Origin of the sequence: Psychrobacter sp. Ps4 (genome assembly GCF_022129285.1) — a bacterium.
GTDB classification, from domain to species: Bacteria; Pseudomonadota; Gammaproteobacteria; order Pseudomonadales; family Moraxellaceae; genus Psychrobacter; species Psychrobacter immobilis_A.
Genome location: NZ_JADQAK010000018.1, coordinates 20,686 through 74,688, shown reverse-complemented (window position 1 = coordinate 74,688; position 54,003 = coordinate 20,686). Strand labels below are relative to the sequence as shown.

37 protein-coding genes and 1 pseudogene are annotated in these 54,003 nt (G+C 43.6%); 22 read left to right on the top strand and 16 right to left on the bottom strand.

The genetic code is table 11. The annotated features are described in order from the left end of the window. Together I3252_RS10900 and rimI are read left to right on the top strand one after the other, a co-directional pair. A pseudogene (locus tag I3252_RS10900) lies at positions 1 to 92 on the top strand (elongation factor Tu); the annotation flags it as partial. A 176-nt stretch (positions 93 to 268) separates the two neighbouring features. Continuing rightward, a complete protein-coding gene (rimI, locus tag I3252_RS10895) occupies positions 269 to 760 on the top strand; it encodes a ribosomal protein S18-alanine N-acetyltransferase (RefSeq protein WP_238035205.1) in 492 nt (163 codons plus the stop codon). Between the two features lie 69 nt (positions 761 to 829). Here the strand turns inward: rimI and I3252_RS10890 are convergent, their stop codons facing one another. The 3 genes from I3252_RS10890 to trxB all read right to left on the bottom strand — a co-directional run bounded on the left by I3252_RS10890 (position 830) and on the right by trxB (position 3,193). After that, positions 830 to 1,264, bottom strand: a complete 435-nt coding sequence (locus I3252_RS10890; protein ID WP_045447676.1) for a MerR family transcriptional regulator — start codon at positions 1,262 to 1,264, stop codon at positions 830 to 832. Between the two features lie 96 nt (positions 1,265 to 1,360). Further along, positions 1,361 to 2,170: a leucyl/phenylalanyl-tRNA--protein transferase gene (gene aat, locus I3252_RS10885; RefSeq protein WP_238035204.1), complete on the bottom strand. Its 810-nt coding sequence runs from the start codon at positions 2,168 to 2,170 to the stop codon at positions 1,361 to 1,363. Next, entirely contained in the window at positions 2,171 to 3,193 is a 1,023-nt protein-coding gene (gene trxB, locus I3252_RS10880; RefSeq protein ID WP_045456114.1) for a thioredoxin-disulfide reductase, read from the bottom strand. A gap of 589 nt (positions 3,194 to 3,782) precedes the next feature. Here trxB and I3252_RS10875 point away from each other — a divergent pair. Continuing rightward, positions 3,783 to 7,205: a DNA translocase FtsK 4TM domain-containing protein gene (locus I3252_RS10875; protein ID WP_238035203.1), complete on the top strand. Its 3,423-nt coding sequence runs from the start codon at positions 3,783 to 3,785 to the stop codon at positions 7,203 to 7,205. Positions 7,206 to 7,424: 219 nt separating this feature from the next. After that, positions 7,425 to 8,918 (top strand): amidase, encoded by a 1,494-nt coding sequence (locus I3252_RS10870; RefSeq protein ID WP_238035202.1) that lies wholly within the window; start codon positions 7,425 to 7,427, stop codon positions 8,916 to 8,918. A 31-nt stretch (positions 8,919 to 8,949) separates the two neighbouring features. Here the strand turns inward: I3252_RS10870 and I3252_RS10865 are convergent, their stop codons facing one another. The 8 genes from I3252_RS10865 to dapC all read right to left on the bottom strand — a co-directional run bounded on the left by I3252_RS10865 (position 8,950) and on the right by dapC (position 17,978). Continuing rightward, positions 8,950 to 9,843: a class III extradiol ring-cleavage dioxygenase gene (locus tag I3252_RS10865; RefSeq protein ID WP_238035201.1), complete on the bottom strand. Its 894-nt coding sequence runs from the start codon at positions 9,841 to 9,843 to the stop codon at positions 8,950 to 8,952. 128 nt (positions 9,844 to 9,971) lie between these two features. After that, the gene (gene rlmH, locus I3252_RS10860) at positions 9,972 to 10,460 is read right to left on the bottom strand and encodes a 23S rRNA (pseudouridine(1915)-N(3))-methyltransferase RlmH (RefSeq protein ID WP_238035200.1); all 489 of its coding nucleotides are present in this window, start codon (positions 10,458 to 10,460) and stop codon (positions 9,972 to 9,974) included. Between the two features lie 129 nt (positions 10,461 to 10,589). Continuing rightward, positions 10,590 to 11,138, bottom strand: coding sequence for a YetF domain-containing protein (locus I3252_RS10855; protein ID WP_238035199.1), 549 nt, complete (start codon positions 11,136 to 11,138; stop codon positions 10,590 to 10,592). Between the two features lie 147 nt (positions 11,139 to 11,285). Then, a complete protein-coding gene (locus tag I3252_RS10850) occupies positions 11,286 to 11,801 on the bottom strand; it encodes an ABZJ_00895 family protein (protein WP_045447693.1) in 516 nt (171 codons plus the stop codon). A 43-nt stretch (positions 11,802 to 11,844) separates the two neighbouring features. Further along, positions 11,845 to 13,851 (bottom strand): D-alanyl-D-alanine carboxypeptidase/D-alanyl-D-alanine-endopeptidase, encoded by a 2,007-nt coding sequence (gene dacB, locus I3252_RS10845; protein ID WP_238035198.1) that lies wholly within the window; start codon positions 13,849 to 13,851, stop codon positions 11,845 to 11,847. Positions 13,852 to 13,970: 119 nt separating this feature from the next. Then, on the bottom strand, positions 13,971 to 14,576 hold the full coding sequence (locus tag I3252_RS10840; protein ID WP_045447696.1) for a 3'-5' exonuclease: 606 nt from the start codon (positions 14,574 to 14,576) through the stop codon (positions 13,971 to 13,973). A gap of 34 nt (positions 14,577 to 14,610) precedes the next feature. Beyond that, on the bottom strand, positions 14,611 to 16,551 hold the full coding sequence (locus tag I3252_RS10835) for a DUF294 nucleotidyltransferase-like domain-containing protein (RefSeq protein WP_238035197.1): 1,941 nt from the start codon (positions 16,549 to 16,551) through the stop codon (positions 14,611 to 14,613). A gap of 158 nt (positions 16,552 to 16,709) precedes the next feature. Beyond that, positions 16,710 to 17,978 carry a succinyldiaminopimelate transaminase gene (gene dapC, locus I3252_RS10830; RefSeq protein ID WP_238035196.1) on the bottom strand — a complete coding sequence of 423 codons (1,269 nt, stop codon included), beginning with the start codon at positions 17,976 to 17,978 and terminating at the stop codon, positions 16,710 to 16,712. 257 nt (positions 17,979 to 18,235) lie between these two features. Here dapC and I3252_RS10825 point away from each other — a divergent pair, with 257 nt between their 5' ends. After that, positions 18,236 to 18,907 (top strand): hypothetical protein, encoded by a 672-nt coding sequence (locus tag I3252_RS10825; protein ID WP_238035195.1) that lies wholly within the window; start codon positions 18,236 to 18,238, stop codon positions 18,905 to 18,907. Positions 18,908 to 19,013: 106 nt separating this feature from the next. Here the strand turns inward: I3252_RS10825 and glnD are convergent, their stop codons facing one another. Beyond that, on the bottom strand, positions 19,014 to 21,776 hold the full coding sequence (gene glnD, locus I3252_RS10820; protein WP_238035194.1) for a [protein-PII] uridylyltransferase: 2,763 nt from the start codon (positions 21,774 to 21,776) through the stop codon (positions 19,014 to 19,016). Between the two features lie 215 nt (positions 21,777 to 21,991). Further along, positions 21,992 to 22,786 (bottom strand): type I methionyl aminopeptidase, encoded by a 795-nt coding sequence (gene map, locus I3252_RS10815; protein ID WP_055125198.1) that lies wholly within the window; start codon positions 22,784 to 22,786, stop codon positions 21,992 to 21,994. Between the two features lie 295 nt (positions 22,787 to 23,081). Here map and I3252_RS10810 point away from each other — a divergent pair, with 295 nt between their 5' ends. The 10 genes from I3252_RS10810 (at position 23,082) to I3252_RS10765 (ending at position 38,509) form a co-directional block, all read left to right on the top strand. Continuing rightward, complete coding sequence (locus I3252_RS10810) at positions 23,082 to 24,158, top strand: triacylglycerol lipase (protein WP_109592717.1); 1,077 nt, start codon at positions 23,082 to 23,084, stop codon at positions 24,156 to 24,158. Positions 24,159 to 24,233: 75 nt separating this feature from the next. Continuing rightward, positions 24,234 to 25,346, top strand: coding sequence for a lipase secretion chaperone (locus tag I3252_RS10805; RefSeq protein WP_238035193.1), 1,113 nt, complete (start codon positions 24,234 to 24,236; stop codon positions 25,344 to 25,346). Positions 25,347 to 25,658: 312 nt separating this feature from the next. Then, positions 25,659 to 26,147, top strand: a complete 489-nt coding sequence (locus tag I3252_RS10800) for an META domain-containing protein (RefSeq protein WP_238035192.1) — start codon at positions 25,659 to 25,661, stop codon at positions 26,145 to 26,147. Between the two features lie 254 nt (positions 26,148 to 26,401). Continuing rightward, positions 26,402 to 27,286: a Xaa-Pro aminopeptidase gene (locus tag I3252_RS10795; RefSeq protein ID WP_238035191.1), complete on the top strand. Its 885-nt coding sequence runs from the start codon at positions 26,402 to 26,404 to the stop codon at positions 27,284 to 27,286. Between the two features lie 182 nt (positions 27,287 to 27,468). Further along, on the top strand, positions 27,469 to 28,134 hold the full coding sequence (locus tag I3252_RS10790; protein ID WP_238035190.1) for an OB-fold-containig protein: 666 nt from the start codon (positions 27,469 to 27,471) through the stop codon (positions 28,132 to 28,134). 217 nt (positions 28,135 to 28,351) lie between these two features. Then, a complete protein-coding gene (locus I3252_RS10785; RefSeq protein WP_238035189.1) occupies positions 28,352 to 30,364 on the top strand; it encodes a hypothetical protein in 2,013 nt (670 codons plus the stop codon). Positions 30,365 to 30,650: 286 nt separating this feature from the next. Next, a complete protein-coding gene (locus I3252_RS10780) occupies positions 30,651 to 36,857 on the top strand; it encodes a DNA repair ATPase (protein WP_238035188.1) in 6,207 nt (2,068 codons plus the stop codon). Between the two features lie 213 nt (positions 36,858 to 37,070). Next, a complete protein-coding gene (locus I3252_RS10775; RefSeq protein ID WP_226950249.1) occupies positions 37,071 to 37,322 on the top strand; it encodes a DUF2256 domain-containing protein in 252 nt (83 codons plus the stop codon). A gap of 44 nt (positions 37,323 to 37,366) precedes the next feature. Next, positions 37,367 to 37,519 carry a DUF2256 domain-containing protein gene (locus I3252_RS10770; protein ID WP_238035206.1) on the top strand — a complete coding sequence of 51 codons (153 nt, stop codon included), beginning with the start codon at positions 37,367 to 37,369 and terminating at the stop codon, positions 37,517 to 37,519. 54 nt (positions 37,520 to 37,573) lie between these two features. After that, positions 37,574 to 38,509, top strand: coding sequence for an Abi family protein (locus I3252_RS10765; RefSeq protein WP_238035187.1), 936 nt, complete (start codon positions 37,574 to 37,576; stop codon positions 38,507 to 38,509). A gap of 257 nt (positions 38,510 to 38,766) precedes the next feature. On the opposite strand, the gene I3252_RS10760 is transcribed toward I3252_RS10765, so the two are convergent. After that, positions 38,767 to 39,696 carry a bile acid:sodium symporter family protein gene (locus I3252_RS10760; RefSeq protein ID WP_238035186.1) on the bottom strand — a complete coding sequence of 310 codons (930 nt, stop codon included), beginning with the start codon at positions 39,694 to 39,696 and terminating at the stop codon, positions 38,767 to 38,769. A 208-nt stretch (positions 39,697 to 39,904) separates the two neighbouring features. Further along, entirely contained in the window at positions 39,905 to 43,693 is a 3,789-nt protein-coding gene (gene metH, locus I3252_RS10755) for a methionine synthase (RefSeq protein WP_238035185.1), read from the bottom strand. A 566-nt stretch (positions 43,694 to 44,259) separates the two neighbouring features. On the opposite strand from metH, the gene I3252_RS10750 reads away from it, so the two are divergent. The 3 genes from I3252_RS10750 (at position 44,260) to I3252_RS10740 (ending at position 46,896) form a co-directional block, all read left to right on the top strand. After that, positions 44,260 to 44,814: a fasciclin domain-containing protein gene (locus tag I3252_RS10750; RefSeq protein ID WP_045447723.1), complete on the top strand. Its 555-nt coding sequence runs from the start codon at positions 44,260 to 44,262 to the stop codon at positions 44,812 to 44,814. Between the two features lie 342 nt (positions 44,815 to 45,156). Then, positions 45,157 to 46,107, top strand: a complete 951-nt coding sequence (locus tag I3252_RS10745) for a fasciclin domain-containing protein (RefSeq protein ID WP_238035184.1) — start codon at positions 45,157 to 45,159, stop codon at positions 46,105 to 46,107. Between the two features lie 183 nt (positions 46,108 to 46,290). Continuing rightward, positions 46,291 to 46,896 (top strand): fasciclin domain-containing protein, encoded by a 606-nt coding sequence (locus I3252_RS10740; protein ID WP_238035183.1) that lies wholly within the window; start codon positions 46,291 to 46,293, stop codon positions 46,894 to 46,896. Positions 46,897 to 47,255: 359 nt separating this feature from the next. Here the strand turns inward: I3252_RS10740 and I3252_RS10735 are convergent, their stop codons facing one another. Further along, positions 47,256 to 48,803 carry an alanine/glycine:cation symporter family protein gene (locus I3252_RS10735; RefSeq protein WP_055125213.1) on the bottom strand — a complete coding sequence of 516 codons (1,548 nt, stop codon included), beginning with the start codon at positions 48,801 to 48,803 and terminating at the stop codon, positions 47,256 to 47,258. A 1,194-nt stretch (positions 48,804 to 49,997) separates the two neighbouring features. On the opposite strand from I3252_RS10735, the gene I3252_RS10730 reads away from it, so the two are divergent. The 4 genes from I3252_RS10730 to I3252_RS10715 all read left to right on the top strand — a co-directional run bounded on the left by I3252_RS10730 (position 49,998) and on the right by I3252_RS10715 (position 53,849). Further along, positions 49,998 to 50,630 carry a LemA family protein gene (locus I3252_RS10730; protein WP_045456163.1) on the top strand — a complete coding sequence of 211 codons (633 nt, stop codon included), beginning with the start codon at positions 49,998 to 50,000 and terminating at the stop codon, positions 50,628 to 50,630. A 262-nt stretch (positions 50,631 to 50,892) separates the two neighbouring features. After that, positions 50,893 to 52,053 (top strand): TPM domain-containing protein, encoded by a 1,161-nt coding sequence (locus I3252_RS10725; protein WP_238035182.1) that lies wholly within the window; start codon positions 50,893 to 50,895, stop codon positions 52,051 to 52,053. A 74-nt stretch (positions 52,054 to 52,127) separates the two neighbouring features. Next, positions 52,128 to 52,652 carry a TPM domain-containing protein gene (locus I3252_RS10720; RefSeq protein ID WP_045456157.1) on the top strand — a complete coding sequence of 175 codons (525 nt, stop codon included), beginning with the start codon at positions 52,128 to 52,130 and terminating at the stop codon, positions 52,650 to 52,652. A 198-nt stretch (positions 52,653 to 52,850) separates the two neighbouring features. Next, the gene (locus tag I3252_RS10715) at positions 52,851 to 53,849 is read left to right on the top strand and encodes an adenosine deaminase (RefSeq protein WP_238035181.1); all 999 of its coding nucleotides are present in this window, start codon (positions 52,851 to 52,853) and stop codon (positions 53,847 to 53,849) included. The last annotated feature ends 154 nt before the right edge of the window (positions 53,850 to 54,003 follow it).

Genomic DNA, 54,003 nt, shown 5'->3' with positions numbered 1-54,003 from the left:
ACCCAATCGCTATGGACAAAGGTCTTCGCTTCGCTATTCGTGAAGGCGGCCGTACTGTAGGCGCTGGTGTTGTTGCTAACGTACTAAACTAATCTATCCGTCTCAGTAATGAGATTGTAAGTTAGTCATAAAAAGCCATCCTTGTTTAAGGGTGGCTTTTTTTTGGCTATAAAAACGTAATAGTATAATCAATATTATAATAATAAATATTTGAAATAGAGTAATTGCTATTGTATTTGGGTTTGTATAAATAATAAGAGGATACATAATGTTGATGATAAAGATGTTATCAACCCATAGTGCAGATTTTGAGCAAGTGCTGCAAGCAGTAGCGGACATTGAAGCCATCGTTCAACCGCAAGATGCTTGGGGGTTTCAGACATTAATGGAATCACTCAAACAAGATAGCATGCATCTGCTGATCGTTTATGAGCAAAAAAACAATATTATTATTAATAGTACTGTGACAGGCTATTGTCTATATCAAGTGATTTTTGAACAAGCGGAGATTTTACGTATTGGCACGCATCCTGATTATCAACGCCAAGGTATTGCCTCACAAATTTTTGCCAGATTGAATACAGAGTTAAAGACCAGTCAGGTAGAGAGTCTTTTATTAGAGGTGCGCGCAGATAATGCGCCTGCGATAGCCTTATATGAGCAGCAAGAATTTGCTCTCATTCATAAGCGTAAAGGGTATTACCAAACTCCACATCAACCAGCTATTGATGCATTGATTATGCAGCGTCTTTACGTCTGAGAATAATTCATGGTATCGAATGGAACCAAATAAACCCACAAAATAGTAGATGGGTCGGCATTTTTATCATTATTGAGTGGGTATTTTCTTTTTGCAGATTTCAATATTGAGTTTATAGTCATTATCTACTTTCATACGCTCAAGAACGTCGATGCGTTCGCTTAATAGCTCTACCATGAGGCTGATATTGGCTTGCTGTTTTTGTATTTGCGCCAATTTTTGCTGAGTAAGCATCAGTTGTAAATCAACATCCAATTGACCGTCGTAATAATCATTCAAGCTGTCTCTGATTTCAGTGAGTGTAAAGCCAATCGCTTGCGCACTTTTGATTAGCTCAATACGTTCGATACATTCTGGATGAAACTCGGTATATAAACGCGAGCCTGCCTGACGCTTACGAGATTTTAGCAAGCCCAGTTGATCATAATGACGAACGGTGTCTTTGGTTGTTTGAGCTTTTGTTGCCAGTGTTCCAATCAGTAAGAACGATGTGTCGGGTGCCATGATAACCTCGTCGGTAGGTAGCAGTTGATAAGATACGAGTTAATAAAGTAGCGATTAACAAACAGACATAAGCTATCAATCACTTCGTCATCGTATTTATTTTAAGATAAGCTGCCAAGGTTCTATGGTATCAAGTAACGATACGGCGAGTGGTTTATGAGAGTTATTTTGCCATTTGACAGTGCTATTAGCCGTTAAGAGATCCAATTGAGTGAGAAATTCAGCACGCGGTAGCTTGGTTGCACCCAAACTCATCAAATGCTCATTTGGTAGCTGACAGTCGACCAGCGCCACATGGCTTTGTTCACATAAGCGCATTAGACCCCAAAATGCGAACTTTGAGGCGTTAGAGGCGATATGAAACATCGATTCGCCAAAGTAAATGCTACCTATTTTTAGACCATAAAGCCCGCCAATGAGTTCCCCTTTATCATTCCAAACTTCAATGCTATGCGCAAATCCTTGTGCATGCAGTTCGGTATAAGCCTCAATCATTTCTTCATGAATCCAAGTATGTTCGCCCTCAGGCTGTTCATTATTGAGGCGATCACTGCGCGGTAAACTACAGGCATGAATAACGTCATCAAAAGCTTGATTCAGGGTTAATTGCCAACGCTCGCGGATGGCTTGCTTACGCAGCGACTTGCTTGGCTTATAATTGGTTGGCACCATCACGCAGCGCGGTTCAGGGCACCACCATGCAATTGGCTCATCTTCATTAAACCAAGGAAACAGACCCTGCGCGTAAGCAGAAATCAATGTTTCGGCTGCCAAATCTCCTCCGACAGCGACGATGCCAATGCCGTCAGGATCAACCATCAAAGGGTCAGGAAAGTCATAACGCCCAAGACTTTTTAAGGTCTCAGGCGTGATGTGCTCATTGTTGTATTGAGAGAAATTACCCATTTAGGCTTCTTTATCAGCAGTCAATGTTGACGCATAAGTGTGGTCAGCGGCTGTGGCTTCGCCAATCGCATCCAAGTATTTTTCAGCATCTAGCGCGGCCATACAGCCCGTACCAGCAGAAGTGATTGCTTGACGATAGACATGGTCTGCGACATCGCCTGCGGCAAATACACCTTCGATGCTGGTTTGTGTGGCATTGCCGTCTAAGCCGCTTTTGACAATAAGATAGCCGTCTTTCATATCCAGCTGACCTTTAAATAAGTCTGTATTCGGCTTATGACCAATCGCGACAAACATGCCAAACACGTCTAACTGTTTGGTGCTGCCATCAATCATAGATTCGATGATTACGCCATTGACGCCCATGTCATCGCCGACGACTTCTTTGACTTTATGATTCCACTCGATTTTAATATTACCGTTTTTGACCTTTTCAAACAATTTATCTTGGAGGATTTTTTCAGAGCGTAAGCTATCACGGCGATGCACCAAGGTCACTTCAGCAGCGATATTTGATAAATATAGGGCTTCTTCAACGGCAGTATTACCACCACCGATGACAGCAACTTTCTGATCTTTATAAAAGAAACCATCACAAGTTGCACACGCTGATACGCCTAGGCCACGGAATTTGGTTTCTGATTCCAGTCCTAAATATTGTGCTGATGCACCAGTCGAGATAATAAGCGCATCACAAGTGTAGCTACCATTATTACCCGTCAGCTCAAAAGGTCGCACGTTTAAATTGACTTCATTGATATGGTCATAAACCAATTCAGTACCAAAGCGCTCGGCATGGGCTTTCATGCGATCCATCAATGCAGGGCCCGTTAAATCATGCGCATCGCCCGGCCAGTTATCGACTTCAGTGGTGGTGGTTAACTGTCCACCTACTTCCATGCCCGTGACCATAACAGGTTTGAGGTTGGCACGTGCTGCATACACAGCCGCTGCATAACCAGCAGGGCCTGAGCCTAGGATAATGAGTTTTTCGTGACGTGGAGCGGTATTGTCAGTTGCCATGAGTTATTCCTTGCTAAATATAAATGTTAAAAATACGAGTGAGCAATATAATAAAAAACAGTCTTCAAAATTGATGCTAATGGGATTTTCTAATCGCTGCGTGATAATAACATAAGGGCATTGGACGAAAAGTACAAGTTTGCTAAAACAAACACAGGTATGATTACAATCAAAGTATATTTTTCTTGAAATATTATGGTTAGAAACCGCTGGTATTTTATAGGTCTTGTCTAATATGACTGTCCTTGTTCTGTTCGTTATATTTTGCGAGTGACATAGGTTTTTGCTTAAACCGTATGATTTTTGCCTAAACCCTATACAGACTGATTTTATTGCACGCTTTCTTTGTAAGACGGTCACCACTATCCCTATGTATTTGTTATTATAAGAAGTTATGCCAAGTGTGCCAAAGGCAAAAAGAAGGCTGTTGTATATCGCTTTTATAATAGACAATGTTTTCTGTACACTTCGCTAAGTGCGTTTGTATCAGCACTTTATATCCAACCCTTTATCAGCGCTTTATGTCAGCATGATTAGGCTTAGTCATGCATTGGCGACCATTTAGTATTAATAACAAGGCAGATCTTACGTGATATCAGCACCGCTTATTGAGTATTTAAAAAAGGGAATATTTACCCTCCTTGGGTTAATACTGGCCGTTTATCTATTTGTCATTTTGATGACATATACCAGTAACGATCCCAGTTGGTCGCATATCAGTAGCGATATGACCACGATTAATAATGTAGGCGGTGAATCGGGTGCTTGGTTATCTGACTTGCTTTATAGCTTCTTTGGTTTTGGTGCATGGTGGCTGCTGGCGTTTGTGGTTTATGAGTCTATCCTTATTTGGTGGGACAACAAGCCAACGTTTTGGCTGATGCGAGTGGTTGCTTATGTGTTTTTATTATTAAGTGCCAGCGCTTTGTTTGCACAATTGGTGGCGTTAGTACAGCAATTGACCAATTCAGGAACGCTAGGGCTGGAAAGCGTGGCTGGTGGCATTATTGGGTTTGAATTACAGGCGCGTTTGGCACAGCTTTTATCGCAGTGGGGGAGTGTGATTTTCTTGACGGCATTTGTCATTATTACCGCGACTTTTGCCTTTAATATTCATTGGCTAGCGATTTATGAGAAGGTTAAGGCGCTATCGTGGCTTGGCTCAGGTGTCAAGCGTAAAGAGTTTGCACAAGATGATGGCTTAACAACTAAAGAAAATATGGCCTCTGAGCAAAAAGACGATAGCATCGAGGGCAATCAAGAGAAAGAAATACCCCAGTATGAGCAGCTGCCACTAGAATTACAATCCGCTGATGCTGCGAATAATGCGCAAGTAGATAGTGGGCGATTTAGTAATGTACTGTCAGATTTTTTATCGACTTCTGGTCTTGCTGATAGCGTAAGAGCGTCTATGGCAGCGGCGCAAGCGACTATTTCTAATCAACCCGCAGCAGCATCCAATCAGGCTGCTCATTCAAATGCTGTGCCAAACAATGGAACGAGTAACCACCTGCAGTCATCAGAGGTCTCGCCTAGCGGCACAGCTGGTAATATTGCAAACAATACTGCAAGCAATACTAACGCTGCAATGACTCTAACTCCCGTCACCACACCAGTTCGAAAAGTTGAGCCAAGCTTTGCATGGAATGATGCGAGTACTGTTGAGGATTTGTTGGCAAGTGAGCAAGCAGCTTATGATATAAATACCTCTGATGCTACGGTGCCAGCCACTCCTTACGCTGATACGGAGTCTTTAGATGAGTCAGTGTTAGCGACGAGCCATTCGACGGTAGAGCCAGCGGCGCAGCCAGTCACTGGAAATGGCAATACTGCGAGTAGCAGTACGGCAAATAGTCGTGTTAAAAATGAAAATACGGTAAATGAAAGTACTAAAAATGAAGAAGAGATCACCCAGCAACCAGTTGAGGAGTCCATAGACTCTACCACTGAAAGCGTTGACACCTTAGCAGAGGGGTGGCTAGCTGAGCATGCTGATGTGGCGACATCCATGACCTCAGATTCTGTTGTTTCAGAGCCTGTTGTTTTCGAAACTGATGCTTCAGATCCTGCTATGTCGAAGTTCAAGGACAATGAATTAATTGGGTCAGACCCTGTAGAGAAGACGTCTGTCAATACACAAGCAGAACAAACAGCGAGTCTGTCACATGCAGCTGCAACACCAACAGCAGCGGCAACAGAAACGAATGATCAGCAGCCAATATCGAACATCACTGCACCTGTGGTAGGCACGGTTGATATGACGCCGACCAATACGCCACCGTCTAATCCTAAACTGCCGCCTACGGTAGAAACCCGCGTCACAGCATCAGCTATTGAACCAATAGTTTTGCCTAAACCAACGGTAAGTTTTGCGGTACCTGAGGGCGATAGTAGCAATCATATCACTGACATGATGCCAGAGGATGATAGCGCTGAGGATGTCAATGCGCCCGTTATGCCAGATATTAGTGATGATGCCGCCTTCAGTCAAAAATCACGCTCGATGCAAACAGCTGCCTACCGTAGTAGCCTAACGCCTATTCCAGAGATTTCTATTTTGGATAAGCCAGACCCTGATCGTAAGCCCAGTTATACCGTCGCCGAGCTTGAGCAATTATCAGAGCTATTAGAGATTAAGTTACAAGAGTTTAATGTAAAGGCGAATGTGGTCAACGCCATTCCGGGTCCTGTTGTTACCCGCTTTGAAGTCGAGCTTGCTGCTGGCGTAAAAGCCAGTAAGGTTACCGGTATTTCACGTGATTTGGCGCGCTCGTTATCGATGGCGTCTTTACGTGTGGTTGAAGTCATTCCGGGTAAGCCGTATATCGGTATCGAAGTACCCAATAAGCAGCGCGAAATGGTACGTTTGATTGAGCTACTGAATACCGAAAAATTCCAAGATCCTAAAGCCCAAATCAGCATGGCGATGGGTAAGGACATTGGTGGTAATGCCATTATTACTGACCTTGCGCGCGCGCCGCATATGTTGGTTGCTGGGACTACAGGTTCGGGTAAATCGGTATTGGTCAACTCGATGCTACTATCGATGCTACTCAAATATACGCCAAATGAGCTGCGTCTCATTTTGATTGATCCAAAGCAGCTTGAGCTTGCCAACTATAATGATATTCCACATCTATTAACACCAGTCGTCACTGATATGACTGAAGCAGCCAGTGCCTTGTCATGGTGCGTGGCAGAGATGGAACGTCGCTATCAACTGATGAGTTTGCTCAAAGTGCGTAAGCTTAATGAGTTTAATAAAAAGGTCATTGCTGCTGAAAAATCGGGTAATCCGATGCTTGATCCTTTGTGGCGACCTAATGACAGCGTGAGTATCAGCCAAGCACCGAAGCTAAAAACCTTGCCGATGATTGTCATTGTCGCGGATGAGTTTGCCGATATGATTATGCAGGTTGGTAAGCAAGCCGAAGAGCTTATCACCCGCTTGGCACAAAAATCGCGGGCAGCTGGGATTCATTTAATGCTGGCTACCCAGCGTCCATCGGTCGATGTCATTACTGGTCTGATTAAAGCCAATATTCCTGTACGTGCAGCATTACGAGTGAACTCAAAAGTAGATTCGCGGACGATTCTGGACAGTGGCGGTGCCGAAGACATGCTGGGTAATGGTGATATGCTATTTTTAGGGCCTGGGCAAATTGAGCCAGATCGTGTGCATGGTGCCTATGTCAGCGATGAAGAGGTTAACCGTGTTTGTGATGCGTGGCGTGAACGCGGTGCGCCTGATTATATTGACAACATGGCAGGCAACTTTGAGCTGTCTAGTCCTAGTGGGGGTGGTAGTACCGCTAACGCCTCTGGTGAGGACGATGACCTTTATAACGATGCTGTGGCCTTTATTATGGAGACGCGAAAAGTTTCTGCTTCTAGTATCCAGCGTAAATTTAGCATCGGCTATAACCGTGCCGCACGTATCGTAGATTCTATGGAGGACGCGGGATTGGTCAGCTCAATGGGCAAAAGCGGTAAGCGTGAATTGTTAATGTAGCTGTCAATAAATCTGCGTGATTAATAAAAAAGACGAGTGACGAAAGTGGCTCGTCTTTTTTATTGAAGAAATATGATAATGCTCATGTCTGAATGACCAATCAGTTTTTTTATCAATTATCAGCACTCGTTTTTTATACTAAACTGACCTTTATTGATAGCATAAATATCACTCAATTTTCAGAAATTTTAGGTTCATTACTCAGCAAGGAGGCAGGTTATGTTTAAAGAATATACCCAATATGATGCCATAGCATTGGCGGCATTGGTCAATGCAGGTGAAGTCAGCGCTAAAGAGTTATTAGATGCTGCCGTCTATCAAGCCAATACACTCAATCCCAAATTAAACGCCATCATCCATCGTTTTGATGACCGTGCTTATCATGCTGCACAGGCGGGATTACCCTCAGGTATATTTAATGGTGTGCCTTATCTGCTCAAAGATTTGTCATTTAGCTTTGCCGATGAGCCAATCACGATGGGCAGTCGTAGTGTTAATATCATCTCTGAGAGCGACAGTGAAATCGTTAAGCGGATGAAAGCCACAGGCGTGAATACCTTTGGCAAAACCAATACGCCGGAATTTGGTTTAATCATTACCACCGAACCAAAAGCCCATGGTGCGACTCATAACCCTTTCAAAAAAGGTTACAGCTCTGGCGGTTCATCGGGCGGTAGTGCCGCGTCAGTGGCGAGCGGTATCGTACCAATGGCGGGCGCGGGTGATGGTGGTGGCTCGATACGCTTCCCTGCTGCTTGGTGCGGAGCGTTTGGACTCAAACCCAGCCGTGGTCGTAACCCGATAGGCCCTAAATTCGGGGAAGGCTGGGAAGGTGCAGTCGCAGATCACGTGATTACCCGCAGCGTACGTGACAGTGCCGCGATGCTCGACGCTACAAATGGCGCAGAGATTGGTGCGCCTTATGTCATCGCGCCACCTGATGGCACATTTTTGCAAGCTGCGATGCGCGCACCAAGGCAATTAACCATTGCCTTGCATCAACAGCCATTGATTGCCAATACTGTGGTGGATAAAGAAGTGTTAGCCGTATTAGAGCAAACGGCTAAGCAGCTAGAAGCCATGGGTCATCGGGTCATACCCGCCGAGCCGAATATCAATATCGAGCAGTTTTGGCATGACTTTATGGTGGTGGTCTGCACCCATACCGCTTTTACCATTGATAATATCGAGCGTGACTTTGGGGCAGAACATATCAAAAACCTAGAGCCGCAAACCTACAATATGGCATTGCTCGGTCGCTCATTATCAGCCGTTGATTTGGCGCATGCTAAGCATGGTTGGCATCACAGTCAGTATCAAACGGGTTTGCTACTTGAAACCTATGACATGATTTTATGTCCGACTGTGCCGACACCTGCAGTTAAGCATGGTGTACTGCCACCAAGTGTTATGGATGAAATGCTCATGCGTAGCGCAGGAGTGCTCAATAAGGGCATCGATATGGGTAAGTATGCCTTTAGCTCAGGTATGATCGAAAAGCTCAGTCAGCCTGTACTGGGCAAAATGGCCTTTACACTACTGGGTAATATCACAGGATTGCCAGCGATGTCATTACCGGTAGGAATGAGTAAAAAAGGTTTGCCAATTGGGATGCAGCTGATTGGGCGTATGAATGATGAAGCGACATTATTCAGTGTGGCAGGGGAGATGGAACGAGCAGGGTTGTTTACCAAGGCAGCCTTTGAGAAGTAGGTTTGCATTCTATCGATTAAGTAATGATTACTTAATCAAATCGATAAATATCCATGCCTAAGCTATGATGCGCCATGCTTTGATGGACAACTGAGACACGCTGACCTGTACCTAAGGCAAAAAACAATGGCAACAGATGCTCGTCACTCGGATGAATATCTTTATAGTCAGGATATTGCTGCCAATCTAAAGCACTAGGAATGTCTGTTTTGAGCTGTTGTAGCAGCCATTGCTTAAATGCTTTAGCCGTTTGGTCAACACTATCTGCTTGCCAGCGTAATGCTTGCAGATTATGGGTAATGTTACCTGAGCCAATGATCAGTATTTGCTCTTCACGTAGGCGTGCTAGCTGCGCACCCAATTGATAACAGGCGATACTGTCATAATGCTGCGGTAGAGAAACCTGTACGATAGGTATCTCAGCCTCTGGATATAAGTGCCTGAGCGGTGCCCACACCCCATGATCGCAAGCCCGCACCGGATTGACGCTACAAGTAATACCGCGTGCAGTGAGCTGCTGGGCAAGGGATTCAGCAAGTGCTGGCTGACCAGATGCAGGGTATTGGAGCTCATATAGCTCAGGCGGAAAACCTGAAAAATCGTGCCAAGTCTTGGGTTGCGGATTACTGCTCATTTCGAGTTTGGCGGATTGCCAATGCGCTGACATAATTAGGATGGCACGTGGCTTTGGTAAGTTTTGCCCGATACGTGCCAGTGCACTGGTCGTGGCTGATTGTTCAATGGCAAGCGTGGGTGCGCCATGCGAGATAAACAATGCTGGTAGCTTAGCCACATTTGACCCTGAAGCAGATACATCTGTCCAAACGCCAGTCGCTGTAATAGGCGTTGACGAATGAGAGTACGAGTCATCAGGCTGATGAATTGCATGAGGGGCGGTAGGTGTCGCATGTTTTGGATATTTCATGTAGCGTTTATTAGGGCGCGCCGCGATTTTTCAATCGCTTCTATCATTGATATTGTTGCCCATAAACTATCAGCACAGAATCTCGGCAAAAAATATTAGCACAGAGTATGGCAGTGTTTAATGACTGCTTAATTGCCACGATGATAAGGATGATTGTTGTTGATACTCATCGCACGATACAATTGTTCCATTAGTACAACACGTATCAGCGGATGCGGTAATGTCAGCGCTGATAGTGACAATTTTACATCGGCTTTGGCTAATACTTCTGGCGATACGCCGTCTGCACCGCCGATCACCAGTGCAATATCATCGCCCTGCTGCATGCCATCAGCTAATTTATCAGCCAGCCCTTCTGTCGAAATCATTTTACCTTTGACATCCAATACCCATAGTTGCTCACGCCCTGAGGCATTATGAGCGGCTAGTATTGACTGTCCTTCTTGCTCACGGTATTGTGCCAAATTGGCATCAGACGGGTTTTTTGCACGCTTTGCGGCAGCAATTTCCACGATTTCTGTACTGAGCATAGGTTGGATACGCTTAAAATACTCATCGAACCCCGTCTGTACCCATTTAGGCATTTTATTACCGACGGTTAAAATTCTTACTTTCATAGCCAGTACCACTTTAATTTTAGTCATTAGTAAAATATAACAAAAGAATTTTACGCTTAATTGAACGTAACAAACAAGATTCTACAAAGCTTTTTTTATGCTTTACTAATCTTGGATAAACAATAGGTCTTACATCAAAGGCTGTATGGTTTGCGAGACAGTATCTTCTGTATTTTGGTCATTATCGCTGGCATCAGTTGGGCTGGGTTTTGGAATAATAGTAAGCTTGGCATCAGACTCAAAAACGATGGCTTCAATATCATCGAAACGATGCACTCCTTCAGAGCGCATCGCACATTCAATCTCTTGACGAGTCAGCCGCTCAGCGCGCATGGCATCTGGCAAAAACTGCCCTTGATAGAAAACAATACGCGGCTCTGACAAAATAAAACTGCTAAATTGCGGTGAGATAGAGGCGTATTTCGTAACTAAAAACTGCAATAAATAAAGTACTAAAATCGATGAAACTCCTTCGACAAAAGGAATGTCTTTGAGCAAAATAGTACTGGCACCAAGTGAACCGATCATCACGGTGACGATCCAATCAAAATTATTGAGCTGCGAGGTGGAGCGTTTACCTGAGACTTTGGTCACCAGTACGATCAACACATAAACCATGACTGTCGTCAAAACGATGCGTCCAAGCTTGTCTATATTGTCAAAAAAAACCATGTCCATGATAAATGCTCCTATTAAAATATAAAACCGTTAATCACCCACAATCATCCAAAAGGTTACTCATTAAAGTTAGCCTAACGGATTTTATGTATTAATAGGGAGAAAAATTTGTAGCACCTTGTAGAGGTTTGGCTGAGACTTCCTCGCTCACATAGTTTTGCGTTTAGGGTCAAGCAGGCGATTGATCGCCCAAAGACTGATGCGAGCACTGACCAGTGTCAGCACCAATATCATCACCAGCGATGAGACCAATGGCAGTGGTTGCTGGACGGCCATCTCTAGTAGGACTTCGCGATTTACCGCATCAAACAACCAAAACCATATGGCTAAGAAGTAGATGACAGTCAGTAGCCAGACCACCGCGACGCCGCCAAACATTAAGCGATTGATTTCACCGCTATTCAATGCGCGCTGCTGATGTTTGACAAATTTACGAACCGCGATATAAGCCCCGATAATGATAGACAATACCGTTACCAGTTGCGAATTCACAGCAAGCTTGGTTTGAATCATCATAAATATTGCGCTGGCAAGCGTATAGCCAATCGCGAAATATCCTACATATTGTGCCAGTTTAGGCTGCGCTGACTCATGGTTTTTCGGCAGCGGCTCGCCACCTGAATGAGTCTTGGATTTATTGAGGTTGGTTGTCTTGCGTGACATAAGTGAACCTTTATAAAGGTGGAAAATAGGATGTGAAAAACACTTAATGCTGCGCCGTCCAATCAAGCATTGCATCTAGCACAGGTCTGGCTGTATAAGCGTTATGTGCTTGCTCACTATTGATGAGTCCAACCACGACATAATCCTGTCCCGACAATCCTTTGACATAGCCTGCCATCGAGGTGACGTTGTTTAAGGTACCTGTTTTTATCCACGCACGACCAATGGCTGCTGATTCTGGTAGGCGTTCACTATGAGCGGTAATGGTGCCACTGACGCCAGCGATACCTAACGAGTTGACGTAAGCGTTAAAACTTGGATGGCTATAAGCATAAGTTAATAGCTCGCTTAGGTTGGCAGCTGTGATGGTACAGTCGCGGCAGAGTCCTGAACCATTGATCAAATGGGGCGGCGGTGTGCTTAGATTGGTCTGCCACCATTGATTAATAGTATGCAATGCGACAGGATAGCTCGTCGCAGTCGGCGTGCCAAATTGATACAAGCTATGTGAACCATTAATAGCTTTATCGAGTGTTTTATTATCAACTTTGTCATAAACACCAATCGATAACGCCACTTGCTCAGTCATCACATTGTTTGAAAAGTGATTGATATCGTAAATCTGCTGCGTCAAATTCAATGATGGGTAGCTGACAATAGGCAGCGGTGATATAGGAAGTGCTGCCAGACCATGCGTTGATTTGGTGTTTTTCATGGTAGTGTAAGGTGCTTCTTGAGTGATGACATTACCACTCAGCGTATTGCCTAGCTCTTGCCATTTTGCGGCAATAACGCGTGCTGCAAAATCTTTGGCGTCAGGATAAGCCACATAAAAAGCATGCTCTTGGCAGCTGTTTGGCAATTGAGTCTTTAACACCAATTGTTTTTTTTGCCACTCGGGTGCGAGACTATAACGCGCTTGCCCACAGGCCGCCGAACGCGTATTTATGATGCTGGGCAAAGCATAATTTGCTAATTTTGGTGTATAAGTTAGATTTGCTTGGTCATCGTTTAACGGATAGCTTTTGATACCGATGGTACTAAAATTCACCAAAAAACCATCGGGACTGGCGTTATAAGGACGCAGTGGCGAGTTGTCAAAGGCGGCAGGGTCTTTACTGACATTTTTAAAGACGCCACTGTCAATGATAATATCACCGTCGATATGACGGATACCGGACGACTGTACTTTATAAAGGAGCTGTTCTAAACGCTCGTGGGTCATTTTTGGATCGCCGCTGCCTTGAATAATCAAATCGCCATGCAGACGGTCACCGATGACAAGGCCTGTATGATAGACACGGGTATGCCAGACAAAATCAGCGCCTAGGGTGTCTAAAGCAATAAAGCTGGGAACGAGTTTCATGGTGCTGGCAGGCGTGCGAGCGATATCGGCTTGATGGTTCAGCAACGGCGAAAATGAAATTTTTATGGAGGCGTTATCAGTACTGATGTCATCAGTTTTATTGTTATTAGCATTGTCGTTAATGACAGCTGTTTTTGCCTCATTACTCAATATCGTGGGGATGCTTTCTAAGCTTTGATAAGTGTAAGGATCATCGGTGTAAGCATGCAGTTTTTTCTCATGCTTTTCAATGGTACGCTGCTCAATAGTAATCAGCGTACTCTGTTGGCGCACATGGTTATTATTGGTTTTGTCATTATTATTTTGCGTGGTTTTTTGAGAATTACTTTTTATATCAGCATTTATATTGGCAGTCGGTTTTGGCTGAAGAGCGGGTTTAGATGAGCGGTGTGTGCTGCTATCAATAACCTGAATGGGGGCGGGCAGGTGACTGGCATTTTTATCACCGACTGGTGTGACGATAATACTAATATCAGCTTCTGTTAAATCGGCTCGTGATAATGCTGCTTCGATGGCTTTTGGTAGTGCTGCTTGCGCATGGATTGGCAGTATTGTCGCCGTTGCTAATAACGCCATGATAGGTACGTATTTAGCAGGCGGCTTCGACGGTCGCAGATAACGACAGAAAGGAAATAATTTGGCAGTAAAAGCAGAGGAATGACGGAGTTTAGAGGTGGGTCGCATGAGCATCTTTCATCAGGTGGCAAAAACAGCCTATGGTAACATGAGTTGCCGTTTTCGCGTAGATGGCAGGTGTAGATGAAAACCTGTTTTTATCTGAATTTTTAAAATACGCACGCATACTAGCGCACATGTAAAAATGCCATGGCGGTCATGATGGCATCGTTATAAGCATCGTGAGCGCCTAGATCGGGTATATTATAGTGCGCTAAAATATTGGTCAGATGCTGCGCTTGGCTAGATAGCCCTTGGGTTTGACCACTCATGCGTCGACTATATAAATGGCGCAAATCGATGACTTCGTTAGGCAGTGCTGTGCCCATATAGCGTTTGACCAGAGGGTTTAAAAACGCTGTGTCTAAACTCGTACAAAACCCCACAATTGGGCGATTACCTATAAATGGCAACAACAGCGCCAGCATCTCATCGTAGCTCATACCATGCTCAACGTCGGCAGTACGTAGACCGTGAATCACAATGGTGTCACGGTCTGGCATCACAGGTGGTCTGCATACGATATGCATGCCATTACCGGTATCGATTGTATTGTCATTGATATGAATCGCGGCGACAGACAATAAATGGTGATTTTTTGGATTGAGTCCCGTCATTTCGCAGTCAATCGCTACCCATTGCTTAGCCACAGGTTTGGTAAACATCGATGCCAATTCTGGGCGCTGTAGCTGCGTTTTTTGCCAAGCGCAGGATAACTGTGTTAGCCAACTCATAGTTGTCGCTCATCCATTTATGCGATTGTTGTACTTATGCGAGTTCTAATTGATAATGCTGACGTAACTGGTTTTTAAAGCTTTTAACAACGGCCAAACACTCTTTTAATAAGTCGCGCTCAAGCGCGGTCAAGGTCATTGGGTTGACTTGCCGTGCATGTTTATCATCGGTTGATAGAGCGACTGATAGGCGCTGTGCCATAAAAAACTCCAAGGCTTCTAGTAAAGTATCTGCGCGCTCTTGGGTCAAGGCGCGCGCTTGTACCAAAGCTTTAAGACGATTTTTACTACTGGGCAGCGCTAAGATATCGTTTTCTAATGCCAAGGTACGAATGCCATGAACCAGTGGAAAGATACCGGCTTTCTTTAGATCAATGTCTTCTGACCCAGATTTACCACCAAGCAAAGGTACGAACTTTTGCCACCACTGATTGACATCACCGAACTGTAGCGCGGCGCGCGCGAACTGGCGTACAAACATAGGGTCTGACTGCCTGTGGGCAACCTTTAAATGTTGACGCACCTGAGTCAATAATGACTCATCTCCGCAGACATATTCGCCATCGAGTATGGCGGACAAATAAATACCATGCATGGGATCCGTATTTCTAAACCATAAACCAATCTGGGCATTAAACTGTTTTAGCGGCTGTCGCCACATAGGGTTAGTCATCATGATATTACCATCGCACAGTGGATAACCGAGGTCTGCTAAATTCTGATTAAAAGTATCCGCAAATTCTGCCAGCTCAGGGTGAGTATAGCCGTCACGTAAGATGAGTGCATTGTCTTGGTCAGTACGCATGATTTGCTCACCGCGCCCCTCGGAGCCCATCACGATCAGGCAGGTATTTGTCATGACCTCATCAGGCACGATAAGTTGCCAGAGCTTAGTAAATACCTGTGCATTCAAGGTCTGTACCATGCGGCTGATATTACCGATTTTGACACCGTTTTGATGTTGGGCGCGAATATAACGACCGATAAGCTCGACGGCAGTATCTAAGCTCGATAAGTCTTTTGCTTGCTCGATTTGGATACTAATGAGCTGTGAATGATGACCAATATGCGCAAGCATATCGCTTTGTCCTAATATACCGACGACATCCCCATTTTGATCAATCACTGGTAGCCGATGGATGCGATAGCGGGTCATGGTCAATAATGCATCGCCAATCTCATCACCGGCTTTGATGGTACGCAAGTTGAAATTAGCATAGCGCTGGCAGGGGGTAGTGGCTGGATCTTGGTGGTCACTCACGGCGCGGCAAATATCGGTATCGGTCAAAATACCCAATAGATGACCAGTACCATATTGCACCTCGCCCTCGTTTTTTAGGTGGTTTAAGGGTTGCACCAGTACATGTTTTAGCCCCGCTTTCGTCATGATAGACGCGGCTTCGTATAAGCTGTTATTGGCGTTGACGATATGGACTGGCAATAGATTGACGTCAATGACGGGCTGCAACATGATTTGCTGCACTTCTTGTTGGTCATTGTAGCTGGCAGAGACTATGGGTTTATTATTGCGGCGCTGCTGTAATGCCTTTAGCCTTTCGGGTAATTTGTCTGACAGCATTTGGCGTACTAGATGATTTTGGGTGCTGATTTTATCGACTGCGCTACCAGCGACTTGGAGCAGCAAGGTATCCTCAGCGGCTCGAAACTGATAGGTCTGCAGTGCTTCAGTATTAGAGCTATTCTCAGTCAATGATTCAGGTAGACGACGGCTGTCGAACCAGTCGTTATTATTGAGATGGTCGGAGTGGTTACTACCCAAGTAAGAGGCGACAAACTCATCATCAAACAATTGCTCAATCTGCCCCTTAATGACCACATACAGATATTGCAACTCTTCGGCAGTTAGATTCTCATTTTTGGCAAGGTAGCGGATTTGGGTATTTTTTCTGATGCTTTGACGTTCAGCCAGACTCAATACGTCAAAGGGCGGCTGGGTAAAATCAAGATGGGGCATGGCATCATCCTTGATGGCATATTGAGTAAAAGATAATCGATAATAAAAGACACTTTACTATAGCATTATTAAAGCAAAAAACCTCTAATAACCACAGTAATATTGTGGCTATTAGAGGTTGCTGTTTTTTTTGAAACTTTTGCGTATAAAGTGACTGCTTATGCGCCTAGTAATTTTTGAATACGGTTTATTGCTTCGCGGCTCTCATCAACACTCGCAACGAGCGCAATGCGCACATAGCCTTGCCCAGGGTTTTTGCCATCAATATCACGTGACAGATAGCGCCCTGCTAGTGCGTGAATATTGGCCTGCTCATACAGTGCTTTGACAAACCGCTCATCATCCCCATCGAACGGCTCAGGGACCTTTATCCAAAAGTAGAATCCAGCCTCAGGCATTCGTAACTCTAGTAGTTCACCAAGCTCAGACATCCACAAGGCAAACTTTTCTTGATACAGAGCGCGATTGTGTGCCACATGCTTTTCATCTTGCCATGCAGCGATCGAGGCGAGCTGATGTGGTATCGGCATCGCACAGCCTTGATAAGTACGATATTGCAGGTAAGCTTGCAAAATATTGGCATCACCTGCCACAAACCCTGAGCGCAAACCAGGCAGATTTGAACGCTTAGATAAAGAGTGAAAGACAATACAGTTTTTGAAATCATGACGACCGAGGGCAGCGCAGGCTTGCAATAGTCCAATCGGTGCCGTATCAAAATACAGCTCGCTATAGCACTCGTCACTGGCAATAATAAAATCGTACTGATCTGACAGACGAATGAGATACTCCCAATCCTCCATCGTCATGACCGAGCCAGTCGGATTGTTCGGACTACAAACAAACAGCAACTGCGTGCGCGCCCAAACATCTTTTGGTACGGCGCGATAGTTACCTTTAAAGTCATCGTCCAGTGTGCAAGGCACAAAATAAGGCTCGGCTTGCGCCAGTATCGCTGCACCCTCATATATTTGGTAAAAAGGGTTGGGCATCACTATTGTAGGAACAGTCGTAGGAGCAGCCATAGGAGAAACGGCAGATAACGGGTCAGAGACAGACAGCGGACTACTCTCTGTATCGCTTACTTTATGATCCACGACTGCTTGTACCAGACTAAAAATAGCCTCGCGTGTGCCCATTACTGGCAATACTTGCGTATTGGCATCGACATGGTTCAAAAAGAAGCGTTTTTCTAGCCAATGCGCGATGGTTTGGCGCAGCTCAAACATGCCATTAGTCGTTGGATAACGACTTATTTTGTCCAAATTTTCACGTAGTACGTCCAGCACGAACGCTGGCGGCTCATGTTTTGGTTCACCAATACCGAGCTTGATTTCACTGTAGTCATGGGCTGGCACACTGTTAGCAAGCAATGTTGCCATCTTTGCAAAAGGATAAGGATGCAGATACGTTAAGTTGTGATTCATAAGTAGGGTAACTATAATAGACAATTAATAATAAAGTTATAAAGAAAAATTACATTTAAGCAGTGTAGCACTTCTCTTATTTTTTGTCTTTTACTTCTCATGCTCAAGCTGCTTAGCTATTTAACCATAAATTATAATAACTAATGAAGCCGTCACAGATTTAAAAATCCTAAAAAAAGCTTATCAATTGATGACTTATAACAATACAAAAAACTGCTGTCAGCCCTAATGATAGATTATGGTGAGGATAATTTGATATGCCTAGTATCTCAAAAACTAATGATCTTAACGCGACAGACATTCAAGATGAAAATTTTGATGATGCGCAACAGCGAACCAAATTGTACGAATTATTAAAACAGCGGGAGCAAAGCTGGTGGCAAGCTCGCCAGCAATTAATCAGCCATAAAGAACGAAAGATGTTTTGGTACGGTGAAAACAGCTTGATGATGTGGTTACTGTGGCAACTGGTCAGTTACGTGATCGTTGCGATGGTGCTGATGTTGCTTAGCAATCAGCTCGGTATTTTACTGCCCTTATGGCAATATATTGCTTTATTTGTTTTACAGACAGTGATTTTTGTGGCCATGCTCGCGTCCAAAAGTCGAATGGCAGACAGCTTGCAACGTAAAATTGATAAAGATGAGTTGATGCGCGAAGAGGCACTGAATGAGATGATTATCTTAGCAGAGGACAGCCTTTATCCCGATGTGCATGCCAAATCGCCTATTTCTCTAAGACAGATATCTGAGTGTTTTGGCAGAGATTTTCATTTAGCAAGTTTACATTGTTTGCTGCAAAAAGAGGTCAACGCTGGGCGCTTAATACTGACGCAAAAACAGATAGAAGCAGAGATTCTGCCACCAGATCTTGCGGATGATGAGCTCAATGAGCACGCTAGCGAAATGATATATAAAAGCACCTTATAAAAGGTGCTTTTGGTATTAATGGGTTAAAAAATACAAAGCATGCCATCAATGAATGGATGATACACACTGAGTATTTATCTTAGACTTATCTTGTAAGCCTATTTGTTCAATCACATTTGCTGTAAGCAGCAGGCTGCTCTCTTTGCATACTGAGACTGGCCATCAAAGCGGATCGTAGTGCGTCAAGTCTAGCAGCAGATAGCGGTTCATCATTTTGATCGCTGATATAAAACATATCTTCTGCACGTTCGCCCAAAGTGGTGATACGCGCAGCATGCACCTCAATTTTCTCCTGCAAAAACACCTGTCCTACTCTTGCCAATAGTCCCGGCTGATCAAGGGTTTCTAAGCTCATAATATGCTGATCAGAAGCCTCATTAAACTCAAAATTAATCACCGTGGTCACTTCAAAATGTCTAAGCTGACGCGGTATGCGCTTATTGGTAAGTTTCAGTAATGTCGGGTCTTTAAAGGCATTGATTAGGCGCTGTTTGAGTTCTTGTTGACTGTCCTCATCGACCAATAATGTGCCACTGGGATCGAGCAGTACATAGGAGTCCAAAGCAAAATCGCGGGTAGCAGTAATAATACGGGCGTCTAAAACATCCAAGTTCATTTGATCGAATACAGCCATGGTGACTGCAAACAGGTTCGTCTGATCTTGAGTATAAACAAAGACCTGTACCGCATCAAGGGCCAGCTCGCGATGCTCACGTAATACCACCAATGGTGGGCTATCCGCATTAGAAGCAAGACCAATCGGCGGATGGTTCAAAATGGCTTCGGTATGCCATAAGATGTCTTCAGGAATTTCTCTCAAGAAATATTCATCACCCAAATCATCCCATAGCCTCAAGACTTCATCACGATTCATGTGTTGATTGTTGACATTATCGAGCATCGCTAAGGCTTGGGTACGTGTGGCACAGATCATATCTTGGCGGTTAGTGGGTGCATCGATATCAGCGCGCAAAATGCGCCGAGTTTGTGAGTATAACTGTTTCATTAATGTGGCACGCCAGCTGTTCCACAACTGTGGATTGGTCGCATTCATATCCGCAACAGTGAGCACATATAAATGATTGAGGTGGGTGACATTACCGACTAAGTTGGCAAAAATAGTGACCACTTCTGGATCTGAGATGTCTTTTTTCTGAGCAGTCATCGACATCAATAAATGATAGCGAGTGAGCCAACCAACCAAGTTGGCATCTGCCAGACTCATACCATGCGCCAAACAAAATTCAGTCGACTCGGTTTGACCAAGTTCACTATGGTTGCCACCGCGACCTTTGGCAATATCATGGAACATGGCGGCCAGTACCAAGATCTCCTTGCGCTCGATACGCTGAAAGATAGAGCTGACCAGTGGAAAATCTTCATAAAACCGTGGGTCGGTGAAGCGATGCAAAATCCGAATCAAAAATAAGGTATGCGCATCAACCGTATAACGGTGAAATAAATCATATTGCATCAGACCGGTCACTTGGGCGAACGCAGGAATGTAGCTGCCTAAGACGCCATAGCGATTCATGGCACGCAGGCGATGAAACAGATAATTCTGCTCTTTTAAATTGGCTAAGAAGAGCGCTTGGTGAGCGGGGTTATCACGGTAGACTTGATCGATGCCACGCGCGGCGATTTTTAGCGCACGCAACGTATGAGTACGCACGTTTTTGATACCGTACTGACCCATCAGTAAAAACATCTCTAGGATAGCATCAGGATGCTGGGCAAAAACCCGATGATGCGCCATGGCGATTTGATCACCAACTTGGTTAAAGCGCGCATTGATTGGCTGCTTTTTTGGACGCTCATCATCAGGCAACTGCGGCTCTATAATCGTCTCGTAGTAGTGATTGGTCAGCATTTCAGACAGCGTCGATATCTGCATGGCACAGCGATAATAGTCGCGCATAAAACGCTCGACGGCGGCATTTGGTTGATCGTCTGGCTGCGTCTCATAACCCATCAACTGGGCAATTTCACGCTGATAATCAAACAGCAGCTTGTTTTCGTTGCGACCAGTCAATACATGCAGATAATGACGTATTTGCCATAAATAACCTTCTGCAAAGTTCAGCTCATCGAACTCTTTTTCAGTCAAAAAGTTTTGTTGTACTAAGTCATACAGCTTACCCACTCGAAAATAGCGTTTGGTTACCCAGCCGATGATATGAATGTCGCGTAGACCACCAGGGGCGGTTTTTATATTGGGTTCAAGGTTGTACTCGGTGGCATTGTGCTGTAAGTATCGCGCTTTAGCTTCTGCGATTTTTACTTCAAAAAACTCACGTGGCGACCACTGTTTATTGACAATTTGAACGGGCACATCCTGTAAAGTCTCATTACCAATTAATAGCCGAGCTTCTAGCTGGGCACTGGCAATGGTATGATCGAGCGACGCCTCTAAAGCGTCATTAACACTACGTACCGAGAGAGCAGGCTCTAATCCTATGTCCCACAATAGCGCCACCAACCGATCTATTTTCCCACTGGCATCAGCGCCAATCTCATCAGGGGAGAGCAATAAAATGTCGATGTCTGAATAAAGCGACAGCTCGCCGCGACCATAACCGCCTGTGGCAAATAAAGCCAAATCTGTTTTATCCAGCTCAAACCAGTTAAACAAGGCAATCAGCAATTCGTCAATCGCACCAGAGCGTGCCGCGACCAATTGACGAATATTGACACCGCGTTCAAGTGCACGGTTAATATCTTGATTAATTTGAGTCAACCAGTGAGGAATACCCAGTAGCGACTTTTCAGTGACAGGGGTGTCCGCTAGCAGTGACGCGTTTGTCGCTATATCCTTTGATAATAGAGGTAAAGGTGTCAGATCGATAGAAGCGACATCACAAGTAAACATGAGTGTTATCCCGTTAAGAGTTTAAAAATAAAACGTTTCAGCTGAAAAGCGTAGAATCACCAGTGTGCTGGTAGCTGACAAAAGCCACGAATAGAAGTTACCAATATAAGTTATTAAGTCATCAGAGTATAAAGATAAAAAGCGGTTGAGCACAATACTCAATATGACCTAATTATTGGCCAAAAAAAAGACCGCCTAGGCGATCTTTTTCAATATTACTGGGTCAAAAAACTTAAATCTTCTTCAGGGCGAGTGGTAAACACCTCACAGCCATTATCGGTCACGACCATCGTATGCTCCCACTGTGCTGACAGCTTACGGTCTTTAGTAATCGCCGTCCATTCATCAGGCAAAATCTTGGTTTGCCATGTACCTTGGTTAATCATCGGCTCGATGGTAAAGGTCATGCCTGTTTTTAGCTCAAAGCCTGTACCTTTTTTGCCATAGTGCATGACTTGCGGCTCATGGTGAAACTCATTACTGATGCCGTGACCACAGAACTCGCGAACGATACTGAAACGTTCAGGCTCGACCACTGCTTGGATAGCCGCACCGACATCACCTAGACGCGCACCGTTTTTAACGACACTCATACCAGCATATAAGGCATCTTGTGCCACTTTGCAGATACGCTGTGCCATGATAGAGCCGTTACCAACGATCCACATTTTTGAGGTATCGCCATAGTAGCCATCTTTTATCACGGTTACATCGATATTGATGATATCGCCATCTTTGAGTAGCTTGTTTTCGGCTGGAATACCATGACAAACCACATGGTTAATCGAGGTACAAATTGATTTTGGGAAGCCATTGTAGTTAAGCGGTGCAGGAATAGCCTGTTGCACATTAACGATATAGTCATGGGCGATTTGGTTAAGTGCCTCGGTACTGATGCCAACTCGAACGTGCTCATCGAGCATGACAAGGACATCACTGGCGAGTTTACCGGCCACGCGCATTTTTTCTATGGCTTCTGGGGACTGGATAAGGGATTTTTTAGTCATCATTATATTACTTATAGTTATGGAATTAATGGCTTGAATTATAACATAAATGAAGACGCCGCTGTTTTACGTTAAGTGATAGTGAACCTATCATTATTATTGATAATAATTGCTTTACAGCGACGTAGGGGCAGTTGTGACCCTCTAGTCACGATAATATATTCATATTTTGACAATTTAGTTGAATGTTACAGAAGATATAAGTAATGTAATTTTGCATGCTAAAGGAATTAGCAGCAATCTTTGCCGATATTATGAGGTAAAGATAATCAAAATTAATGATAACAAGGACGTTATTATGACGCTAAAATCTTCTCTAGCTTCGGCTTTCACGCCCAGCGCATTTCTCCCCTCACTTGGTGTTATCGGTGCCGGTGTACTTTTAATGGCTTTACAAACCACTTCGGCTCAAGCTGCTGGTCAATACTATAATTGTGCCAACTCAACCGGATGCAAGCTGGTCAGCAACAAATACTGGACGTCAAATCATACTGATACAAAATACCCAATTGTTATGGCACATGGTCTTGGCGGCTTCACTAACTTGTTTGGGATTATCGACTACTTCAATGGCATTCCTCAAGAGTTGATGAAAGGCGGCTCAGAGGTATATACCACCAAAACGTCAGCCGTCAATAACAGTGAGATTCGCGGAGAGCAGCTGCTGCAACAAGTCAAAACCATCACTGCCATTTCAGGTGAACCTAAAGTCAATTTATTTGGACACAGTCAAGGCGGTATAGATATCCGCTATGTCGCTGGCGTCGCGCCAAAATATGTCGCATCAGTTACGGCAGTCTCAAGCCCAGAACAAGGGTCAAAAACGGCAGATTTTGTCAAAAATACCCTTGAGCCAAACAACACCACAGGTAATCCATCCAATGTCACAACACAGCTAGTCTCAGGCGTGTTCAATTTGATTGGTGGCTTTACAGACGTGGGTTCAGGTATCAGTTTTAAAGAGATACAAGAGCAAGATGGCTGGCAAGCGCTCGTGGCTCTATCAACGGATGGTGCTGCTAAGTTCAATGCCAAATTTCCTGCAGCAATGCCAAAAAATTATTGTGGTCAGCCGACCAGTACTGCCGTCAATGGCATTAAATACTATTCGTTCAGCGGGGTTGGGCAAATAACAAGCGCACTTGATCCTAGTGATTATCTATTGGCAGCAACGAGCGTGCCGTTTGCAGGTGAGTCTAATGATGGGTTGGTGTCTGCTTGCTCAAGTCGTCTTGGTTATGTGATTCGGGATAATTATAGAATGAACCATTTGGATTCAGCCGATCAAGTATTGGGTCTGACGGCATGGGGCGATTCTGAGCCAAAATCTATCTATCGTACTCAGGTCAATCGTCTTAAAAACGCTAACCTTTAATAAAGTAAGTTTTTAAGAACATACGCTTTTAAAAACATAAGCCTTTAAGCTGACTTATAAAAAGAACCCTCATTTATGTCGAATAATCGCCGCCCAGCCTATCTACCAATAGTTATAATCGCCGTGGTTAGCATAGCCATAACTGCGGCGGTGATTATGTGGTTCAAACCTGATAATACACGTATGGCTACAGCGCAACCAGTATCCAGTGCCCTCACTAATGAGGCTAATGCTACTCTATCAACTGCGCTGGATAATGGCCAAGTAGTGCAAACAACTGCCGCCCAAAACCAGTCTCTATTTGTCACTGGGTTGGAGCGTTTGCCGCGCTCATTACAAGGCACGCAAATCGACGGCGAAATCATCATTGATGAAAATAAGCAGTTGGTCGTTACTGAAGGTCTACGGCGTTTATTCGATTATTTTTTGTCGGCGCTGGGTGAAGAAGATGAAGCGGTTATTTATGCCCGTGTTGAAAGCTATATTCGTCACCACACGCCAGAGCCTGCCGCCAGCCAAGCGGTCACTATATTTGACCAATATATTATCTATCTTAAAGCCATTCCTGAAATAGAACAACGTTACGGTAATCTGCAATTACAAGCGGCAAAAAGCGGTGAGCTGGATCTAAATGTCGTCGCTCAGCAAAAGCAAGATGTAGCCAAGTTGCGTCAGCAGTATTTTACTAAAGAAACCATTACCGCCTTCTTTGGTGCAGAAGAGGAGTATGATGATTATAGTATGGAGATGGTCAGAATTAACCAAAACCAGCAGCTAACGGATGTGCAAAAAGAGGCGACACGGCAGAACTATATAAGCCGTATGCCGGATAATGCTCTCAAAGCCGGTATCACCCAGCAAGCCAACCTGAACGAGCTGATGAATCGCACAAAACAGATGCAAGCAAAAGGGGCAACGGCTCAGGAATTGTATAACATGCGTCGTGATCTGGTAGGTGCTCCAGCCGCCGCACGCCTCGCGCAAGTTGATGCAGAAGATGCTAACTTTGCTCAACGTTTCGACCAATATCAAGCCCAAAAACAGCGCTTATTAAGTCAAAGTGCAGATAAAACGCAAGCACAAACCCAAATCAATCAAATCGAACAGCAGCTATTTAGTGAGGCTGAACGCAAACGTTTGGTAGGCTATGCTGCTTTGCAACAACAGAACAGCGCCAATCTAGAGTAATGCCTAACATAAATAAGTAAAACGATAATTTTAACGAGAAATTGTCGGTTTTCAGAGTATATTCGAGAAGTTATAGAAAAAGTGTTAGCAGTTAATGTACCGTCTAACAATAGAGGTTAGCAAAAAGACTATAGAGCGCAACAAGTAACAGGGTAATCATACACTCAATCTATAATGACAGTTAAGCTCCAGTTGTGCATAATGACCGCATTATTGAGAATAATGAATAAAACAGTAAATTAATCATAATAAAAACGAATGTTTAGGATAAGAGCTATTTTTTATTCTAAAAAAACCACTAGAGGAGCTTATATGAAAAAAATGACTAAAATGATGATGGCAGCAACGCTTGCGGTAGGTACATTGGCTGCTGGTTGCCAAACCACCCCTAGCGTAACAGCGCCAGTGACTCAACCAATTACTTCTAATACGCTACAAGCATATGATTGGCAGCTAGTTGACGCCAAACGCAGCAATGGCGACAAAGTTAGTCAATTGTTCTTTGATCCAGCGAAGCCATTGACGCTAAAGTTCTTCAAAGATAGCGGCAGTGACCGTGTGACCTTTATGAACACCTGTAATAACATGGGCGCTGACTACAAGGTTGTGAATGGCAATGTCGTATTAGGCAACGTTTTATCTACTATGATGGCATGCCCTGAGCCACAAGCAAGTTTTGATACGGCGACTTTAGCGACCGTGCAAGGTAAATATAGCATCAGTAAAAATGTCAATAACACGCCTATATTGACCATTACCAATAGCAATCAAGTTGCCCATTTCAAAGCCGTTTCTAAATAATTCAATCATTACAGATGGTTTCTAAATAGTATTTGCTAAAAGCCTTTTTTTATAAAAGCCAGATGTAGCTTTAAAAATGCCTCACTATCTAGTGGGGTATTTTTTTGTTCAAAATTTGGCATGGTTTACGCTACACTGTCATTTGCTATTAAGTAAAATCTTTAGGCTAGGATATTTTAATGCACTCAATCTTTTAGTCTTAATTGTCAAGATTCTCAGTACGCAATAATCAACACTTTATTGGACGTTATTTTATGTCAAAAATGCTTGTATCAAAATCATCTGTCAATATAAGAACGATAAGTAATATCACCGCACTAACGACTTTTATTCTGTTGACGGGTTGTCAGACCTTGCCTAGTACGATGTCTAAAACGATGCAAGCACCTGCTAATAATATGAGTGCGAGTAATCCACTAACTGCGCGTATGCCTATGATGGACCGTCAAGGGCGCATAGCCTATGTCGAGGAGCAAGGAATCGGAGCTGCAAAGATGTCGACGCTTTATAGCATTCGTCCTGATGGTAGTGATCGCAAAAGCAACATCCGTAACCTTGTGGTAAATGCTGAAGGCAGCAATATGTCAGCGTCGTTCTCACCTAATGGGCAAAAACTCCTCTATAGCTCAACTGTCGGCGGCAATGCTGATATCTATGAGATGCGTCTGAGCGACGGTAAGACCACACAGCTCACTACGTTACTGAGCACGGAAGTACAGCCAAGTTACGCCAGTGATGGGCAAAGTTTTGTCTATACCAGTGATAAAGTCCGCGCTGGACGTCCACGTATCTATCGCTATCACTTCGAGACTGCTAGTGCCACGCCTGTGCCAACAAGTGGCTATGTCGCCAGTCCGCAACTGAGCTTGGACGGTCAGCGTATGGCCTATCTCAATGGTCGAAAGGCCGCCGTTATGACCCTGAGTACTGGGCAAATCACCAATCTAGCAGAGACTGGACTTGATGAACCAGCACGTCTTTCGCCATCTGCACAGTATGCTGTCTATCCGACAAAGCTTTCACAAGTGGGCGGTCAAAATGGCGGCAGCTTGGTCATTCACTCATTATCTGGTAATACAAGTTATGCGATTGGCAGTAAGGTGGGCGGAGTCGTGCGCTCGCCGATATGGGGACGCTAAAGGCAAAACCTATGTATTATGTAATAGAATATATATATAATCCTTGATAAAGCAACATAAGTTGATTTTAAAAATGTAAACTTGGCAGCATTAACTCGAGTGAGCATCATCCACATAATACCAATTTGCATAACCAAGTCATTGAGCTAATAGATTGGGTGAGCAAAAGGAGAATACGCGCAATGCAAGAAGCTTTTTTAGTCTTTATCACTAAAATCAGTTTATATCCCACGATTATTTTTACAGGGCTTGTGATGTTCGTCACTTTATATTGGGTTGTGTCTTTACTCGGCATGGCAGATATGGATAGCGTAGACCTTGGTGAGTCAGGCGGTGATGCTGATGTCTCTACCTTATCATCGACTGGTTTTTTTACCGGTCTCATGCTCAAATTTGGTCTTTACGGTGTCCCTTTAATCATCATACTAAGCTTAATTAGCTTGATCGGTTGGTTGCTCAGCTATTTATATACCAGCTTTTTACACCAATATTTCGATTCTGGCGTTCTATATTATTTATTCGGTACAGGGGCGCTCATTTTCGTATTGGTCGTCTCTATGTGGTTGACCGGTATTATTATTTCGCCGATTCGCAAAAATATCGCCAAAATTCCCAAACGTAATTCGTCTAATAATGTGGGTAAGATCGCTGTTGTGCGTACGCTTAGTGTCACAGATAAACATGGCGAAGCAGAGCTAAATGATGGCGGTGCAGGATTGATATTAAAGATTCGTTCAGACACCAATGATGGTTTGCTAAAACAAGGCGATAGAGTGATGTTGGTCGAGTATTTAAAGGATGCCAATACCTACCGAGTTGTTGTCGTGGAAGATAAAAAAATATTGTAAAAGTATGAATAAAATTGTGCATTTTTAGAAGTAACATAAATATTTTTAAATTTGGTGATAGTCGGTTCAAGGTAATTCAGATATATCGAAGGCGAATGACAGGGCTATAAAGCACACATGCTGTAAACAGTGCCATAAATAGTAGAGTTAGCAGGCGTGATAGCGTATCTGATTTATATAGAATTGATTATGGAATGTTTTAATTAAAGGAATGGATATGGACACACTCATTATCGTCGGCGTGGTTGTAGTGCTGGCGTTTGTTTTTATGATGGTCGCACTATTGATGCTCAAGGCCTTTTACTTTAAGGTTGAGCAGGGCAAAGCACTCATTATTAACGGTGTGAGTAAAATTGCCGTACGTTTTGATGGTGGTTTTGTTTGGCCAGTCATCAACAAAAAAGAATTGATGCGCATATCGCTCATCACCTTAGAAGTAGACAGACGCGGTAAAGAAGGTTTGATTTGCGCAGACAACATGCGTGCTGATATCACCGTGGCATTTTATTTACGCGTCAATGAAACCGAAGAGGATGTGCTAAAAGTCGCCAAATCGGTTGGGGTTGAGCGCGCATCAGATAAAGTCGCTGTCAACGAGCTATTTAATGCTAAATTCTCTGAAGCATTGAAAACGGTTGGTAAACAGATTGATTTCGTCAAACTGTTTGAAAATCGCAGCGAGTTTCGTGACAGCATCGTTCAAGAAATTGGTAATGATCTAAACGGCTATGTCTTAGAAGATGTGGCGATTGATTATTTAGAGCAAACGCCAAAAGCGTCATTAGATTCCAGTAATATCTTAGATGCTGAAGGTATCAAAAAGATTACGCAATTAACAGCCTTTCAGAACGTCATCACCAACGAGCTTGAGCGTGATGAAGAGTTGGCGGTTAAGAAAAAGAATGTAGAAACTAGAGAGGCAATGCTAGAGCTAGAGCGTCAGCAAGCTGATGCCGAAGCCAAACAGCAACGTGAAATCTCGTCAGTGATTGCACGCGAGACTGCTGAAACTCGTAAGATTGAAGAAGAAGAGCGTAAAAAGTCTGAAACGGCTGTTATCTCGGTTGAGCAGGATTTGGCCATTCAACGTGAGAATCAGCAGCGTGAAATCGAAGTGGCAGGGCAAAATCGTCTGCGTGCGGTCGTCATCGAAGAAGAAAAAGTAACACGTGCCCGTGATTTAGAGATTGTCTCTCGTGAGCGTGAAGTTGATCTGCAACGTATCGAAGCTGAACGTGCGATTGAGCTTGAGAAAAAAGAAATCGCCAACGTCATTCGTGAGCGTATCGCAGTGGACAAAACCGTTGCGCAAGAAGAAGAGCGTATCAAAGAAGTCCGCGAAATTAGCGAAGCTGAGCGTTCTAAGCAAACGCGCGTCCTAGCAGCAGAAGCCGATGCGGAAGAAATCAAAGTACGTCAGGTGAAAAAAGCCGAAGCAGAAGAGCTGTCTGCCAAGCATAAAGCCGTCGAAATCACCACGCTTGCCGCTGCTAATCTTGAAGCATCCGCTAAAGATTCAGAAGCCAAAATTAAAATGGCCGAAGGTACCAAAGCCGAAGAGTCAGCACATGGCTTCGCTGAAGCGGCTATCCAAGAAGTCAAAGCCGCTTCTTTAGAAAAAGAAGGCATTGCGAAAGCCAATGTTATCAAAGCAACTGGACAAGCTGAAGCGCAATCAGATCGTGAAAAAGGCATGGCAGATGCTGAGGTTATCGCCGCTCGTGGTGAATCTACTGCCAGAGCTGAGCGTGAAAAAGGCATGGCAGATGCTCAAGTCATCGCGGCTCGCGGTGAGTCAAATGCCAAAGCAGAACGAGAAGTTGGATTGGCAAAAGCCGAAGTTACTCGTGCACATTTCCAAGCCGAAGCAGATGGTCTGGTCGAGAAATTCAATGCCATGGGTAGCATGAGCAAAGAGGCACGTGAGCACGAAGAGTTCCGTATGAGTCTTGAGACAGCCTTGCAAGAAGCGCTTGCCTCAATTGATGCTGGTAAAGAGATTGCGAAAGAAAATGCTGAAGTATTGGCAGTCGCGTTACAGAAAGCCAAAATTGATATTGTTGGCGGCGAAGCTCATTTCTTTGATAATTTTGCCAAGTCACTGTCTATTGGTAAAGCCATTGATGGCTTAGCGGGTAAGTCAGACACATTGAGCGGTATCATCAATGGTGTTATGGCCAGTCAAGCCATGAAATCAAACCAGAAAAATGATGATAAAACGACTTATTAGTAAGGTCTAAATGACTAGCCTTAATGGGTAAGTATTAGTGAGCAAGTTTTTATCTAACAGTGTGAATGAGTAATATTTTCTAAAATAAAGAATCTGTCGTTTAGGCGGCAGATTTTTTTGCTAACTCAGGGTGATTCGGAATGACGAATCATGATGAGTTGGTTAATCTAAAAAAACAGCAGTGACCACTCGTTTTTTTAGATTAGCCAAGTGCTTCTTTACTTTCAATGATTCTTTATTGCCCAAAATTCTCTTATTAAGTAAAAACAGAAACGGACGAGTAACGATGGCGGACACGCAAAACTCAACAAATTCAGAAAGCAACGATAACGCTAATCAAGCCAACCAGACCGATCAGGCAGTTGCTTCAGGCAATGCTTATGAGCTCATCAAAAAACGTCTGACGGAACAAGGCGGTCGTTTAGAGGCTCAAACGCAGACGCTAAATAATGCGCGTCTCGAAGAGTTTGGCAGCACCCAGATGCAAGTCATTGCCCGTACTCGTATTCGTACCGAGTACAACTGTGTGGCGCAAGACATGGTGCAGGTCGGTGATTATTTACTGTTTGGCTACAACGTTTTTATGGGGCTCAAACGCGCGAGTAATATTAAGGACGTATTGTCGTTATATCGTCTGAACGAGCCAGTTGGTAATGAAGAAGAGTATCAGCTTGAAGAGGTTGACTTAAAAGGCACTTTTTTGGCTCAAGACGCCTTTGTCCAAGATTTCAATGAGCTGTATCGATACTACAAGCAAACACGCCTGATTCAAATAACGGTGAAAGACAGCAAGTTGCTGTTGGCATTTCAGATTGGCGAGCGTATCACCGATATTCGAGTGTTTCGTTTTGCGTTAGATTTTAGCCAAGGTACGCCAGAGTCGGCGCAAGTCGCTTATGTGGACAATCGAGGCGAGCGTGATATTGAGCTGCCGCCTGCTTATGATTTTGACTGGATTGATACCACCCGCGATCAAATGGTGAATGGCAAATATCCGCATATGAATATCTTAGACACGATATTCGTGGAAACGGTCGGTGGCGATTTGACCATTAAGATTGAGGACAATACGCAGTCCGGTCAGGGTATTTATAGCGAACCGGTCAATGACCGTACCCAGTCGCTGACGGATGCTGAGATTGCGTATGCCAAAGTGGGCAGTCTAATACTGCTTAAGATATTGCCTTATCGTGAAGAGGATTACCGTTATTTCGTTTATAACACCTTGACCGAAGCGGTGCTGCGTTTGGATGCGATTGGACAGTCGTGTGTTCAGCTACCAGAAGACCACGGCATCATGTTTCCGGGTGGTTACTATCTACAGACGGGTGAGTATAAGCTATTCGAGGCCAATAACGTTGGCGCTACTGACTTACGGTTTAAGCGTAAAATTGTATCGCCGAATGGTGAAGATGTTTTATTCTTATTTTACGACAGAGACTTGGGCGTCACGGGGCTGTTTCCTTATAACTTGATTAAAAAGCAATTGGCAAACCCTATCTATTGCAACGGTATGGCCTTGGCTGAGAATGGCCGTTTGGTGCTGTTTAGTGACCAAAGTGAGCCATCTCGTATTCATCCAATGCAGATATGGCACACGCCTTATGCCTCACACGAGTATGTGAGTGAGTTGCCAGAGAGCACGAGTTTTTATGGCAAAATCGGTAATAAAGAATTGGTGCGCGGTATTTCAGATCTGTATAGCATTACTCGCCTGATTGATAATCAAAGCGTCTCTCAAAAGCTCTATGAAGAGCTTACCAATAATACCAGCCGACTCTTTGATAGCTATTATTGGTTGTCTGAGCCTGAACTGAGCGAAGTCGCCAGTAGTATTAAAGAAGTGACAGCCACGGCTGAGCTGGTGATTGATGAGTTCGCCAAAGTACAAAGTATCCAAAAGCAAACCCAAACTGCGCTAGCCGATACGGATACGCAGCAAAGTGAGATTTTGCGGCAGATACGCGTTACTAGCTTTGAGTCGGCCAGTGATTATGTCGATCAGCTGTCAGCATTAAGACGTCAAAAAGGCCGTTTGGTTAGCTTGGAGGATTTGCGCTATTTAGATGCCGATAAGCTACAAGCATTGCAGACGCAGTTAGAAGAAGCTGAGAGCGAGCTGGCTGAAAAGACTGTGCTGTTCTTAAGTGGGGAAGAAGCGCTTTCAAGTTACCAAGGTATATTGGTCGATGTCAGTGAGCGTTTAAATACGGCTGAAACCAATGCTGAACTAAAACCCGTTCTAGAAAAAATCGATGAAACAGCGCAAGGGTTAGATTTATTGACCGAGTTGCTAGGCACGCTAGATGTGGCCGATGCTACGGTACGTACGCAAATCATCGATGACATATCGACCATTTATGCCAGCCTGAATCAAAGCAAAGCCAAGCTCAATCATAAACGCAAAAATCTAGGCTCGGCTGAGGCTGTGGCGCAATTTGGTGCGCAGTTTAAGCTGTTTGGGCAGTCGATTGCCAATGCGTTATCCATTGCCAATACTCCTGAGAAATCAGATGAGCAAATGGCAAAGTTGCTAGTACAGTTAGAAGAATTAGAAAGCCAGTTCGCTGATCCAGAGACCAACAGTGGCGATCAGTTTTTGGCCGATATCATCAGTAAGCGTGAAGAGATTTACGAGACCTTTGAAAATCACAAGCAGCAATTGCTCGATGCTCGTAACCGTAAAGCGCAAAACTTAGGTGATGGCGCGCTGCGAATGCTCGAAAGTATCAAGAAGCGGACACAAAGCACTGGCGTCACAGGCTTTACCGAGGAAGAAGCGCTCAATACGTATTTTGCGGCTGATGGTCTGGTACAAAAAGTCCGTAACATCGCAAAAGAGCTACAAGCGATGGACTTTAGCGTCAAAGCCGATGACATCGACGCGCGCCTAAAAGCCATTCAAATCGAGAGTTATAAGAGTCTAAAAGACAAGTCGGATTTGTTTGAAGATGGCGGTCAGATTATTAAATTGGGCAAGCACCGTTTTTCGGTCAATACTCAGCCACTTGATTTGACATTATTGAGCCGTCAGCAGTCAGATGGCAAGCGTGTGTTGAACTTGCATCTAACGGGTACAGATTATTATGAAGTGCTTAATAATGCTGAGCTAAACGCCTTGCGCCCGTATTGGGATATGAATATTGCCTCCGAGTCTGATACCGTTTACCGCGCGGAGTACTTAGCCTATAGCATTATCGAAAGTGCCAAGAACAGCCAAGAGGGTTTGACGGAAGCGCGTCTATATCAAGCATACGATGCGACTGTCATTACCCTTAATGTGAATGGTGATATTGATAATGACAGTCCATTGTCCAAACTGGTCAAAGCCTACGCGACCCCTCGCTATCAGCTCGGCTATGACAAAGGCATTCATGACCATGATGCCACGCTATTACTGATGCAAATACTGCCGACCTTGCGCGAAGCAGGACTGCTGATTTATACCCCACAAGTACGTGCATTGGCGCAACTATTCTATTGGCAGCTCAATATCGTACAAGCGCTGGGCTTAGACAGCTTGCGCCAATTTGGCTATGACGCTTGGTTAAATGAATCCGTGCTGACGCGCGCGAGCAACTGGACGGATAGAGCTGCGACCGCCGAGCAACTGCGCCGTGCATTGGGCAGTGATACTGCGAAGTCTCTATTGGTCGAAGATATGAGCCAAGTGATGCGTCATTTTGTTATGGCTCATAATGATGACAGTCTTAGCGCTGATAAAGATGGTAGCGTTGATAACGGTGCTGGCAAGCAGTCCACATCTAAATCAGGGTCAGAACTGGATTCAAATACCAGTGATGTTCATAACACCAATATTTTCAAACCAAGCTACGTTCAGCTTGCTTGCGAATATTTGGTTAGCGTGATGGGGCAGTCGGTTGAAACCAGTGCAGGCGCAAACAGCACAATAAACTGGCAAACCAGCCAACAAGCGCAGCAGTTGTGTGAGCAGCTAAGCCAAACGCTAAATAGTGCTTCAGGTAGTATGCAAGCGACGGCCAGTTTTGACCAACTACAGTCTTCAATTGGCAAGCTTGGATTCCAGCCTAAATCAGCTTATGAGCTATTGGCAACCTGGTTCCATGCATTACTTGATAAAACCTACGCTAGTATAGCATTGGCTAATGCAGCTGATGATGGCACCAATGAAGACGGCGAACTCAGTGAAGCACAGCTTGCTGAAATTGAAGAAAAAGATGCGTTACGCAAGCAGCAATTAGAAAGTGGCCGTCATTATGTGCCGGAGGCGATTGCGGTTTTACTCACTCAATTGAACGATGCTCAACGTGAAGCTTTGGTGCAACGATTGATTGATTCAGGTGCTACTTTTAATAAAGGGCTAAGTGCTAAAGGATTGGGCAATCAAGGTTTAAACAGTACAGGCACCACGCCATCGGCCTTGTCATTTTCCTCAATTACCTCGTTGGCTACGTCAAAGCCTTCATTGACCAGTATTAATAATCCGCTTAATCAAGTGCAAAGCTTTGAGCGTAGCACGGGTAAGGTATCGCTTGAAATACAAGTGAATCATCTACTAGGTGAGCATCCGCGTATTCATCAGCAGACCTTAACCTTTGCCGTTGATGACTTCTTAAATCGTCTGCATCATCATGATACCCAAGTCATCCCTGCCTATAGACGTTATTTGGCTATGCGCTCAGAGATATTACATGACTCAAAAGAGACGTTGCGACTGGACGAGTTTATGCCACGTCCATTGTCTTCATTTGTGCGTAACCGTCTGATTAATGAGAGCTATCTGCCACTCATCGGTGACAACCTCGCCAAACAGATGGGCACGGTCGGTGAGGATAAGCGTACCGATTTGATGGGTATTCTCATGATGATATCGCCACCAGGGTATGGTAAGACCACCTTGATGGAGTACGTGGCAAACCGTCTCGGCTTAATCTTTATGAAGATTAACTGTCCATCACTTGGTCATGATGTGACGTCTTTAGATCCCGAAAAAGCGCCCAATGCCACTGCAAGAGAAGAGCTGAATAAAATCAACTTAGCCTTTGAGATGGGCAATAACGTCATGCTCTATCTTGATGATATTCAGCATACGCATGCGGAATTTTTGCAGAAGTTTATCTCATTGGGTGATGGTACACGTCGTATCGATGGCGTCTGGCAAGGTAAAACCAAAACCTATGACATGCGTGGCAAAAAGTTCTGCGTGGTCATGGCGGGTAACCCGTATACCGAGAGCGGCGAAGCCTTCAAAGTGCCAGACATGCTCGCCAACCGTGCCGATATCTACAACTTAGGCGATATCATGAGCGGCATGGAAGAAGTGTTTGCGCTCAGTTATATCGAGAACTCGCTCACTTCTAACACCGTTCTCGCGCCACTGGCCAACCGTGATTTGGCAGATGTGCATCGTCTCATCAAAATGGCGAAAGCGGACAATGCAAATCTTGCCCAAGCCCAAAGCGGTGATTTGACGTATCCGTATAGCACTTCAGAGATTAATGAGATTGTCGCGATCTTGCGCCATATGTTTAGGGTGCAAGAAGTCATTTTGGACGTCAACCAAGCCTATATTGCCTCCGCCTCGCAAGATGACAAGTATCGTATTGAGCCGATATTTAAGCTACAGGGCAGCTACCGTAATATGAATAAGATGACCGAAAAACTGTCGGCGGTCATGAATGAAAGCGAGCTGAACCATCTGATAGACGATCACTATCTGGGCGAATCGCAGCTATTGACCCAAGGTGCAGAGAGCAACTTACTCAAGCTTGGCGAGATGCGTGGTGTCTTGACCGAAACAGAAAAAGAGCGTTGGGCGCAAATCAAAGTCGACTTCTTACGTAACAAAGCCATGGGCGGTGAAGATGGCGATACGGGCGCGCGTATCGTTGCCCAGTTGGTCGATTTGGCCAGTGGCTTCAATGCTATCAGTAGCCAGTTTGAGACATACTTAACGAAAAATGATCCAGAGCAAATCGCTCGCTTACGAGAAGCAGGACAGCAAGCACAACTCGATGCCCAGTTAAACGGCCAATTAGAAACACAGAAAATCCTTGCCGATAGTGTGCTCAATAATGCCAAAGTCGTCAGCGCCAGCATCGATAATGGCTTTGAGAAAAGTCTGAATCAGCTGATGCAAATATATAAGCATGATCACAATGCTGAGAAGGTAGAAGGCGAGTATCTCAAGCAAAACCAAGAGGTGCAAAAAGCACTGATGGTGCAGCTGGTCAATGCCGTTGAAGAGCTGGCACAGAAAATGGCGCATAGTCTGTCTAATAGTTTAACTGAAAGCCTGATTAATAATGAAGAGAATCAAACAGTGGGTGACGATGTGCCTGACATCACTCAGCAGACCACGCTTATGGCAAACGCATTAAAAGAGGCGCTTGCACCGCTGACGATGCGTATGGATGAAAAATTACTCATCGATAGCAGTACCGATCAATCCGGCAAGCTCATCGTTAATAGCCTCAACAGACTTAATAAAATCTTTGATGATTATGATTAATAACTACTGATTAATAGCTGATGATTAGTCACTACTGGTTAACAGCTATGATTGATGGCTAACGATTAAGCGTTAATGCTTAATTATTAAGGCTTATGAGCAATGCTGATGACTTGCACTTATGAATAGCACTATAAATAGGGCTTATGATTTAAGAGACAGTGGTAATATAGTCGGCAACAGCTACTTTGGATACAATGACGGCGAGTAAAGTTGCTACAAACAGTAGGTGAAGCGAGCTTGACACCGTATCCGATGGTAGTGAATCGACTATATCAAACCAATGAGAAAATTATGGCGCACAAAAAGAAGAACGTTCGCAAAAAACTTTGCCCTGTCTGCGAGCGTGAGTTTAGCTGGACTAAAAAGTTGGATAAAAACTGGGAGAGCATGGTCTATTGCTCCGACCAATGCCGCCGCGTTAAAAAGTATGAAGGGCTAGATCATCAAAAAGAAGATAACTAGGCATTAACCATAGATATTAGATATACGGCACAAGGGGGCATATGATGGCACATAAAAAAGTAAACTTACCGCAAAAAACTTGCTCCGTCTGCCAGCGCCCGTTTACGTGGCGTAAAAAGTGGGAGAAGGATTGGGAGCAGGTGATTTATTGTTCTGAGCGGTGTCGGCGAGGTGAAAAGGTAAGAGTAACTAAGTGATTATCTACTTTTTAAAAGCCAAAAAATTAATCTACTCTAAGATTGGGTCTCAATATGTCATCTCACACTAATGAAAAACGCTCTCTAAAAATTTGGAATACTTTTGAGCAACAGTTAAATATTTTGCAAAGTAGAGGATTAGTTATTGAGGATTTTGAACGTTCCAAACATTATCTTTCATGCATAGGTTATTACCGTTTAAGTGGCTACTGGTATCCTTTTCGTTTGCCAATTAGTCATAAAAAACGAGATGATTTCTTCGTAGAAAATACATGTTTCAATGATGTGTTAAATATTTATCAGTTTGACAAAAAGTTGAGATTGATATGCCTAGATGCGTTAGAGCGTATTGAAATGGCTATTAGAACTGAAGTTGCGTATCTATTGGGTCGTTCAGACCCTCAAGCTCATTTGTATGGAAAATTCTTAGATGGAGATTTTACAAGATATGATAAACGTCTTGGTAAATCTAAACATGAAATTTGGTTAGAGCGTTATCATCAACAAATCAAGCGTTCCAAGAAACAGGCATTAATTCAGCATCATCTTCAATATTACAATGGCATACCTATCTGGGTAGCAGTAGAGGTAATTGATTTTGGTTCTATATCTATACTGTATTCAGGACTTAAATATAAGCATCGTCAGCAAATTGCAGAAAAATATGAAACTAGTGAGGATGTATTTACGAGTTGGATACATTCATTAAATATCGTCCGGAATATTTGTGCTCACCACTCTAGACTATGGAACACTAATATATCTAAGCCAGCTAAAAAATCAAAAGATATAAAACCTTGGCATGACTTAGATAGAAGGAAGATATTTTTCTACTTATGTCTTATGAAGCATTTTCTAAGTATTATAAATCCACGTGCAACATGGGATAAGCGAGTTGAGTTGTTACTCTTGAACTTTCCAATAGTTGCCAATGAAGCGATTTCTGAGGAAGACATGGGATTAAAAAGTTGGGAAGATTGGAACTTGTAAAGTATTGAGACAAAAGAAGACCGCCACATTTCTTATCGAGACATGCTCAGTAAGTAGAGGTAGCGGTGCTGTTGAGCGCATTATACCTAAAATTTATAGTAAGAGCAAGAAGAAAATGAACTGTTTGCTAATTCGAGTTTAAACGTTTTCCAGAGTTTTTTGTACTCTAATATCAATATTATTTATCCAACTAATCTTAAATATTTTTATCAAATTTAAAGTATTTATAATAAGGCCGCAACTTATAAAACAAACACTCACTTAGCATCTTTTTTAGCAAAGATATTCGCAACTAACGCACCACTAAAGTTATGCCATACACTAAAGATTGCGCTAGGTAAGGCCGCGACAGGGTTGAAATAAGTTGCCGCAAGGGCAGCGCCCAGACCAGAGTTTTGCATGCCCACTTCTATCATAATCGCGCGGCGTTGTCTCTCCGTAAAGCCAGACAAACGGGCGATCAAATACCCCAAGGCATAACCGGTCATATTATGTAAGGCAACCACGATAAACACGATAGCACCGCTGTCTAGAATAGTCGCTTTAGACACGGCAACCACCGCCGCTATAATAATGGAAATACCCAATACCGATACCATTGGTAATACCTCGGTGACGAAATCGATTTTTTTACCCAAAAATTTATGAAAGATAACACCTAGCAATATGGGCAAGATTACGATTTTTGTAATGGTTATCATCATACTGGCCAAATCGATATCAATCAGCTGACCCGCAAAAACACTGAGCAGAATAGGGGTCAGAAAAGGTGCAAGTAGGGTAGAGATAGAGGTAATCGCCACACTCAATGCCACATCACCTTTGGCTAAGAACGTAATCACATTACTAGACGTACCGCCAGGGCAACAGCCAACCAAGATGACACCGACCGCGATTAAAGGATCAAGGTTGAAAATGACCGTTAATAGGTAAGCGATCAACGGCATGAGCGTGAACTGTGCCAACAATCCTACCAGTACAGGTTTGGGGCGTTTGACAATTTCTAGGAAATCTTCCGTTTTGAGCGTCATGCCCATGCCAAACATAATGATGCCAAGTATGGGAACGATCAAAAAAGCCAATGAGGCAAAGAATTCAGGAAAAATAAATCCCAAAACAGCACTGACCAATGCCCAGATTGCAAAGGTTTTGCCAATCCAACTAGAAAGTAATGCAATCTGATTCATAGCCTATCTCACAAAGATAAAAATAATAGAATAGACAATAATCTAGCATGGTTCTTGTTAGTAAATGATAAAAGTATTTTGCTATTAACTTAGCGATAAGTTTGCTGAAGGTAGGCAAAATGAAATACTATAAAAAATGGCTTACCCATATTAAATGAGTAAGCCAAAAAATAACTATCAGGTTTCTATAATAGCATTAACCAATCGACTACAAATTCGGATTTAACCACTTCTCAGCAGTCTTCATATCCCAATCTTTACGCTCAGCATAGCTCTCTAACTGATCGCGGCTGATTTTGCCGACGTTGAAGTATTCACTATCAGGATGCGAGTAATAGAATCCGCTGACCGATGACGCAGGCCACATCGCATAGCTTTCGGTCAAAGTCGTACCGATAGCATCTACCGTACCGAGCCAATCAAACAATTTGCCTTTTTCGGTATGCTCAGGGCAAGCAGGGTAGCCAGGTGCAGGGCGGATGCCGACATATTTCTCTTTAATCATCTCATCATTGGTGAGTGACTCAGTTGGCTGATAGCCCCAATATTCTTTACGGATGAGCTCATGTAAATGCTCGGCAAAGGCTTCTGCTAAACGGTCAGACAGAGCCTGTACCATGATGGCATTATAGTCATCGCCTGCCGCTTTATATTGCTCAGCCAGTGCTTCTGTACCGACGATAGAGACGGTAAAGCCGCCCAAGTGGTCAGTGTGGGTGCTAGATGGCGAGATAAAGTCAGCCAAGCTAAAGTTCGGCTTGCCACTGGCTTTATCGCTTTGCTGACGCAAGTGTTCGAATTGATATTCTGCTGCGCCGCCTTTAGTAGCATGATCATAGACAGTAACGGTATCGGCACCCGTACGGCGTGCAGGCATGAGTTTAAACACCCCTTTGGCGACGATTAATTTTTCATCAATCATCTTTTGCATCAGCTCATTGGCATTATCGAACAAATCGCGTGCCGCTTCGCCGACCACATCATCTTGCAATATCTTCGGATACTTACCGACCAGTCCCCAAGAGATAAAGAATGGTGTCCAGTCGATATAAGGCATTAGCTTAGCGATTGGATAGTCATCAAATATCACTTGCCCTAGTTTATTTGGCACTGGTGGCACATATTTTTCCCAATCGTACTGAAAGCCAATTTTGACCGATTCGGCATACGTGACCTTCGCCGCTTTTGGTTGACGCTTGGCAAGGCGTTCACGTACTTTGACATACTCTTCGCGAGTTTCATCGATAAGCGCTTGACGGTATTCTTTGGAGAGCAGTTTAGTGACTACACCGACTGAGCGTGAGGCATCAGATACATAGATGACGGCATCATTTTGGTATTGTGGCTCGACTTTGACCGCAGTATGCGCTTTCGACGTCGTTGCACCGCCAATCATCAAGGGTAGCGTCATGCCGCGCTCTTGCATTTGCTTGGCGACATAGACCATCTCATCGAGACTCGGTGTAATCAGACCTGATAAGCCAATGATATCGACTTCTTCTGCGATAGCGGTATCGAGGATTTTTTCACACGGTACCATGACCCCCAGATCAACGATATCATAACCGTTACAGCCTAGCACCACGCCGACGATGTTTTTACCGATATCGTGGACGTCACCTTTGACCGTTGCCATGAGGATTTTGCCTTTCTTTTCACCCTCGACTTTTTCTGCTTCGATATACGGATTTAGCCACGCAACGGATTGTTTCATCACGCGAGCTGATTTGACCACTTGCGGTAAGAACATTTTACCGGCACCAAATAAGTCACCGACGATATTCATCCCGTCCATGAGTGGGCCTTCGATGACTTCTAGCGGCTTGGGGTATTTCTCCCATGCTTCTTTGGTATCGGCTTCGATAAAAGTAGTGATGCCTTTGACCAGTGCATGGGCGATGCGTTCTTCTACCGTGCCTTCGCGCCAGCTCATATCAACGGTGCTGTCTTTTTTCTTACCACCGTTTTGGTAGTTCTCAGCCACAGTCATCAGACGTTCGGTGGCATCTTGACCGCTCTCACCTTGGTTGCGGTTGAGCATCACATCTTCGATAGCGTCACGAGCTTCCTTTGGAATATCATCATACAGCTCAAGCATGGCAGGGTTGACGATACCCATTGTCAGACCGTTCTGAATCGCATGATAGAGGAATACGGAGTTGATGGCTTCACGGATAGGGTTACCACGGAAACTAAACGAGACGTTAGAGACACCACCCGATACCATCGCATTGGGCAAGTTATCGGTAATCCATTTGGTGGCGTTGATAAAGTCCGCACCGTAGTTGTTGTGCTCAGTGATACCAGTGGCAACGGCAAAAATGTTCGGGTCAAAAATAATGTCTTCTGATGGGAAACCAACTTCATTAACCAATACATCATAACTGCGCTGACAAATCTGAATCTTACGCTCGTAAGTATCGGCTTGACCGTCTTCATCAAATGCCATGACGATAACGGCGGCACCGTAGCGCATACAAAGCTTGGCACGCTCAACGAACTCAGTATGACCTTCTTTTAATGAGATAGAGTTGACGACGGACTTGCCTTGGATACGCTTAAGACCTTCTTCGATGATGTCCCATTTAGACGAGTCAATCATCAGCGGTACGCGGCTGATATCAGGTTCACCAGACACCAAGTTGACGAAATGAATCATCGCTTGCTTGGAGTCGAGCATGCCTTCGTCCATATTGATATCGACGATTTGCGCGCCGCCTTCGACCTGATCTCGTGCCACATCGAGCGCTTCGGTGTAGGCTTCGGTTTTAATCAAGCGTAAAAACTTTTTAGAGCCTGTCACGTTGGTACGTTCACCGACGTTGACGAACAAGCTATCTGCATTAATGGTAAATGGCTCAAGACCTGATAAACGGCAGGCAGGTGGGATATCTGGAATGACGCGCGGTGGATAATTTGCCACCATTTTAGCGATTTGGCGGATATGCTCAGGCGTCGTACCACAACAGCCACCAACGATGTTTAAGATGCCTGCTTTGGCAAAGCCTTCGAGTAGGGCGGCGGTTTGTTCTGCTGTTTCATCATATTCACCAAACTCGTTGGGCAGACCTGCGTTCGGATGCGCTGACACATAGGTATTAGCAATGTTGGATAGTGTTTGGATATGCGGACGCAGCACATCAGCACCAAGCGCACAGTTAAAGCCAACCGATAATGGCTTGGCATGGCGGATTGAATTATAAAAGGCTTCGGCAGTTTGACCTGATAGCGTTCGACCTGAGGCATCGGTAATGGTACCTGAAATCATAATTGGTAATTCAAAACCAATGTCATCAAACACGCCAGTAATGGCAAAGATTGCGGCTTTTGCATTGAGCGTATCAAATATTGTTTCGATGAGGATGAGGTCAACACCGCCTTCTATCAGGCATAAAGTCGCTTCACGGTAATTTAGTACCAACTCATCAAAGGTAATGTTACGAAAAGCTGGGTCATTGACGTCCGGTGATAGCGAGCACGTGCGTGAAGTTGGCCCCACAACACCAGCGACAAAACGCGGTTTCTCAGGTGTTTTTGCCGTAAATTCATCCGCCGCTTCACGGGCAATCTTGGCTGCTGTCTTATTCAACTCAGGCACTAGATACTGCATATCGTAGTCAGCCATCGACAGACGCGTACCGTTAAAGGTATTGGTCTCGATGATATCGGCACCAGCTAGCAGATGATCGTGATGAATGTCTTTAATCATGTGCGGCTGTGTCAGTACCAATAAATCATTGTTACCGCGTACGTCTTGATTGATATCGGCAAAACGCTCACCACGATAATCTGCTTCTTCTAATTTATAGGTCTGAATCTGTGTACCCATCGCCCCATCTAACATCAAGATGCGTGATGCCATTTGCTCGGTGATACGTGCACGTGCCGTCAGTTGCTGCTCTTTATAAGGAAACACGGCAGGTGGCGTTAAAATAAAGTCATCAGCGGATGATGGACTAGAAGTAGGATCAGATTGAGAAGTCATCGTTTGAGTCATAGGAGCGCTGCTTATATCGTCAATGTTATAAAAGGGGAAGTAATAAGAATAAGAATAATAAATAGCGTGCAATATTCATAAAAGGCGTGGGCAAATCCGCATTATTCTAGCATGAAAATCATACCTCACGTGGGACAGTACTTATTCCTCTTTGGCAATATGCTAGACAAAAAATCTGCCTATTGATTGAGTGAGCATGATGTTCAAAGTTTATGGCATTAAGCGATTAGGAACAAATGAATATCATTTCGCTTAAAGATTACATAAAGCTTTGTTTCTATAAATGAAAGCACAACGATTGTGCTTAAAAGTCAGACAGAGTTTACACCTGTACTACAAAAAGTTGCGTAAAGAGGAATTGATAAAGCTTGGTTATATGTTAATTTAATTTCAGAAGGATTGATGTTTCATAAGCAGTACTTACTAGTAAATGTTGATAGTTGTATTAGTGACATCTAACATTTATCACTATTATTAGCGCTAGTATTTGTTATAAGGAAAGACGATCTAATCTGCAAGACAGTTATAGAACAGTCAATAAATACTCAATCATTAAGGATAATGTTATGAAGCTTACTAAAATTGCTACCATCGGTACATTAGCACTCTCAATCGCTGGTTTAAGCGCTTGTAATAATATGATGCCAAGCAAAAGCGCAGCCATGAAAGCGCCTATGCACAGTCAATCTATGGCAAAAATGAATGTGGTACAAGTTGCCCAAAGTAATCCTGACTTCTCGCTACTGGTCGAAGCCGTCGTAGCGGCAGATTTGGCAGGTGCTTTGTCTAACCCGAATGCAAACTATACAATATTTGCGCCGACCAATGCCGCATTTGTACAAGTCCTGCAAGAAACAGGCATGAGCAAAGCACAACTATTTGCTAACAAGCCACTATTGACTAAGATTTTAGGCTATCACGTGATTAACGGTGCTGCGCCAGTATATGCGAAAGACGTTAAACCGGGCAATATTACTATGTTCAGTAAAGATACTCTGATGGTCACCAATCAGGGCAAATTGATGGATGAAAATGGTCGTACTACCAATATCATAAAAACCGATATTGCTGCTAATAATGGCGTAGTACATGTTATTGATAGAGTATTACTGCCCAAATAAGATGGATTTCAAAATTACAGCTAAAGAATTATATCCCTATTACTTTGTATGATGAAGCTGGTATGAGTACCAGCTACCGTCTGTGATGACATGATTATTAAATACACGCTATTTTAATTGCCAACGGTTTTAGATGAAGCTCCTTTAGATGAAATTGCTGGCATTTAGAATGTTTGAGATATTTTTTAAGCGTGTCATCATTATTGTTTAACACTACGACAATAAACGACAGTCATCTTTGTTTCTTGTTGAAAGCTTTGATCATTTAACAATTTCAATCATTCGACGGATGCTACTGACAAAGTAGATGGTTCATCTGAACTCATACATAAGGATATACTCATGCTAAAAAGAACCCTATTATCTCTGGCGCTTGCCATGACCGTTTTGCCGCTAGCCGCTTGTAATGACGATGACAATGATTTTTCAGTTGTTGTAGAAGCGCCAACACAAAATATTGCAGAAATTGCTGCTGAAAATAAAGATTTAACCATTCTTAATGCTGCGTTAAAGGCATCTGGACTTGATAAAGTTTTGATGTCATCAGAGGATGAATTTACTGTATTTGCACCCACTGATGCTGCATTCGCTGAATTATTGGAAGAGCTTGATGTGACGTCAGAAGAGTTATTGGCTGGCAAAGAGCTATTAACCATGGTCTTAACTTATCATGTTATCCCCAATATGACAGTCAAAGCTGCTGACATTCCTTATGGCGACAGTATCGAAACAGTCAATGGTCAAGCGTTCTCTATTAGTGATGCCAATGTCATTATGGATGCAAGTGGGGATACCTCTAAAATTATCAAAACAGATGTATTGGCCACTAATGGCGTCATTCACCTCATTGACGACGTATTGCTACCTACTGACAAGTCTATAGTCGATCTAGCCGTTGCCACAGAGGATCTCAGTATCCTCAAAGAGGCGGTGGTAGCAGCAGGACTGGCTGACGCCCTCGCCAATGAAGATGCTGACTTTACCGTATTTGCGCCAAACAATGCCGCTTTTGCTAAATTATTAGCTGAACTTAATATAAGTAAAGAACAGCTATTACAAGATAAGCCGCTGTTGACGAAAGTGCTCACCTATCATGTGATTAAAGACGACCGCGTCTTTGCCTCTGAAATTATGGCAGGCAGTCAAGAGATGCTGGAAGGCAGCAGTATCACATTTGACGATAAAAAACAAATTACCGATGGGAGAAATCGCACCTCTAATATCGTGACAGCGAATATACAAGCGAACAATGGAGTTGTACACGTGATCGATACAGTGTTGCTACCTAAGTAAGCATTAATCCGAAATTAATCAGTTAAAATTATAGTTATTGGTATAGCAGAGGCGACATTATTACTATTGTTTAGTTGCTATCATTTGCAACAGATAAGTGGTTCGCTGTTATATACATTAACTGGGTTAAGTTATTTGTCAAACAAGTCACTTAACAGACCATCCCTTTATAAGGAAATACTTATGTTGAAGAAAAACTTACTTTCTATCGCTGTCGTTACAGCTGCCATGTCATTAGCCGCTTGTAATGATAAAGAAGCAGCTACTGATCCTGTTGAGCCTGAAGTGACTACTGAAGAAGTGGTTGTAGAGCCCGTTGCCGAAGTTGAGCCAATGACTGAAGCCGATCCAATGGCCGATACTGCTGCGACGCAAAGCATTGCTGAAATAGCAGCTGGCAACGAAAATCTAACGATTCTAACGGCTGCATTACAAGCTGCTGGCTTAGATACAATGATGATGGATGCTGGGACTTATACGGTATTTGCACCAACTGATGATGCATTTGCTCCTGTGTTAGAGAAGCTAGGCGTTACTAAAGAAGAGCTATTAGCCGATACAGAGCTACTGAAAAAAGTACTTCCGTATCACGTAGTACCTATGGTTGTTATGGCAGCTGACATTCCTTATGGTACTGATGTTGCTACTGTAAATGGTGCTACTATCAATATTAGTGATGCTAATGTCATCACTGATGCGACTGGTAACACGGCTAATATTACTGGTACAGATATCATGGCAACGAACGGTGTGGTTCACACTATCGATGCAGTATTGATGCCTGAGTAAGTTGTTTTGATAGTCTCTTTATTGATGATTAATTAATTATTTAAATAATGACGTCGAAGGAGCCTAGCTATTGAGCTGGGCTTTTTTGCGTTTGGGGGATACCTAATGTTTACCATAGCATTGATATAAGTCAGTCGCATGAAAACGGTTTAATGTAATGGAGAGTAAGATAAATGAGCCTCTCATTGGTTCACACTAATGCAAGTTTAAAGAGTAATGATGACTTATATAAGATATCTATTGGAGGTTTATAAATGCAAAGGTTTGAAACAAAAAAGCCCGAAACGATTGTTTCGAGCTTTTGTTTTGGAGGTTTGAATAATAATCATGTTAAAGAATAATAGCTACGTTATAGAATATTACTTATGCTCTTTACGTAGTGGATCTGCTGCCATTCTTTGTTGCTCTTTTAGATGACGCTCTTCCCAATAAGGGGCGTTTTTGATGCCGAATTTTGCAGGATCAAAACTGTAGCGCTCAACACCTGCTTTACGCTGTGCTTCATAGTCTTTTAGCATAGTAAGCGTTGGACGAGCCACAATGAAGATGACCAAAATACCAACGATGTTCAACCAAGCCATAAGCCCAACACCAATATCACCAATAGCCCAAATGTAGCCAGCTGAGTTTAGGCCGCCGTAAGCAACCATCACCATGATTAAGATTTTGACTAAGAATAGACCAGTCTTGTTGGCACTGCGACCAACAAAGCGCGTTAGATAAGCAACGTTCACTTCAGCGATGTAGTAGTAAGCCAAGATAGTGGTAAAGGCAAAGAAGAAGACAGCAATAGCGATAAAGGTATTACCAAAACCACCATAAACAGATTCCATCGCCATTTGCGTGAATGCAGGGGCGTTGATTTCAGTGGTAGCAGCGACATTCTGTACGATGAACTGACCGTCTGGTAATGTTCCTTGAATGTTATAAGTACCCATGGTTAGGATCATGAAGGCAGTAGCAGAACATACTAATAGGGTATCGACATATACTGAGAATGCCTGAACCAAACCCTGCTGTGATGGATGCTCAACTTCAGCAGCAGCAGCAGCATGAGGACCTGTACCTTGACCTGCTTCATTTGAGTAAATACCACGTTTTACGCCCCAACCAATCGCTGCACCAAAACCTGCTTGAGCAGTAAAGGCATCGCTAACGATTAGACCGAATACTTGTGGAATCATATCAAAGTTAGTAAACATGATGATCAGTGCAAGAACGATATAGCCCAATGCCATAAAAGGAACGGCATACTCGGTAAACGTTGCGATACGCTTGATACCACCAAAAATGATAATACCTAATACCACAAGGATAATGGCTAAGGCTACTAGACGCATTGAGCCAACTTCTAAGGCGCCAATGCTCATAACAGACCCTTCGCCCATTACCTGTGCGAAAGCATTGATAACGCCGTTTGCCTGTACACCTGGTAAAAATATACCACAAGCGAGGATAGATGAGATTGCAAAGAGGATGCCATACCATTTTTGGCCAAGTGCACGCTCAAAATAGTAAGCTGGGCCACCGCGATATTCGCCAGTGATGACATCTTTTTCTTTATAAATCTGTGCGAGCGTAGACTCAACATAAGCAGTAGATGCACCTAAGAAGGCCACGACCCACATCCAAAATACGGCACCTGGGCCACCGAAGCCGATAGCCGCAGCTACCCCAGCGATGTTACCCATACCCACGCGTCCTGCGAGTGATACGGCAAGTGCCTGAAATGATGAAATACCTTGATCACTAGATTTACCAGTAAAGAGTAATTTGATCATTTCACCGAACAGGCGCACTTGTACGAAGCGCGTCATAATGGAATAAAATAGGCCCGCGCCCAAGCACAGATAGATCAGTGCGGGGCTCCAGATAATTCCGTTTACTAAGTTAACTAAACCTTCCATATGTATATTCCTAGTACTGTCTCAAAGTGGCTCTGTATGCTAGGAGTAAGCTAACTGGTTAACTTACTTATTTAAGTTAAGCAGTTAAATTATCTACATTGACTCATGTATATCCGTTAAGTCTCATACGCGCTTAGCCACTAAGAATGGACTGTAGTTGTCTGTAGTTATCCGCTTGGTTTATCAGTAATATTGACAGTTTGCTTAAGCTTATTACCGACGATATGCGTATCAGCATAGTTGCAAGGCGTAAGCTGTCTCAATTAATGCGACATTTATCTTATTACTTAATATCTCAGATGAATGTTCAGTAGACCAATGGATAAAACAGGCGGTTATAATATTAAATACTTATCATGCCGATAGCATTCAACTTTTGGTGAGCGGTATCGATTGACTACAGGGTTGGTGTGGATGATTGAAACGATTAAGCGAGTCTCTAATAATTGAGTAATATTTTACATAGAAATCAACAAATTGCTAATACTAATCAAGCCATAAGTCCACTACCAAATGTATTCAAACCGTACGGCTACGTAACTGCAATTTGCCATATTTTTGTAGTAATTACTAGAATTTTCTTTGTACAGAAGCATATATATTCATATTGAGTCAGGAAGATATGACTACAAATAACGATAAAATATCGTATGTTTTAACCGTTGTTAGATATCGAATCAATAGATAAAGCCACATCGACTACACAAAAATAGAGCGGTCATTCAGCGCTTATCTGTCACTCCTCTATGCTGGACAAGGTATGCACTAAAGATAATGCTAGTGGTTCGATGATATTTGTGATGTAGATATTATCAATAATAGGTAATAAAGACGAGCAATAGTCATGGGATAGCAGTGTGGTTTTGCGGTTGTGTTTTGGTAACGGCTAATTGTAAAAATACCGAGATAGCGCCATCATTGTGTAAGATATCTTATCCTATATGTTTGTTTCGTTGATAAGACGAGAGCATAGGGCGGCATACGATTGCTATCGTACTCATTAAATGCTGTTTTTATGTTTAGTGTGGCTTTAATATAAGTGATGTGCCTTTATTATAAAAAATATGCGGCTTCAATATAAATAGACATACATTTGCATGACCTCATGTATCAGCTTCAAAATACAAGCTTTAAAAAATTATTAAAAAAGTGTTACTGGCTATTTATTATTTACCATTATTAGGAGAAACAATGATGACGCGTCAATCAATTGTAAAACCCATATTGCTCGCAGCCGTGTTAGCGACGTCTACCGTTGGTCTAAGCGGTTGTGGCTACAACAACCTGCAGGCTCAAGATGAGCAAGTTACCGCGTCGTGGTCAGAAGTGGTGAACCAATATCAACGCCGCGCTGATTTGGTACCAAACTTAGTCAAAGTCGTGCAGCAGTATGCTGAACAAGAACAAGAAGTGTTTACTCAAGTAGCTGAGGCACGCTCTCGTGCTGGTAGCATTACTGTCACGCCAGAGGTACTGAATGATCCAGAAGCGATGGAGCGTTATGCAGCTGCACAGGAACAGATGACAGGTGCACTATCACGTTTGATGGCTGTCTCTGAACGTTATCCTGAGTTAAAGTCAGATGCTTTGTTCCAAGACTTACAAGCCCAGCTCGAAGGCACTGAAAACCGTATTGCCGTTGCTCGTAACCGTTATATTCAAGAAGTGCAAAGCTATAATACAACGGTGCGCCAGTTCCCAACCAACATTACAGCAAAAGTATTTGGTATGAATGCCAAGCCGAACTTTAGCGTGGCGAATGAAGACGCTATTTCAACCGCACCAAGTGTTGACTTCGGTGATGATAAGTCAGCGACAGCTGAGTAGTGGTGATTGAATAGAGATGAAAACAGAGCGGAATTTGCCGCTCTGTTTGTTTAATTTTTTATCGTTTAGCTCAGTTAGCCACTAGTTTGCTTAGCCACATTTTTAAAGGTATTGATGGATATGAATGCCTATCAAACTTAATACCAAATCCAAAAAGTACGATTAGCTATGTCAAATTTGGTTTCTTTGCTATGCTAGTTTTTGTGAATGGTATCACGTAGATTCACTCAGTACAGATGTCACTTGAGGTGGTATAGATTAGATGAACAATTCAAAAGCAATCCTATCAGTATTACTGTTCACACTCAGCATCAGTAGTGCGCCTGTGTTGTATGCTGCGCCTAATGAAGCCATTGATAGCACCTCAGACATGCAAAGTCGTAGTGTTGAGGGCTTGGTAGCGATTGCCAAAGCGGGCGAGTCTAGTGAAGCGATCAATGACGCTGTATTGGGTAATGATGCAATCAATGATGCCATTTTAGGTAATGAGGCGATCAACCCTAATGCGGCTAATAATGATGCCACAGTTGGGTCAACAGCCGCAAATCCTTCTCCTATACAGTCAAATGCACCCAGTGTCGATGCCGATAAACTCATATTAAATAATCCTGTGGTTGATCAGGCCAATATTCTAAATCCGCAAGAAAAACAGCGTCTAGAGGCGCAGCTTAGAAATATTTATAAGCAAGGTCTTGCGCAAGCAGCGGTGGTTATCGTTCCTACGACCAATGGCGTTCCTATCCTTGACTATGCTCTACAAGTAGCTGAGAAGTGGCAGCTGGGCAATAAAGACATCGATGATGGCTTACTCATGGTAGTCGCCGTCAATGACCGTGATATGTACATTTTGACGGGTTATGGACTAGAGGGTGTCTTACCAGATGCTGCCGTCAATCGTATTATTCGTGAAGATATCACGCCGTTATTTAAGCAAAATAACTATGGCACTGGGATAATAGCTGGCGTTGACGCGCTCAAAACGCGGCTGACTGCTGATCCTGAGGTATTGGCTCGTGCTGATGCGCAAGCAGCCGAGCGTAGTGCACAACAAGGTTCAGACGAGCTACCATCGCCCATATTTTTATTCATTATGGCAATGATATTTGGAAGCTTTATTACCAGTATTTTTGGTCGTGTATTTGGTTCTATTATTACTGCTGGTGGGTTTTTTGCGGGATCGTTAGCCTTAGGCGGTGGTTTTTTTATGACCGTTATCATGGCTATATTCTTATGGCTATTTTTGATTTCACGTGGCGGCGGTGGTGGTAAAGGTGGGTCTGGCGGCGGTCGTAGAGGCGGCGGCATGATATTCCTACCTGGTATGGGCGGTGGCGGTGGCTCTGGAGGTGGCGGCTTCGGCGGCGGCGGCTTCGGTGGTGGAGGCGGCGGTTTTGGCGGCGGCGGTGCTGGTGGCTCGTGGTAGACGCTTGGTAGATGCTTAAGTAAAAACAGATACTAAACGACCGTCAGCAATGACGTATTTGAGGAAATAGTAAAATGTCAGAAAACAACGCGTCAAATCCCAGTTTTGCCCGCTGGTGGCGTCAAGTCTTATTTATTCCTATATTGCATAGTAAATGGTTAACAGCAGCAGCCAAAGCACGTTTAACAGACGAGGTGACCCGTGCAGAGCGAGGGCATCGGGGTGAGGTGTTTTTGATTGTAGAAAACCATCTGCCGATTCAAGAGGCGTACTATATTGGCTGTCGCGAACGTGCGATTGAGCTGTTTAGTGAGTATCGAGTTTGGGATACTGAAGAGAATACGGGCGTCTTGGTGTATGTCAATATTTGCGAGCACCAGTTAGAGATCGTAGCTGATCGTGGTATCAGTGCTCATGTCAGCCCCACCGTTTGGCGGGCGATGTGTGATAAGGCTGTGTCAGGTATTGCCAATCAAAAAACCGAAGAAAGCCTTGCTGAATTGTTAGATGAAGTTGGGCAAGTGCTGCGTCAGTATTATCATTTGGAGCAGGATCCAGCGGGTAATGAGTTGTCTGATACTGTGGTGTTTCTGAAGTAACTTTGATGAGGGAATCTGATGGCTTGTTATTTTGCTAGCATCGTGTTCTTTTATGGGGTTTTGGCATCAATTACAATATAATAGCGCCTCTAGAAATCGAGGGTGACTGATATATTGCTCAAGCGTCTATACAGGCTTTGCATTTATAAAGGCACTTCTCAAAAGCACTCTACTACAAAAAGCCGTCACTGGAATCCTATGATTGATTTAATAAAGAAATTACCAAAAGCTGAGCTGCATTTACATATTGAAGGCTCACTAGAACCTGAGCTGATGTTTAGATTGGCCAAAAAGAACCAGATAGAGATTCCTTATAAAAATATAGAAGATGTGCGCAACGCCTACAACTTCACCAACTTGCAAACCTTTTTAGATATCTACTATGCAGGCGCAAATGTCCTGATCACTAAAGACGATTTTTATGATTTAACGTGGGAATATATACTTAAGTGTGTTGAAGATAACGTCATTCACACAGAGATATTTTTTGACCCGCAGACGCATACTGAACGAGGCATACCTTTTGAAGTGGTGATAACGGGCATCAAAGAAGCGCTTGCAGATGCCAAAGAAAAATATGGTATCACCTCTTGTATTATCATGTGTTTCCTAAGGCATTTATCACAAGAAGAAGCGTTTGAGACCTTAGAGCAAGCACTGGTATTCAAAGATGACATCATCGGTGTCGGTCTTGATTCGTCAGAGCTGAGCAATCCACCATCGAAATTCAAAGATGTCTTCAAAAAAGCTAAAGAAGCAGGTTTTAAGCTGGTCGCCCATGCTGGTGAAGAAGCAGATTTTTCGTACATTTACGAAGCACTGGACTTATTAAATATCAATAGAATCGATCATGGTGTGCAATCGATAACAAGCCCAGAGTTGATGCAAAGACTGAAAGATGAGCAAATGCCGCTGACCGTTTGCCCGAACTCAAATATTGAGCTGAAAGTCTTTGATAATTACAAAGAACACAATATCAAGGAGCTGCTAGATTATGGTCTAAATATCACCATAAACTCAGACGACCCAGCCTATTTCAAAGGTTATATGAATCAGAACTTTATAAATATATGCGAAAATTTACCGCTAACAGAAGATGATGTTGTTACTTTGGTAAAGAACTCCTTTAATGCCTCATTTATTAGTGATGAATTAAAAGCAGCATATTTGGCGAAAGTTGATCTGGCACTAAAGTAAATCAATTATGATTAGGTTTTAGTACCCGAGGCTTAACGGTTGATATCAATCGTTAAGCCTTTTCTTTTTTACACGGTATGCTTTTTAGGTTCAAGCGACTTAGGTTCAAGCGACTTAGGTTCAAGCGACTTAGGTTCAAGCGACTTAGGTTCAA

What these genes read in the sequence shown, in the direction of transcription:
- rimI (WP_238035205.1), top strand. Translation starts at nt 269, where the DNA reads ATGTTGATGATAAAGATGTTATCAACCCATAGTGCAGATTTTGAGCAA.
- I3252_RS10890 (WP_045447676.1), bottom strand. Translation starts at nt 1,264, where the DNA reads ATGGCACCCGACACATCGTTCTTACTGATTGGAACACTGGCAACAAAA.
- aat (WP_238035204.1), bottom strand. Translation starts at nt 2,170, where the DNA reads ATGGGTAATTTCTCTCAATACAACAATGAGCACATCACGCCTGAGACC.
- trxB (WP_045456114.1), bottom strand. Translation starts at nt 3,193, where the DNA reads ATGGCAACTGACAATACCGCTCCACGTCACGAAAAACTCATTATCCTA.
- I3252_RS10870 (WP_238035202.1), top strand. Translation starts at nt 7,425, where the DNA reads ATGTTTAAAGAATATACCCAATATGATGCCATAGCATTGGCGGCATTG.
- I3252_RS10865 (WP_238035201.1), bottom strand. Translation starts at nt 9,843, where the DNA reads ATGAAATATCCAAAACATGCGACACCTACCGCCCCTCATGCAATTCAT.
- rlmH (WP_238035200.1), bottom strand. Translation starts at nt 10,460, where the DNA reads ATGAAAGTAAGAATTTTAACCGTCGGTAATAAAATGCCTAAATGGGTA.
- I3252_RS10855 (WP_238035199.1), bottom strand. Translation starts at nt 11,138, where the DNA reads ATGGACATGGTTTTTTTTGACAATATAGACAAGCTTGGACGCATCGTT.
- I3252_RS10850 (WP_045447693.1), bottom strand. Translation starts at nt 11,801, where the DNA reads ATGTCACGCAAGACAACCAACCTCAATAAATCCAAGACTCATTCAGGT.
- dacB (WP_238035198.1), bottom strand. Translation starts at nt 13,851, where the DNA reads ATGCGACCCACCTCTAAACTCCGTCATTCCTCTGCTTTTACTGCCAAA.
- I3252_RS10840 (WP_045447696.1), bottom strand. Translation starts at nt 14,576, where the DNA reads ATGAGTTGGCTAACACAGTTATCCTGCGCTTGGCAAAAAACGCAGCTA.
- I3252_RS10835 (WP_238035197.1), bottom strand. Translation starts at nt 16,551, where the DNA reads ATGCCCCATCTTGATTTTACCCAGCCGCCCTTTGACGTATTGAGTCTG.
- dapC (WP_238035196.1), bottom strand. Translation starts at nt 17,978, where the DNA reads ATGAATCACAACTTAACGTATCTGCATCCTTATCCTTTTGCAAAGATG.
- I3252_RS10825 (WP_238035195.1), top strand. Translation starts at nt 18,236, where the DNA reads ATGCCTAGTATCTCAAAAACTAATGATCTTAACGCGACAGACATTCAA.
- glnD (WP_238035194.1), bottom strand. Translation starts at nt 21,776, where the DNA reads ATGTTTACTTGTGATGTCGCTTCTATCGATCTGACACCTTTACCTCTA.
- map (WP_055125198.1), bottom strand. Translation starts at nt 22,786, where the DNA reads ATGATGACTAAAAAATCCCTTATCCAGTCCCCAGAAGCCATAGAAAAA.
- I3252_RS10810 (WP_109592717.1), top strand. Translation starts at nt 23,082, where the DNA reads ATGACGCTAAAATCTTCTCTAGCTTCGGCTTTCACGCCCAGCGCATTT.
- I3252_RS10805 (WP_238035193.1), top strand. Translation starts at nt 24,234, where the DNA reads ATGTCGAATAATCGCCGCCCAGCCTATCTACCAATAGTTATAATCGCC.
- I3252_RS10800 (WP_238035192.1), top strand. Translation starts at nt 25,659, where the DNA reads ATGAAAAAAATGACTAAAATGATGATGGCAGCAACGCTTGCGGTAGGT.
- I3252_RS10795 (WP_238035191.1), top strand. Translation starts at nt 26,402, where the DNA reads ATGTCAAAAATGCTTGTATCAAAATCATCTGTCAATATAAGAACGATA.
- I3252_RS10790 (WP_238035190.1), top strand. Translation starts at nt 27,469, where the DNA reads ATGCAAGAAGCTTTTTTAGTCTTTATCACTAAAATCAGTTTATATCCC.
- I3252_RS10785 (WP_238035189.1), top strand. Translation starts at nt 28,352, where the DNA reads ATGGACACACTCATTATCGTCGGCGTGGTTGTAGTGCTGGCGTTTGTT.
- I3252_RS10780 (WP_238035188.1), top strand. Translation starts at nt 30,651, where the DNA reads ATGGCGGACACGCAAAACTCAACAAATTCAGAAAGCAACGATAACGCT.
- I3252_RS10770 (WP_238035206.1), top strand. Translation starts at nt 37,367, where the DNA reads ATGGCACATAAAAAAGTAAACTTACCGCAAAAAACTTGCTCCGTCTGC.
- I3252_RS10765 (WP_238035187.1), top strand. Translation starts at nt 37,574, where the DNA reads ATGTCATCTCACACTAATGAAAAACGCTCTCTAAAAATTTGGAATACT.
- I3252_RS10760 (WP_238035186.1), bottom strand. Translation starts at nt 39,696, where the DNA reads ATGAATCAGATTGCATTACTTTCTAGTTGGATTGGCAAAACCTTTGCA.
- metH (WP_238035185.1), bottom strand. Translation starts at nt 43,693, where the DNA reads ATGACTCAAACGATGACTTCTCAATCTGATCCTACTTCTAGTCCATCA.
- I3252_RS10750 (WP_045447723.1), top strand. Translation starts at nt 44,260, where the DNA reads ATGAAGCTTACTAAAATTGCTACCATCGGTACATTAGCACTCTCAATC.
- I3252_RS10745 (WP_238035184.1), top strand. Translation starts at nt 45,157, where the DNA reads ATGCTAAAAAGAACCCTATTATCTCTGGCGCTTGCCATGACCGTTTTG.
- I3252_RS10740 (WP_238035183.1), top strand. Translation starts at nt 46,291, where the DNA reads ATGTTGAAGAAAAACTTACTTTCTATCGCTGTCGTTACAGCTGCCATG.
- I3252_RS10735 (WP_055125213.1), bottom strand. Translation starts at nt 48,803, where the DNA reads ATGGAAGGTTTAGTTAACTTAGTAAACGGAATTATCTGGAGCCCCGCA.
- I3252_RS10730 (WP_045456163.1), top strand. Translation starts at nt 49,998, where the DNA reads ATGACGCGTCAATCAATTGTAAAACCCATATTGCTCGCAGCCGTGTTA.
- I3252_RS10725 (WP_238035182.1), top strand. Translation starts at nt 50,893, where the DNA reads ATGAACAATTCAAAAGCAATCCTATCAGTATTACTGTTCACACTCAGC.
- I3252_RS10720 (WP_045456157.1), top strand. Translation starts at nt 52,128, where the DNA reads ATGTCAGAAAACAACGCGTCAAATCCCAGTTTTGCCCGCTGGTGGCGT.
- I3252_RS10715 (WP_238035181.1), top strand. Translation starts at nt 52,851, where the DNA reads ATGATTGATTTAATAAAGAAATTACCAAAAGCTGAGCTGCATTTACAT.